Source organism: Labrys miyagiensis (genome assembly GCF_030160835.1).
GTDB classification, from domain to species: Bacteria; Pseudomonadota; Alphaproteobacteria; order Rhizobiales; family Labraceae; genus Labrys; species Labrys miyagiensis.
This window is the reverse complement of sequence record NZ_BSPC01000048.1, coordinates 170,556-221,845: the sequence shown is the minus strand read 5'-3', so window position 1 is coordinate 221,845 and position 51,290 is coordinate 170,556. Positions and strand designations below refer to the sequence as shown.

Below are 51,290 nucleotides of genomic sequence, written 5' to 3'. Positions count from 1 at the left end.
AGCGTTTCTGTCTGCGAACAAATAAAATCGCTCAAACTTCAGAATCGGGACACTAGAAGCCTAGGCGGCCTGGTCTGGAACCAACAACTGCGTGGCTTCTGGCACCGTCCGCCCCGGAGGCTGCCATCCTGAAACAGTGGGCTCTGGCCGCTCGATCCGCAGGAAAAGGCCGATCAGATAGCCGAACTCCAGCGCCGTCAGCACAGCAAAGAGTTCCAGCAACAGCCAGCCTAGGCCAAAGCCGGCGATGCCCATCGAAACCGTGCTGCCCAGCGCGACCCCGAAAACCAAAAAAACGAAAAGCAGTAACGGCGCCCACAGGCCGCAGAAGATCCCCAAGATCGCTGCCATGATGACTGGCCAGACGAAAATCATAACCCTCTCCAGTTATTCTTGCCCTCTTTACGCACTACTTTCCCCCGCCGAGGCAGCACCACGCGGGTGGCAGTCTCAACTGACGACAATTGCCTACGACAATTGCTCACAACAAGCTCACCGAGCGCGCGCGCCGCGGAAAACCAGACCTTCGATGAATGCATTTACGGCGGGGGCCAAGCGCCAAGAACACCGGCGTCGCTCCCCGCGCAACGCCGTGAGATCAACAAAACACCTGCGCTGATCGTGCGGCGGCGCTCGCTATATACTCTGTTGCGTTGATAGAACAGGGTTTAATTGAATCAACATGTTCGCGATGTGCTAAAACGCACATCGCGGTACATAAATACCCGTATATGAGGCGCGGTTCTGGCGCAACGCTGTCTGTGCAGACGAGCCGTTGACAAAAGATTATATCGTCGCGTCCGGTTTAGACACCCTGATATTAGAACATCGCAACACGCCTTTGGTATCAGATACGATACCCCCAGGCATGCCCCTTCCCTGCGACACTAGGCCAGAGGTGGTAGCGGATCTATGCGATTACGCACATTGCGAATGCACTCATGCACATGCGAGCGCTCTTCGCCATGCGGCCTCAGGAAACATGGTGCAGCCAGCGAATTCGGGAGTATGACTCGGCGGCTGGCACCCTGCTCGAGCACGTCTCTCATCGGGGACCGCCGGCGCAGTCCTTATCCTGAGTGCCGCCATGACAGCCGAAAAGGTCTCGTTGACCGGAGAGAAGCAGACCCTTCTCATCACGCTCTATGGCAAGGCCGAGGAAAGTCGCCTGCCCGACTCGGTCCTGCATGATCGCTTCGCGGCGGCTGCAGTCGATCGCATCGATCACGATTTCAGCCACATGAACGTCACCCGCGACATCATGATCGCGCTGGCTCTGCGCGCCCACATCCTGGACCGCTGGACCAAGGCGTTCCTCACCTTCCATCCCGGTTGCACCGTGCTGCATCTCGGTTGCGGGCTCGACAGCCGGGTCTTCCGTGTCGATCCACCGCCGGGTGTGCGCTGGTTCGATGTCGACTATCCCGAGGTGATCGAGCTACGACGGCGTCTCTATCCGATGCGTGAGGGCTATCAGCTGATCGGAACATCCCTGACCGAGTCCGGCTGGCTTCAGAGCATCCCGGCGAACCGCCCTGCCCTCATCCTGGCGGAAGGGGTGACGCCCTATCTGCCTGTTGATGCCACGCTGCCATTGCTCGACCAGCTCACGGCGCATTTCCCCGGCGGGGAGCTTGCTTTCGATGCCTATAGCCGGCTGGGCCTGCGGATCATCCGCAAACAGCCCTTCGTGCGGGCCAGCGGCGCCAAGGTGCATTGGAGCCTCGAGGACCCCCATACGATCGAACAGGCCATTCCGCGCCTCAAGCTGATGCAGGACCTGCACGCCTATGCGCCCGAAGGCTACGACCCCCGCCAGATCGCCCGGATGACGAAGGGCACTCGCGCCGCCATCTGGCTCTTCCAGGTCATCCCGGCGCTTGGCAAGGTCGGCCGGCTGCTGCGCTTCCGGTTCTGACAGCCGGGCTCGACAACAAAGCCCAAGAAGGCGGTGGAAGCACCGTCATTGCGAGCGGAGCAAGAAGCCAGGGGTGGTTGACCAGCGTGCGTTACCTTGAGCAAAGCGCGTTTAAGAGTAAACGCTGCTTTGCTCTCACTCTTCGTTTCGACGCGTCTTTGCGATTCCTGACGATTCCGTCAGATCGCAAAATGCTTTAGGATTTGCTTCGCTCGGCTCGCACCGGCCTCAGTCGGTCTGCTTCTGGAATTCGAAAATCTTGCGCAGGAAGCCGGGCGCGATGGCCGATAGCGGATTCACTGTCAGCACAGGGGCGCTGGCCTTGCCGGCGACCTTGAAGTTGATGGCGAACACGCCGCCATATTTGCCGCCCGCCAGGATCTCTCCGAGGATCGGGATCTTGCCGAAGATATTGTTGAGCGCATAGGCGGGCACGAAGGTGCCGATCAGGCCGACGCGATCGGCGCCGTAATCGATGTCGCCGGAAAGGCTGACGCCGACATCCGGCCCCCAGACCACGGAGTCCAGAATGCCGATCCGCGAGGCCGTGCGCGTGAAGGAGAGTTGCAGCCTGGTGAACTTGGCCGAATTGCTGTTCACGGCGAGATCCGCGGAGGCCTTGCCGGAGTTCCTCAAGGTCGTGCGGTATTGGCCCAGCGCCGGTTCGTTCTCGACGGCGAAGTCGCGCATGATGAGATTGCCGCGCATATTGTCGATCACTGGCGTCACCCGGGCCGAGAGGCTGCCACCCTTGAGATGGGTGTAATAGTCCAGAAAGCGCATGACGGCGCCTGCGTCGGTCGACTGCGCATCTATGACATTGGAGCCGTCACTGGCCGTATTGACGTCGGCGATGAGTTGCCCCCCGCTATCCGAGGTGCCCTTGAGATCGAGCTTGCGGATGGTGGTGCCCTTGCTTTCCAGCGCCAGGGAGAAATTGCTGAGCGTCTCGTCGTTGAAGCCGATGATCTTGTCGATCTTGATATCGGCGCTGAAGCCGGCATTGGCATTGTTGGCCTTGGCCCGCTTCTGCAACGAGGAGAGCAGCGGGCGGGCGTCGAGCTGATTGCCGCGGATATAGACCTTCCAGCCATTGGCCGCAGGTTCGAACGTGCCCTGGAAATCGTCGCCCGGCGACAGGCGGATGGTGTTCATCACCGCCTTGCGCAGCTTGTTGTCTGCAGTGAGCGCCACGCTGCCGCGCAGGGAGACCGACCCGTTGTCAACGACAATATCCTCCACCGTCCCGCCCCCGCCCTTGTCGGCGGGGTTCCAGGTGAAGCTGGCGCGCGCGGGCTTGCCGGCAGGCTTCTGCCAACCGGGCAGCAAGTCCTTGATGCGTGCAGCCGTGAGGTCGAGATCGATGTCGTAGTGCGGATCGCTGCCGTTGGCGGAGGGATGAATATCCGCCACGATGGGACCGCTCAGCGCATCGCCGAAATCCAGCCCCTTCTTCTTGCGAGTGGCATCGTCGAGCGTGACGTTGAGGGCCATCTGCGCCTCATGGTCAGCGGCCTTGCGCATATCGATCGTCGCTGGCAGGCCGCCAAAGACCGCCTTGCCCGTGAGCAGCACCAGACCCGGTTCGATCGACAGCTTCATGGTGCCATCCTCGAGCTTGCCGCCGGAGACATGGTCCATCGACATGTCCTCCACGCTGCCCGTGACCGAATAATGCACTTCATCGGGCCGAGGATGGTCCTCCAGCGGCATGTCGAGCTTCACGTCGAGGTCGGCGGTACCACCAACCCCGTTGGGATCGATCGCCAGGCCCTTGACCGTGTCAGACAAGGGCGGCTGCGTGAGGAGCTTGGCCACGGCGCGCGAGGGACCGTTCACCGAGAAGCTGACGATCTGGTCGGGCGGCTTGGGCGCGAAATCAGGGATCGTGTAGGACCCCTTCTCGATCAAGAGCTCATCGCCGTCGCCCGTGTCGACGCTGGCACTGTCAACGGCAACATTGAGGCGGCGGCCGCTGAAGGTGACCTTGGCTTCGACATCGCTGACGGGAGGAAGCGTATCGATAATTTGCACCGTGCCCTGGGAGATCGTGGCCTCGCCGTGCATCGCCTCGTCGGGCAAGGGCGGCGTCTTGCCATTGACGGCCACCAGGGCGTCGCGCGGAATGGTCAGCGTCAGGCTGGCACCGTCGAGCACGCCTCCCTTGATGTGGTCTTCCATCCAGGCCTTGGCCAAAGGCAAGGCGAAGACCGGCCAGACGCGTGTCATGGCCACCGCCGGCAGGGCCTTGGCATTCAGCTGCAGCCCGATGGCAGGTGTCTTGCCGCCGAAGACGACATTGCCGGTGAAATCCATGGCGATGGTCGGCCCCACCGCCCCACCCTTTTCGAGGCTGAGACGGTTGGTGGCGGGGTCGTAGTGCCCCTCGGCGCTGATAAGATCGACCTTGAGGGGCGGCTGCTCAGCGCGGCGTCCGGCAAGCAGGACATTGGGCGCGGCCAGGTTGTAGGTCCAGACCTGCGCGCCCTCGATGGATGGCGGAGCTATCGTGCCCTTGAAATCAATGACGCCCTCGCCGGCCTTGACGATGGCGCTGTCGAGCCGGACGAGGTGCGCCTGCTTGTCCCAGTGAAGGCTGATGCCGGCATTGTCGTAGACGAAGGGGTCGGCCTTCGGATCGAGCGTCCACACACCCCCTTTGCTGGTGACCTCGGCCTGCGCCATCTCCAGCGTGCCGTCCGCATCGATGCTCGCGCGAGCCAGAACGTCGAAGGAGGCGGTTATCTCCACTTCCTCCGCCCCCGGAGCGAAGGTTCTCACCAATTCCCTCAGGATGAGGTTGCTGGCCTTGACGTCGATGGTGCGAGGATCATCGCCGGTGCCCGCGATGGTGGCATTGACGGTGCCGCCGCCGGCAGCGAGTGCAACCGAAAGCCCGCCCGCCATCGCCGTGCGCCGGATGGTGAGATCGATGTTGCGGTGGGTGATGTCATGGCCGAGCGCCTGGTCGTGGATGGCGAGCGTCGCGTCCTTGAGCTCGACGGTATCCACCGAGCCGGCGGAGGCGATGACGGCATCGAGCGCATTGATCACGGCGACCGGCGAAAGCGCCTCGCCCATCGGCTGCTCGGCCGTCTGTACCCCCGGGCGCAGGGTGAACTTGCCGTCGCGGCTGATATAGGCTGTCGCTGCCGCCCCCTCCACCACGATCGAACGCGGCGCGACCGTGCCGGCCAGCAGCGAGGCCGTGTCGAGCCCAATCACGATGCGCGGCGCCGAGGCGACTTCGGCGGCGTTGTCGAGGATGGTCACGCCGCTGATGGTCGCCGTCATGCCGCTGTCGCGGCGCTCCAGCGCGACGTTGGCGATGTTGATGCGATAGCCCGGCGGCATCTTGGCGGCGATGGCATCGCGCACGGTCTGCGTGATGAAGGGCATCGACATCGGCTCGCTGGCAAGACGCCAGTAGAGCACGCCCGCCACGGCGCAGAGCACCAGCGCAAAGCCCAGCATCAGCGAGACGCATCGCCGCACCACGATCGAACCGAGGCTCCGCCTGGGCCGTCCGGAGCGCAGAAGCGAGCGTACGCGCTCTTCGCGGGCGGCGCTTTCCTGCGGCATTTCCATCGCGTGGGTCCGATCCGGCGCGGAACGATCCACGACCGCAGCTTCATCCACCGGCTTCTCAGCCTCCGGCGCCTGCTTCTGCAACGCGTTCTGGACGTTCCCTTGCCTCAACGATTCGCCAGCCTCTTTCGCCCGCCCTTTCGCGCCCGCAAGCGCGCGAAGAGCACCCACCATTCATCCCATCTGGCCCTAAAGAGAAATTGCAGCAAGATGAAGACGCAAACATTTGAAATGACGCAGCTTTCCTGAAGCCTCGCCAACCGCCGATACGCTGGACAGACCGCTGTCCCAGACCGTGAGCACACTAAAGCATGAACACAAGGGCACAAACGGTCTGGACCGTGCCTGTCATGACCCATACACGATTGTCCTCTCACCCGCCATTTTGTCGAAAGGAAGGCATATGCAACCGCTCCAGGCCGGACAGGCCGCCCCCGCCTTTTGCCTGCCGACGGCCGATGGAGGCACCGTCAGCCTTGCCGATTTCCACGGCCGCAAGCTCGTGATCTTCTTCTACCCGAAGGCGGATACGGAGGCCTGCACGCGCGAGGCCATCGACTTCTCCGGCTCCAAGGCGGCATTCGCCGCGGTCGGCGCCGAGCTCCTCGGTGTGTCGCACGATCCGATCCGGAAGCAGCAGAAATTCGTCTCCAAGCACGGCCTCAGCACCACCATCGCCTCCGACGAAACGCTCGGCATGCTGAACGCCTATGGCGTGTGGGGCGAGAAGAGCATGTATGGACGCACCTATCTCGGCATTGAACGCACGACGATGCTGATCGATACCAAAGGCGTCATCGCACAGGCCTGGTCGAAGGTGCGCGTCGCCAATCATGTCGCCGAGGTGCTGGAAGCGGCAAGAGCGCTGCCGGCCTGACAGATGAGACACCTATCGTCTCATTCCCAAGACGAATGGATCCATCAATTCTCGCGATGGCCGCACGCGGCACTGGCGCTCGCCGGCCCCTGCCCGTAGATTAGCCGCGCAACATCAAGAGCTTGACATGAACAGACCGCTCGGCCCGATCCGCAGGGCCTCTGCCTGCCCGCATGACTGCCCCTCGACCTGCGCGCTGGAAGTGGAGGTACTCGACCGCAACACGATCGGGCGTGTCTACGGCGCTGATGACAACAGCTACACCAAGGGCGTGATCTGCGCCAAGGTCGCGCGCTATGCCGAGCGCGTGCATCACAAGGACCGCCTGCTGCATCCTTTGATGCGCACCGGCCCCAAGGGTTCGGGCCAGTACAAGCGGATCGGCTGGGACGAGGCGCTGGACCGCACGGCTGAGGCCATGCTGGCGGCCGAGCGCGATTTCGGCGCCGAGAGCGTCTGGCCCTATTACTATGCCGGCACCATGGGCCTGGTGATGCGCGACAGCATCAACCGCCTGCGTAATGTGAAGCGCTATTCGGGCCAGTACTCCACCATCTGCACCTCGCTGTCCTGGGCAGGCTATCTCGCCGGGCATGGCCGCATGGCGGGCGCCGATCCGCGCGAAATGTCGCAGTCGGATTGCATCGTGCTGTGGGGCACCAATGCGGTGGTGACGCAGGTCAACGTCATGACCCACGCCGCCAGCGCCCGCAGGAAGCGCGGCACCAAGATCGTGGCGGTTGATGTCTACGACAACGCCACCATGCAACAGGCCGACGTCAAGATCATCCTCAAGCCCGGCACGGACGGCGCGCTCGCCTGCGCCCTCATGCATGTGCTCTTCCGCGACGGCCATGCGGACTGGCCTTATCTCGAGAAATTCGCCGATCATCCCCGCGAGTTCGAAGCCCATCTCGCCACGCGCACGCCCGAATGGGCCTCTGATATCACCGGCGTGCCGGTGGCCGAGATCGAGGCCTTCGCAAAGCTGCTGGGCGAGCGTCCCAAGACCTTCTTCCGCCTAGGCTACGGCTTTGCACGCTCACGCAACGGCTCTGCCTCGATGCATGCCGTAAGCGCCATTCCCGTGGTGATGGGTGCCTGGCAGCATGAAGGCGGCGGCGCGCTGCATTCCAATTCCGGCATGTTCGGCTGGCGCAAGAACCTGATCGAGGGCCTCGATGTACGCGATCCCAAGGTGCGCCAGCTCGACCAGTCGCGCATAGGCCCCATCCTCACTGGCGATGCGGAAGCTTTGTGGGACGGCCCGCCGGTGAAGATGCTGCTGATCCAGAACACCAATCCGCTCTCCGTCGCGCCGGACCAGACCCTGGTCAAACAAGGCTTTGCGCGCGAGGACCTCTTCACCGTGGTGCATGAGCAGGTGATGACGGACACGGCGAAAATGGCCGACATCATCCTGCCGGCGACCATGTTCGTCGAGCATGACGATGTCTACCAGGCCGGTGGCCAGCAGCACATCCTGCTGGGCCCGAAGCTGATCGAGCCGCCGGGCGAGTGCCGCAACAACCATGACGTGATCACCGCGCTCGCGACCCGCGTCGGCGCCGAGCATCCGGCCTTCGCCCTGGAGCCGCGCGAGTTGATCGACCGCACGCTGCAAGCCTCCGGGCACGGCACATTGGCCGAACTCGAGGAAAAGCGCTGGCTCGACGTGCAGCAGCCCTTCAAGAAAGCGCATTTCCTCGACGGTTTCGGCTGGCCGGACGGCAAGTTTCGCTTGAAGGCCAACTGGCCGAAAAACCCCTATTCTTCGCCCGCCAAATTCGGCCCGGTGCATGACATGCCGGAATTTCCCGACCATTGGACGTCGATCGAACTGGCGGATGAGACCTTCCCCTTCCGCCTGACCACCAGCCCGGCGCGCAACTTCCTCAATTCCAGCTTCACGGAAACACCGACCTCGCTGGCCAAGGAGGAGCGGCCGACGGTGTTGATCCATCCGGACGATGCGGCGGTACAAGGCATCGCGGAGGGCGATAAGGTCGAGATCTCCAGCCTGCGCGGTGCGGTGAAGCTGCATGCCAAAGTCTTCCCGGGCCTGCGCAAGGGCGTGCTGATCGCCGAATCGATTTGGCCCAACTCCGCCTACGAGGACGGCAAAGGCATCAACACGCTGACAGGCGCCGATGCCCCTGCGCCGGTCGGCGGCGGCGCCTTCCACGACAACAAGGTCGCCATCCGCAAACTTCAGGCGCTCGAAGCTTGGCCCCTACAGCGGTCGGAAACATGACCTACGAGGAATTCAACGCATTCTGTGGCACGCTTCAGGCCACCAGCCATGTCGTGCAATGGGGTGGTTCAGAGGTCTGGAAGGTCGGAGGCAAGGTCTTTGCCATTGGCGGTTGGCAGAGCGATGAGCCGAGCTTTAGCTTCAAGGTCAGCGACCTCTCCTACGAAGTACTCAAGGAACAGCCTGGATTGCGGCCTGCTCCTTATCTTGCGTCGCGTGGCCTGAAATGGATCCAGCACCATGCCAAACCGGGATTAAGCGATGGCGAATTGCGGGATTATCTGCGCCAGTCCCATCGCATCGTCTCGCACGGCCTTTCGAAGAAGAAGCGTGCGGAACTCGGTCTGCCTTTATAGGAACCAATCATGGATAGTCTCGCTGCCGAAGCCGTGATCGCCGGCCAGCTTGCCGCCTACAATGCCCGCGACATCGAAGCCTTCATGGCTTTCTGGCATGAAGGCGCCGAGATCTTCGAACATTCCTCGACCCTGCTGGCAGCGGGTGCCGCCGAAATTCGTGCCCGTCATCTCATCCGCTTCCAAGAACCCGACCTGCATGGAGAGCTGATCGCCCGAATGTCGGTGGGCAACCTCGTGGTCGATCGCGAAATCGTCACGCGCAATTTCCCCGACGGGCTTGGCACACTCGATGTGATCGCCATTTACCAGGTAGAAGGCGACAAGATCGCCCGGGCCTGGTTCAAGATGGGAATGCCGCGCCTTGGTTCCAGCTAAGACAGACCTGCCGATCCTGGCTTTCGCCACGGCGGCGAAATTTGAGGAATGGCTTGCCTTTCAGCCGGCGGAGAGCCTCGGGCTATGGCTGAAATTCGCCAAGAAAGGCTGCAAGGCGACGACTGTCTCCAAGCCTGATGCCATCGATATCGCCCTCTGCCATGGCTGGATCGACGGCCAGCTCGAAAGTTTCGACGAGGAGTATTTCCTCACTCGCTTCACGCCGCGCAAACCTGCAAGCATCTGGTCGGAAAACAATCGCAAGCGCGCCCTTGTTCTGGTCGAGGAAGGCCGCATGCGGCCGGCCGGGCTCGCGCAGATCGACAAGGCCAAGGCGGACGGGCGCTGGGAGAAGGCCTACGCGCCGCAGAGCAAGGCCGAGATCCCCGAGGACCTCGCGGCCGCTCTCGCCGATAATACCGACGCGGCCCGCTTCTTCGAAACCCTCAGCAGCGTTAATCGCTATGCGATCCTGCATCGCCTGCACAATGCCAAGAAACCGGAAACACGGGCGCGAAAGCTGGCGGAATTCATCGCCATGCTGGAGCGCAAGGAAACGATCCACCCACAAAAGAAGGGCTGACCATGGCCACCGATCGTAGCCACAAGGCAACGCTGAACAACCATCCGCTGCATCCCGAGACGCTGATGCTCGGCTACGGCTATGATCCCGCCCTCTCCGAAGGCTCGGTGAAGCCGCCGGTGTTCCTGACCTCGACCTTCGTGTTCCAGTCTGCCGAGGATGGCCGCGACTTCTTCGACTACACCTCCGGCCGCCGCACGCCGCCCGAGGGCAGCAGCACTGGCCTGGTCTATTCGCGCTTCAACCATCCCAACACCGAGATCGTCGAGGATCGCCTCGCGATTTTCGAACAGGGCGAGGCGGCGCTGCTGTTCTCCTCCGGCATGGCGGCGATCTCGATGGCCCTGCTGGCCTATGCCAGGCCCGGTGACGTAGTGCTGCACAGCCAGCCGCTCTACGGCGGCACGGAGACGCTGCTCGCCCGCACGCTGGCCGATTTCGGCATCGGCCATGAGGGTTTCGTCGACGGTCTCCATGCCAAGGAAATCGGCGAGGCTGCCGATCGCGCCGTGAACCGCGGCCGCGTGAGCGTCATCCTGATCGAGACGCCCTCCAACCCGGTCAACACGCTGGTGGACTTCGCGCTGATCAGCGCGGTGGCTGATCATATCGCCGAACGGCAGGGTGCGCGGCCGGTGATCATCTGCGACAACACGCTGCTTGGCCCGGCCTTCCAGCGCCCCCTCGCTCATGGCGTCGATATCGTCGTCTACTCCGCCACCAAATATATCGGCGGCCATAGCGACCTGATCGCCGGCGCGGCGATCGGCAGCAAGGCGATGCTGAAGCCGGTCCGGGCGCTGCGCAGCGCCATCGGCACGCAGCTTGATCCGCACACCTGCTGGATGCTGGGCCGCTCGCTCGAGACCCTGTCCCTGCGTATGCAGGCGGCGGCGCGCAACGCCGTCGAAGTGGCCGATTTCCTTTCCGCCCATCTGAAGGTCGAGGCCGTGCATGCGCTGCATCGTCTGCCCGAGGGCAGCCCTGCCCGCGCCGTGTTCGACCGGCAATGCACCGGCGCCGGCTCCACCTTCAGCCTCGAGATCAAGGGTGGCCAGGCCGAAGCCTTCCGCATGTTGAACGCCCTGCGTGTGTTCAAGCTCGCGGTGAGCCTGGGCGGCACGGAGTCGCTCGCGAGCCACCCTGCCTCCACCACCCATTCTGGCGTGCCGGCCGAATTACGCGCTCGGCTCGGCGTCAGCGATAGTACCATCCGCCTCAGCGTCGGCATCGAGAATGCAGAGGATCTGATCGTGGATTTGGGACAGGCGTTGGAGGCGGCGGGGGCTTAGTCGTTCAAGGCGGTCCACCTTCCCCGCAACCGCAGGGCTGTCCGGGAAGGGTGCGGTTAGCCTCCCCCACGAAGCTGGGGGTATCGCCCACACAATTGTGTGGGCTGGGCATTGCGAAGCAATGACGGGGGGGTGTGGGCGGAGTGAGGCTCAGGAAACTCAGTGCCCGTTGAGTGGCGCTTCCATTCCCTTATCCTGACCACACCCCCTCCGAGCCGGCTTCGCCGGCCCACCTCCCCCAGCTTCGTGGGGGAGGCTTTCCGCGCGCTGCATTTTCCGGACAGCCTTGCCGCAACGAAGGAAGGATTGTCCGCACATCACTCTCAAGAGTCCGCCCTACATCCCCGTCCAGATCTTCTTGTAGGCGTCGCGATAGCCATTGTCAGGATCGAAGACGTTCTTCGGGCCGCCGTCATAGGCGATGTTGTCGGGCGTCACCAGATGTACGCCGGGGACATAGCCTGACCATTTCTCGCCGGCAAAGGCGCGATTGAGCTCGTCGACCAACTGCCAGCCCTGCATGGACAGGGGTTCCGGCACTGTGGCGGCCTGATGGTCCTTGGCGCGGATGCGCTGATAGGCCGACTCGGAGCCGTCGCCGGCCGAGATGTTTTGCGGATCGCCGTCACCCGCAATACCCGCCGCTGCCAGGGAGGGCGGCATGAAGTCGTAATAGAGGTCGTTGATGGCGAGCGAATAGCCCCATTTTGCGCCGTTCTGCTGCAGGAGCGTGGTGGTCAGCTGCGGAATGCGGGTGGAGACGTCGGCGAGGGGCGTATCCTCGAAGGCCAGCACGGAGCAGCCGGCGCATTGCTTGATCACCGCCTCCATGGCGCGGCCCTTGGCGATGGCGATGGCATAGGTGCTATCAGCAAAGATCACCACGCCCGCCTTGCCGTCAGAATCGGCGATGGCCTTCATGGCCGCCACCTTGGCAACCTCCATCGAGTCCGTAGTGACATTGGCGAAGATCGGCACGCCGTCCAGCGGCCCCGGCTTCGGACCGGAATGCCAGCCCACCAGCTTGATACCCTGCTTGGCTGCATCCTCGATGCCCGCCTTCTGTTCCAGCGCATCGCTGCCGCCGATGATGATGGCGTCCGGCTTGAGCGCAATCGCCTGGCTCAGCGCCGTCGACTGGCCTGAAACGGTGCCCTGCCCGTCGATCTCGCGATAATCCCAGCCGATCACGCCGGCCGCTTCCTTCACGCCCTGCGCCACGCCGAGGATGCCGCCATTGCGCATGTCGCCGGCGACATAGACGATCGTCTTCTTGCCCACGGATTTCGGTCCCGTCGTCGGCCCGTCCCATTTGTCGACGCGCTGCGAGGCCTTGGCGACCACCGCCTTCGCCTCGTCGACGAAGGCGTCGGCGCGGGCTATCGTCGGCAGCGCGAGCAACGCCAGGACACTGGCGGCGGCCATCCAGCTATTTCGTCTCAACATGGGCTTTCCTCCGGGGGTTGTGACGGATCGCTCATGCGTCCGTCTTTTTGAGGGGCTTGATGGCGCTGCCACGGCGGCGTTGCGCATAGCCGGCGATGCCGATGGCGATCAGCAGGGTGACGCCGTTGAACATCGGCTCGACCCAGAAGGAGCCGCCGAACTGCTGGATGCCGGCAATGCCGATGGCGAGGATGGCGACACCCACCAGCGTGCCCCAGACATTGACGCGGCCGGGCTTGATGGTGGTGGAGCCGAGAAAAGCGCCGACAAGGGCCGGCAGCAGGTATTCAAGGCCGACGCTCGCCTGGCCAATACGCAGCTTGGAGGCGAGCAGCACACCCGCCACTGCCGTCAGCACGCCGGAAGCGACGAAGGCGCCGATGGTGTAGCGGCGCACCGGAATGCCGTTCAGCGCGGCGGCCTTCGGATTGGCGCCGATCGTATAGACGTAGCGGCCGATCGGCAGATGCTCGAGCACGAGCCAGAGGCAGAAGGCGAGGATGATCACATAGAAGCCGGTGATCGGCAGGCCGAACACCATGGTGCCGTTGAGGGCAAGAAAGCCTTGCGGCAGCTGCGCCACCACCTGCCGTCCGCCGGTGTGCCAGAGTGCGATGGCGTAGAGCACCGTACCGGTGCCGAGCGTGGCGATGAAGCTGTCGATACGCGCGACCTCGACCAGCATGCCGTTGATGAAGCCGACCAGGGCGCCCAGCACCAGCACGATCAGCACGGCCACCTCCCAGGGCACGCCGAGCATAGTCTGCAGGCTGATGGCGAGGATGTGCCAGATCACGATGGCGTAGCCCACGGTGAGGTCGATCTTCCCGGCGGCCATCGGGATCATCGCCGCCAGCGACAGGAGCGCGATGATCGCCTTGTCGGAGACGATCGAGCGCAGGTTCAGCATGGTCGGGAAGGTCTGCGGCAGCAGCAGCGAGAACAGGACGGCCAGGAAAAGCGCCAGGATGGGAAGGCCGTAGACCGGCAGCCGGCGCGCCAGCCTCTCACCGAAGCTCAACTGCTCAAGTTCCGCCTTGGTTGGTTCCAGAGCGTCGGACTTGATCGAGTTCATCGACATACGGCGCCCTCCATGAGCGGAATCTACGAGGCCATTACCGCTTCTGAAGCCGAGGCGGCCGTGATGACCGCCTCGGTTGTCAAGGCGTCACCCTGAAGTTCGGCGATGATCCGGCCGCGGTTGAACACCAGCGCCCGGTGGCAGATATGGGCGATCTCCTCGAAATCCGTGGAGACCGCGATGACCGCAAGGCCCTGTTCGAGGGCGCGGGCGATCAGGCGGTAGATCTCCGCCTTGGCGCCGACATCGACGCCGGCCGTCGGGTCCTCCGCCACCAGCAGCTTGCGTCCGGTGGCGAGCCAGCGGCCGACCACCACCTTCTGCTGGTTGCCGCCGGACAAGCCTTCGATGGGCAGATCGGGATCGTTGGGGCGCAGGCCAACGGAGGCGCCGAGTTCGACAGCGCTCCGTGCTTCCCTGCGTGGCGAAAGGAAGGAGAGAAGGCCGCGACCGCTGGCACGTGGATTGAGGAAGGCGTTCTCGCGCACGCTGAGGGCCGGTGCCAGCGATTCCTCCATCCGGTCACGCGCCATCAGCCCGATGCCCGATTGCAGCGCCGCCCGGGGCGAAGAAAGATCCGGCCGCTTACCATCCAGGGTGATCTCGCCCTCATGCGGCACAACGCCGAACAACGCCCGGCCGATCTCCTCCTGGCCTGCACCGCGCAGGCCGACGAGGCCCAGCAACTCGCCCTGGCGGACCTCGAAGCTGATCGGGCCGGCACCGGCGGTCGAGACCTCCTTCACCGCGACGCGCAGGGGGCCGGCCTGCGCCGAGGCCTTCTTGAAGAGGTCGAGATTGGAGCGTCCGACGATCAGGCCGACAAGTTCATCCGGATTGGTCTCGGCGATCGGGCGCTCGCCGACCTTCAGCCCGTCCCGCATCACCACTACCCGGTCGGCGATGCGGAAGATCTCGTCGAGCCGATGGGAGACGTAGATCATGCCGACGCCACGCGCCTTGAGATGTCGGATGGCGTCGAACAGACGCTCGACCTCATCCGCCGGAAGGCTGGCGGTCGGCTCGTCCAATACGAGGAAATCGCATTCCACCACCAGCGCCCGCGCGATGGCGACGAGCGATTTCTCGGTGCGGCTGAGATTGTGCACGCGCGTGGTGGGGGCGATATCACAGCCGACCAGCTTGAGCGCCTCGCGCGCCTGCTCCTCCGCCGCACGCCAGTCGATCAGGCCGAGCTTGCCGGACCAGGCCTTGCCGGCAAAGCCCTGCGGTAGGCTCATGTTCTCGGCCACCGTCATCCATTCCACCAGGCCGAGATCCTGGTGGACGAAGGCGACGCTCTGGCGCTCGGCCCTGGCATGGGCGCGGTGACGATAGGGTTCGCCATCGATGCTGACGCTGCCGCTGTCAGCCCGGACGATACCGCCGAGAATCTTGATCAGGGTGGATTTGCCAGCGCCATTTTCGCCCAGCAGAGCGACGATCTCGCCACTGGCGACATCGAAGCTCACCCCCTTGAGAGCACGCGTGCCGCCGAAGGATTTGGCCAAGTCTTCAAACCGGAGCAATCCGGCGTCAGCCATCCCGTTACCTCCCGATCAGGTGGGATTAATCGTTTTATGTTGAATCTTGACCTGAGAAGCTTTGTCCCCGATTACGCGCGGCGTTGTCAAGAAGACTTCACAATGGTCGGAGGAATTGTCGGCCCGAGCACGTCCCGGACAGTCTCTATGAAGGCGCGCAGCTTCGGAGCCCGTGCGGTGCGCTGGGGATAATAGAGGAACAGCCCGGGCTCCTCGATGGCGTTTTCCGGCAGCAGCCAATGGAGGCGCCCCTCCTCCAGTTCACGGCGCACCAGGGGCTCGAAGACATAAGCGATGCCCGTCCCTGCCAGAGCGAGTTCTTTCGCATAGGTGGGATCGGTGACCCGCACGCTGCCACCGACGCTGACGGCGACATCCTCCCCCGCCTCCTGCAATTCCCAGGCATAGAGGCCGCCCGAGGTCAGGAGACGGAAGCCGATGCAGTTATGAGCGGCGAGATCGCCAATCGTCAGCGGCACGCCACGCGCCTCGACATAGGAGGGCGCGGCCACCAGCACGGCCTTGAAGGGCGGCGTAAGGCGGAGCGCCACCATGTCCTGCGCGATCATGCCGCCGAGGCGCACGCCGGCATCAAAGCCGCCCGCCACAATATCGGTGAGGCTGTCGTCGCTGAAGATCTCCACCACCAGCCCAGGATGGCGGCGGGCGAGTTCCGTCAGCACAGGTGTGATGGCGATTTGCAGGGCGACGCGCGGCACGTTGAGGCGGAGCACGCCGGTGACGCGGCCCCTCGCCGCGCGCAGCCGTTCCACCGCTTCCCCGATCTCAGTGAAGGCCGGGCCGATATCGGCGATGAAGGCCCGGCCTGCCTCCGTAAGGGCAACGCTGCGCGTGGTGCGGGCGAAGAGCGGCGTGTCCAACCTGTCCTCGACGGCGCGCACGGCGTGGCTGACGGCCGATGGGCTCATGCCGAGATCGGCCGCCGCGGGCGCGAACCCGCCGCAGCGGGCGACGGCCAGGACCACCGGCAGATGGATGAGGAGATCGCGATCCATTCATGCACCAAATCGCATAACCAATACGAACTGAGCGATCTTATCATCTTATGCAGGCGGTGCGATCTTCCCGTCATGTCCTCATGACCAAAGACGGAGCACGATCATGTCGTCCACCACCTGGTTCATCACCGGCGCCTCCTCCGGGTTCGGCCTCAGCTTCGCCCGCTACGCCCTCTCCAAGGGCTACAATGTCGTGGCGACCGCGCGAGATCCGGCGAAGCTCGCCGCATTGCAGGCCGAGGTTCCGGCGCAGGTTCTCACCACCGCCCTCGACGTCAACGACAAGGCCAGCATCGCGGCGGCAGTCGAGGCCGCAAAGGCCCGCTTCGGGCGCATCGACGTGCTGATCAACAATGCCGGCTACGGCATTGTGGGCGCGGTCGAGGAGACGCCGGACACCGAGCTGCGCGCCCTAATGGAAACCAACTTCTTCGGCGCGGTGGCGGTGACGCAGGCTGTCCTGCCTCTGCTGCGACGGCAGGGGAGCGGCACCATCGTCAATATCTCCAGCCTCGGCGGCCAGCTCTCCTATGGTGGCTATGGCGCCTATTCCGCCAGCAAATTCGCCCTGGAAGGCCTGTCCGAGGCCCTGGCGCTGGAGCTGGCTCCCTTCGGCGTCAAGGTGATGATCGTCGAGCCCGGCGCCTTCCGCACCGGCTTCGCCGGCAATGCGCTGCGCCACATGCCAGTACTGCCGCCCTATGAGGAAGGCCTGAAACCGGTGCGGGACTTCACCACCGGCATGCACGAGACCCAGCCCGGCGATCCCTTGAAGGCCGCAGCGGCCATCGACATGGCCCTAAGGGCGGAGAAGACGCCGCTGCGCCTCCAGCTTGGCGAGGACTCGGTCACCGCCGTGCGCAGTCACGCGGAAGCCCTGCTGGCCGATCTCGCGGCCTGGGAAAAGGTGGGCCTGGACACGCGGATCGATGGGTGATCGTTCCTCGCAGCCAGATGTCGCCAGACTTATGGCCTCTGAGCCCCTGCCCCAGAGGTCTGGCCGTTCGCCGTCGGAGTCCGTTATCGTCACTACCCTCGGCAGGTAAGATCCACACGGCACAATTTACAAAAGCTCCAAGAAGGAGACACGCCGCTGTCATCTGGTTGTCTAAAACTCCGCCCGATTCGAAACGGGAGAGCCACCATGCGCATCTTTGACAAACCCCTGTCCCGCCGCCGGTTCCTGGCCAGCAGCGCCACCACCGGTCTTCTGGGCGCCGCCGGCAGCTTCGCCATGCCGGGCCTCTCCCGCGCCGCCGACCGCCCCGTGGTCACCGGCGGCCTGCAGTCGGGCGACGTCTATGCCGGCCGGGCGGTGTTCTGGTCGCGCACCGACCGTCCATCCAATGCCATCTTCGAATGGTCGACCACCGAGAGCTTCAAGACGGTGAACCGCCTGCCGGCCGTCGCCGCCACGCCGGAGACCGACTACACCGCCAAGATCCTCGCCGAGGGCCTGCCGCTCGACCAGGAGATCTTCTATCGCGTCCGCTTCCAGAATCTCGCAGACGTCAATGTCGAGAGCGAGCTCGTGGCCGGCCATCTGCGCTCGGCGCCCGCTGGCCTGCGCGACGTGTCCTTCGTCTGGTCGGGCGACACGGTCGGCCAGGGCTGGGGCATCAATCCCGATGCCGGCGGCATGAAGATCTATGCCTCCATCCTCAGGCATGATCCCGACTTCTTCATCCATTCGGGCGACAACATCTATGCAGACGGCCCGCTCAAGACCGAAGTGAAGCTGCCCGACGGCACGATGTGGAAGAATATCGTCACGCCCGAGAAGTCGAAGGTCGCCGAAACGCTCGACGAGTTCCGCGGCCAGTACAAGTACAATCTCATGGATGCGAACTTCCAGTCGCTCTACAGGCAGGTGCCTGTTTTCACCCAGTGGGACGATCATGAGGTCATGAACAACTGGTCGTCCTCCAAGGACCTGTCGCATGACGACCGTTACAAGGAGAAGTCGATCGAGCTGATCGCCTCCCGCGCCGCCCAGGCCTTCCACGAATATATGCCTGTTGCCACCACCATGGCCGAGCCGCGCCGCGTCTATCGCAAGATCGCCTATGGACCGCTGCTCGACGTCTTCATGCTCGACATGCGCACCTATCGCGGCCCGAACAGCGACAATCTGCAGACCACTGAAGGGGGCGAAGCTGCCTTCCTTGGCGCCGAGCAGCTCGCCTGGCTCAGGCGCGAGCTTGCCAACTCCCGGGCGACCTGGAAGGTGATCGCCGCCGACATGCCGCTCTCGCTGGTGGTGTGGAACGATGCCGACAAGAAGAAGGGCTTCGAAGCCGTCTCGAACAACAATGGCGGCAAGCCCCTCGGCCGCGAGCTGGAATTCGCCGACTTGTTGCGCTTCATCAAGGCGGCGGGCGTGAAGAACACGGTGTGGCTGACGGCTGACGTCCACTACACCGCCGCCCATTACTACAATCCCGACAAGGCGGCCTTCCAGGACTTCGATCCGTTCTGGGAATTCGTCTCCGGCCCGCTCAACGCCGGCACTTTCGGGCCTAACGACCTCGACATGACCTTCGGCCCCGAGCTGAAATATGTGAAGGCGCCGGACGCCGGCCAGGCCAACCTCTCCCCGGCCGCCGGCCTGCAGTTCTTCGGCCACGTCGCCATCGCCGCTGACACCCGCGTGATGACCGTCACCCTGCGCGACGTCGCCGACACGGCGCTGTGGTCCGTCGATCTCGAGCCGAAACTGGGCTGAGATTGCGGAACTTTTCCTCGCCCCAGGATGGGGCGGGGGTCATGCCATGTCAAAAGGCGCGACTATCCTTCCCCGACTGCGGCTGTGGGATTCACACATCTCGACTTAGCAAGAAGAGGTGCGACTATCCTTCCCCGACTACGGGGAAGGTGGCCGAACGCAGTGAGGTCGGAAGGGGTAGAGTGGCGCTTCCATCCCTGAATCGGCCATGTCGCGTCGCTCTCCCCCTTCCGTCACTGCTTCGCAGCGCCACCTTCCCCGCAGTCGGGGAAGGATGAACTGAGCCTTCGCTTGCCAAGATCGAGCCCGTCAGCCAGACCTTAACCTACTCCTCGCCCTTTCCCTTCTCAGGCAGGTCGAAGCTCTGGCCGTTCACTGTGATCTTTCTGGCGACGAGATCGAACGCGACATCCCAGGCGAGGTGTCCGTCCGGCGTGCCCCTGGCCAGTCCCTTGAGAAAAGCCAGGATGAGCGCATAACCGGCGACATCCTCGGACTTAAGCTGGCTGATGTCCGCCGAGATCGCGTCATAGCCCGATGCCGAGAAGCTGCCGGTGCCCTGCATGCGCAGATTGATCGGCGCCCGCGCCTTGCCGATCACGGCGTAGTCCGGCGCCGTCACACTGGCATCGGCGCTGAAAACTGCCTTGCCGTCGATGAGGAGGTCCACCAGGGCGCTCTGCAATCCGGCATCGGAGGAGCCGGGATTGTCGAGCATGGTGTTGGCGATGCGTTCGAGATCGACACCGGTGACATCGAACCTCAATCCCAGCCCCGAGGGCAGGATGCCGGCGGGCAGCGACTTCCTGTTGGGGGCGAGGGCAAAGCCCGCGAGCGTGACATCCAGACTGTAATGGCCGTCCTTGACCATGCCGGAGAGAGCATGCCTCTCGCCATAATGGTCGAGCAGGACGGTGACACCGGTCGATTCGACGCGCACGGCGTCGTAGGCGGCTTCAACCTGGAGCCCGTTCCACACCGGCAGGATCGCCTTGAACCTGTCTCGCAGCTCGCTATCGGCCGCTTGCGCCTTCGCGACCGTGTCGAGGCTGAGGGCAAAGCGATAGAAATCGAAAAGCCCGGCATAGTGCACGGCATCGAGGTGGATGCCGTAATGGATATGTCCGACGGTGAAGCGACTGAAGTCCTTCGGATCGGGCGTATCCTTGTTGGGGACCACGGTAACGAGATCGGGCACATCGAAGGCCATATCGATATCGGAGGCCCCGTTTGCGGCCGGCTTGCCGCTCATATGGAACGAGATCTTGCCCGTATCCACCGAAAACGGTTCGCTCTCAAGCTGTCCCTTGAGGGCAATCCTGTCGCAACCCGCGTCCAGCGAAGCGAAATAGCGGGCTCTCGCATCGAAAACGCCATGGGCCTGGCAATTCTGGAGAGACTGCATGGAGCCTCCTCCCGCGTCGGAACCGGTGAAAGGATCGCCTTCGGATTTGAAGGCATAGGTGCCGTCAGCCTCCGGAACGACATGGAAGGTCATCTGAAGATCCGGGGCCGGGGGGTCGGGCTGCTTTGCGGCGATCCGGTTGCGATGAATTACGAAATCATAGCCATCGCCACGCGGTGCGATGGTGAGAATGCCCTTCTCGAAGATCTCCTGGCCGAAATACTGCTCGATTGATGCCTGCAGCTCACGCGCCCCTTCGGCTGTTCCCTCCGTTGCGCTCGCGGCCGGCGGGGCGGTCCATGACAGCGCCAGACCGCCCAGCACCAGCCCTAGGGCACCCGAAACAGCAGGCAGGCGAAACCGGCCGGGATCTGACATGCATCCCATCGACAAGATCGTCCTTCCGCAATGTCAGTCACCGATCATCAACTGTCCGCCCCCTGGGCACGGGCAGTGGTCAGGCGCCCCTTACTGCGGCTCCGGCAGCGCAAAGCCTTGGTCGTTGACCCAGACCTTGTTGGTGACCATGTCGTAGGAGACGTTCCAGATCATCTGCCCGTCCGGGCCGGTCTTGGCCAGCCCCTTGATGAAGGCAAGACCCATCAGGCCGTTCTGCATATCGGGATCGCCTGACTTTTTCAGCGCATCAACGACGGCGTCGAACCCGGTCGCGGATACCGCGATATGGGCTTGAGGCTCCGGATTGATCGACGCCTGGCCCTGCCCCTTGACCTTGTAGGCCTGCGCCGTCGCATTGAGGGAGAGATCGTAGCGCGGCTGGCCGCTGAAGAAGCGTGTGAGCAACGCCACGCCCGCCATCTTGCTGACGGGCGGGTCCTGCGTCAGGTCAAGGCCGCGGATGAGCGCATCGGCCATGCCGTCGAGGCCGGAGAAGGAGAGCTTGGTGTCGTAGCCCGCCTGGGAGGGAACGAGCACGCGCGCCCAGTCCGGCACCACCGCAGGCGGGATTTCCAGGCCTGAGTAGCTGAGGGAATCGGCATAGCGGGCGTCCTTGACCACGCCGGTCAGGGCCTGCTTCTCCTCGAAATGGGCGATCCTGGCGCTGCCGGTGGGCAGCTCGACCACGCCATCGTCGAGGCTAGCGTCACTGGCGAGATCCTCCCACAGCGGCAGGGCAGCCCGCAGCTTCGTCTTCAGTTCATCCTGTGGAAGCTCGAAGCGGTTGCGCGCCGCATTGTCGCGCACGAAGGTGATGAGGTCCGCCGCCGCGATCGTGCGCACGCCGGTGGCAGCCATCGCCTGGTGCAGGGCGCCGATCCGGAAGGTGATGGGGAGCGGCTCGCCGGGCGATTTCTTGTCGAGGAACTTGCCGTTCATGATCGCCAGTTTCACATCGGAGGTGAGATCGACACCGCCGGTCGCGCCGGCCTTGGCGGTGCCCTGCGAGGTCAGCTCTCCGCTCGTGAGATCGAGATCCCCGTCCGGCGCCCGCACCTTAAGGGCGGCGCTGGCGCATTTCGACGACAGGGTCGGGAAGGCCATCAGCTTGGGATCGAAGACACCCTTGCTGACGCAGTCCGCGAATTTCAGATCGAACTTCTGGTTTTGATCGGAGCCGGCTTCTGTCCACGACAGGGCGATCGGGCCGGGATCGGTGTTGACGGCCCAGGTGCCGTCAGGCTTCGGCGTCAGATGCACGACATAGCGATCGAGGCGCGTGAGGCCCTCCGACTCGGGCATGTCGAGCTTGCTGCTGTCGAAGGAAATGGCAAGGTCGTAGCTCTCGCCATGCGGCGCGATGGCGAGAAAACCCTTGGCGAAAGGTTCGATGCCGACATAGGCCTGAAGGGCTTCGGTGAGCTTGCGGGCGCCGTCGGCCGTCGCCGGTGCGGCCGAGGCCGGTGCGGCACAGGCCAATCCCAACAGGGCACCGAGGCCAAGGGAGGCTGTGAAGGCGCTAACCGCCCTGCCCTTGCAAAAGTGATATCCGCTCAAGATCGGCATGCATTCCCCCCGAAAATTGGCTGCCAGCCTCTTTCATAAGATCAGGGGCGAACAGGCAGATGACGCACCCCTATGGATTCATGAGAAGATCACCCGAGGCGATCTCCACCCTCTCGCCGACGATCGGCGCCTCGCCGCGCGCTACGCGCGCCAGGGCAGCCGGGTACAGCTTATGCTCGGCGCGCAGCACGCGGGCGCCAAGTTCAGCGGCCGTATCGCCGGCAAGGACGGGTACCGCAGCCTGGGCGATGATCGGCCCCTCGTCCATGCCCGGCGTAACATAATGTACCGTGCAGCCATGCAGCCGGACGCCCGCTTCCAGCGCTCGCTCATGCGTGGCCAGACCCGGAAAGGCCGGCAGCAAGGCGGGATGGATGTTGATCATACGGCCGGCCCAGCTTTCGACAAAGGCCGCCGTCATCAGCCGCATGAAGCCGGCGAGCACGACGAGATCGACGACATGGGCCTCCAGCCGCGCCTCGAGCGCCGCCTCGAAATCCGAGCGGCTGGCGAAGGCCTTATGGTCGATCGCCTCAGCGACGAGGCCCGCTTCGCGCGCACGCGTGAGGCCGGGGGCGCCGGGACGGTTGGAAATGACCGCAACGATTTCAGCCGGATAGGACGGGTCCTTCGCAGCCTCGATCAAGGCGGCCATGTTGGAGCCGCGCCCGGAAATCAGGATGGCGACCCGCTTGCGGCCCTTCATAGTGCGAGCCTGCCCCTGTAGGTGACGCGCTCGGCACCCTCCTGGCGCACCACCGTGCCCAGCCGCATCGGCGGCAGGCCGGCTTCGGCGAGGGCTTTCTCGACCGCCTCGGCATCGTCAGCCGCCGTGACCACGATCATGCCGACACCGCAATTGAAGGTGCGCAGCATCTCGCGCTCCTCGACGCCCCCGGCCCGCGACAGCCAGCCGAACACCGGTGGCGGCGTGATGGCGGCAAGGTCGATCGAGGCGCCGATACCCTCGGGCAGCACGCGCGGGATATTGTCGGGGAAACCGCCCCCGGTGATGTGGGCGAGCGCCTTGATGGCGCTGCCAGTGGCCTTGAGGGCCTGCAGAAGCGGCTTCACATAGATGCGTGTCGGCGTCAGCAGCGCCTCGCCAAGCGTCTTGCTTGTCGCGAAGGGCGCCGGCGCGTCCCAGGCCAAGCCCGAGAGCGAGACGATCTTGCGCACCAGCGAATAGCCGTTGGAATGCACGCCCGAGGAAGCCAGGCCCAGGATCACATCGCCTTCGGAGACACTGCCGCGCGGCAGGATGGCATCGCGCTCGACGGCACCGACGGCAAAGCCCGCAAGGTCATAGTCGCCATCCGCATACATGCCGGGCATCTCGGCCGTTTCGCCGCCGATCAAGGCGCAGCCGGCGTCCTTGCAGCCTTCGGCGATGCCCTTGACGATGGCGACCCCCTGCCCCGGCGCGAGTTTGCCAGTGGCGAAATAGTCGAGGAAGAACAGGGGCTCGGCGCCCTGCACCACAAGATCGTTGACCGACATCGCCACAAGGTCGATGCCCACCGTGTCGTGGATGCCGGTCTCGATTGCCACCTTGAGCTTGGTGCCGACGCCGTCATTGGCCGCCACCAGCACGGGATCCTTGAAGCCGCAGGCCTTGAGGTCGAACAGGCCGCCGAAGCCGCCGATCTCGGCATCGGCGCCGACACGGCGGGTCGCGCGCACCAGCGGCTTGATGGCATCGACCATGGCATTGCCGGCATCGATATCGACGCCGGCATCGGCATAGGTCAGCGAATTCTTCTGTGTCTTGCTCATCGTCCGGCTTTGCCCTGCTTCCGCTCGGCAATCAAGCCCAGATAGTGCTGAACCACAGTTGCACCCGCAATCGAGGTGATATCGGCATGATCATAGGCCGGGGCCACCTCGACAAGATCGCAGCCGACGATGTCGAGGAAGCCGAGGCGGCGCAGGATCATCAGTGCCTGGCGCGAGGACGGCCCGCCCGAGACGGGCGTACCGGTGCCGGGCGCGTAGGCCGGGTCGAGGCAATCGATATCGAAGGTGATGTAGGTCTTGGCATCGCCCACGCGCTCGCGAACCTCATTCACGATCTGATCGACCGTCAGGGTCTCCAGGTCCTCGCCATAGAGGATCTTGATGCCGCAATCGTCGGGCGCATGGGTGCGGATGCCGATCTGGATGGAGCGCTCGGGCAGGATGATGCCGTCCTTCACGGCGCGGCCGACGAAGGAACCGTGATCGATGCGGCCCTCGTCGTCATACCAGGTGTCCTGATGGGCATCGAAATGCACCAGCGCCATCGGCCCGTGCCTGGCGGCATGGGCCTTGAGCAGTGGCCAGGTGACATAGTGATCGCCGCCGATCGAACACAGCATGGTGCCGGTATCGATGACATCGCGGGCCTGTGCCTCGATGCAGGCCGGGATCTCGCTGTGGCGGGCATAATCGAAGGAGCAGTCACCGTAGTCGACCACAGCGAGATGCTCGAACGGGTCGGCGTGGAAGGGATATTGCGGATCGCCATCGAAGATCGCCGAGGCGCGGCGCACGCCCTGTGGTCCGAAGCGGGCGCCCGGCCGGTTGGAAACGGCGGCATCGAAGGGGATGCCCCAGACCGCCACGTCGATGCCCGTCAGGTCTCGCTGGAAGCGCCGGCGCATGAAGGAGAGTACGCCGCCATAGGTCGGCTCGGTAGCGCCGCCCAACACCTCCTTGCGGAAGACGGCGTTGTCGGTCGGGCGGGGGCGCAGCGGATCGGCGGTAGGGCCAGCCATGATGAACTCCGGAGTTGATGCTCAGGATTTACGGCGAACGGGTGACAAAGGAAATACCGTCTCAGCCAGGCGCGATCCTGGCTACCGAGTCCCGTACGATCAGGCTGGCGGCGAGCTCGATGCGCCGGGGCTCGGAGAGATCGCCGGCCATACGGGCGCGTAAGCGCTCGACGGCCTGGGCAGCCAGCGCCTCCACCGGCTGGCGCATGGTGGTGAGAGCGGGCCGGAAGGCGCTCGCCCAGGGGAAATCGTCGATGGCGGCCACCGAGATGTCCTTCGGCACCGACAGGCCGGCATCGTGCAGGCGCCGCATCACGCCGACCAGCATCTGGTTGTTCGCGATGAAAAGGGCGGTGGCCCACTGCGGCTTTTCGATGAGCGCGGCGACCGCGTCATAGGCCCCCTCCTCATGGAAGTCGGCATGGACGATGCTATCAGGCCGGAGCGGCACGCCGCGCGCCTCCAGCGCAGCCAGGAAACCGCGCGTGCGCTCGATGCTCGAAAGCCCCTGCCGCGGGCCGGCGACGGCGGCGATATGCCGGTGTCCGAGATCGATGAGATGCGATGTCGCTTCGAAGGCGGCGGCGAAATTGTCGATCACCACAGAGTCGACGCTTGCCCCGGGCGGCGCGCTGTCGACGAGCACGATCGGGGTGCCGCGGCCGATGGCGAAGACCTCGCGGTAATCCTGGATGTCGCCGGCCGGGCAGAGCACGATGCCGTCGACGCGCTGCATGCGCATCAAGGAGAGCATCTCCCGCTCACGTACGACGTCGAAGCCGGTGTCGCACAGCAGCATCGAATAGCCGTCCTGGCGCGTCAGCTGTTCGACGCCATGGACGAGGTTGGTGAAGAAGGGATTGGTGACATCCGGGATCACCAGGCCGACGAGACGGGAAGAGCCGCTCTTCAGGCTGCGGGCGATGCCATGCGGAGAATAGCCGAGCCTATCGACCGCCTCGCGCACCCGCGCCTGCAGCGCCTCGCTGACGAAGGCGGCGCCGCTGAGCGTCGCGGAGACGGTGGCCGTGGAAACGCCGGCAAGGCGGGCGACATCGCGAAGGGTCGGCATGAAGGCTCGAGGTCCGGAGGGCCGTAGCCGGCTGGCACGTGCCACATCGCCTATTGGCGAAGGTGGAATCACCCGCACCGATAATGGCCGCTAAACGTAGGAGGCACAAATCGCACCCAGTGCGAGAGTGCTCTGAACACAGGCTGAGAAGAGCGCAAACTGATCGAGTCGTCATCCCGGGCGACCAAAGGGAGACCCGGGATCCAAGAACACGGTTTTCTCAGGATCATGTTCTTGGATTCCGGCTCTTCGCTTCGCTGCGGCCGGAATGACGCGCCCCGCCATTCTCAAGCTTGAGTTCGGAGCCCTCGGTATAGCCAACTCAGCGCCACCAATGCCCATCCGTGCCGGCTCCGGCCTTGCGGGCGGAGCGCTGGGCGGCGGCGTTTTCCGGCAGGGGCTCGATATCCATCAGGAAGCGATGGGCCGGGTTCATGCGCTCATAGAGATCCTGCGTGAGATATTCGCGCTGGAGTAGTTGCTGCGGCAGGTCGCGGCGGGTGTAGGTGAGGTGCAGCACGCGCCGGCGCTCGCCGCTGCGGTTCACCGTGCCGCCATGCCACATCGAGGAGTTGACGATGATTACCGAACCCTTCGGCGCGGTGACGTGCACCTCGCCCGGATAGGGTGCAGCGAGGTCCTTCGGCGTGCGCGCCTCCTCTTCCGGCGTCAGCGGCGCAGGCTCCCAATCACCCTGATTGACATGCGGTACGTTGATCGGATGCCATCTGTGCGAACCCGGCACGATGCGGGTCGGCCCGTTATCCGCCTTCATGTCGTCGAAGGTGACGATGGCGTTCAGCACCCACCAATCGTCCGGGAAGATCTTGGGCACGTCGACATGCAGATCCTGATGGCCCTTGCCGGCCAGGGGATCGCGCAGATTGGCGCCATGCAGCTTGAACTCGCCGAGCAGATAATGGGAGGCTGCCAGCAGCGGCTTGATCTCCAGGCAACGATCATAGACGGCCGTCTTGTTGAAGAGATTGGAGACGCGCGGCGCACCGGGCTCGACATGCACCTCATACCCGCCCCGCTCGCCCTCCTTGCGATGGAGAGCGTCGAACTCCTCCGCCATTTCCCGGCACTCTTCGGGCGAGAATACGTCCGTGACGACGAAATAGCCGTTGTCGTCGAGGGAGCGCCTCTGCTCCTCGCTGAATTCCGCTCCGGTGACGCCGAGCTCGCGCAAAGCCTGCTTGGTATACATCCTTTTCCTCCAATCTGCGGTGATTGAATCACTCTTGGAATTTTGCAGAAGCATGGATTAAACGTTTAGCTAAACGTTTAGTTTCAAGGATATTAGCCGCGCTTGCCCTTGTGCGCAAGAAGGGTGGAAGAACCACTTTCGCAGTAAAGGACGCGCCAAACTTGGAGTGTCGATCCCGCCACTTCGGCTGTGCCGAAGGGCTAGAGATCGACAATCTTGGGAACGCTGCGTCCATACATCAAGGTAAGAGGGCGATCGGTGATCGCCCCTCCGCGTTCGCTGCATCCCACCCGCAACGCCAGCACCCATCAGGGACGGATCTGCGTCCTCACAGCCGCAACCCTCTCCGCCAACCCTTCCCCGAAGCGGCCGGCGACGCAGCCGTCGTCGAACAGATCGGCATAGCGTTCGCCGGAATCGCAGATCAGCGAGACGATGGAGCCCGCTTTCCCTGCCTCGATCATGCGGCGGCGCAGGGCCAGCACGCCGATGAAGTTGGTGCCCGTGGAGGGGCCGACTCGCCGTCCCAGCAGCCGCGAGAGCACCCGCATGGCGGCGATGGAATCGAGATCCTCGACCGGTATCATCTCGTCGACCACGTCACGGATGAAGGAGGGCTCGACGCGCGGGCGTCCGATGCCCTCGATGCGACTGCCGACGGCCGCGACCAGGCTGCGGTCGCCGCTGGCGTGGTAAGGCGTGAACACAGAATTCTCGGGATCCGCCACGGCGATCTTCGTGGCATGGCGGCGATAGCGCACGAAGCGGCCGAAGGTTGCCGAGGTGCCACCCGTGCCGGCCCCGACCACGATCCAGGCCGGGGTCGGCTGCCGTTCGCGCGCCATCTGGTTGAAGACGGACTCGGCGATATTGTTGTTGCCGCGCCAGTCCGTCGCCCGCTCTGCGAAGGTGAACTGGTCCATGAAATGGCCGTTGGTCTCGCGGGCAAGCTGGCGCGAGGCCTCGTAGACCGCATCGGCACTGTCGACCAGATGCAGCTGGCCGCCATAGAACTCGATCTGCGCCCGTTTTTCCGCGGAGGTGGAGCGTGGCACCACGGCGATGAAGGGCAGGCCGAGCAGGCGGGCGAATTAGGCCTCGCTGATCGCGGTCGAGCCGGAAGAGGCCTCGATGATGGTGGTGTCCTCATGCACCCAGCCATTGCACAGGGCGTAGAGGAAGAGGGAACGCGCCAGGCGGTGTTTCAGGCTGCCGCTGGGATGGGTGGTCTCGTCCTTGAAGAAGAGGTCGATCTCCCCGCCGATCGGCAGGCTGACGAGATGGGTGTCGGCGGAACGGGCGAAATCCGCCTCGATCCTGGAAATGGCGCCATCGAGCCAAGTGCGGGGCACGCGGTTTCTCCTTCTCAAGGGTCCCGCGCCTATACGGGAAAGCAGCGCTCGCCGCCACCCGAAGCGGGAGAAAAGAGGAACATCCCGCTTTTCCGCACGTTTTATGGTGGGACTGGCTCATGAGAGGAGGTTTTCATGGCCCACAAGACAGTAACCTATGCTCTTGCGCTTGCCACGATGCTGGCGGTGCCCGCCATCGCGCAAGCACAGCAGGCGAACCAACCGCAGACGATGCAGCAACCGCAGGCGACAGCTGCCCCGGCGGCTGCGACCTTCATCACCAAGGCAGACCCCGGCCAGTATCGGGCGAGCGAGCTAGTCGGCGTCAAGATCTATAATCCGCAGGATGAGAATATCGGCAAGGTCAATGAGTTGCTCGTCGACAAGAAGGGCTCGATCATCGGTGTGGTCATCGGTGTCGGCGGCTTCCTGGGCATCGGACAGAAAAACGTCGCCCTGCCCTACACGGCCATATCCTGGGTAGACACGCCACCGCCGCAGCCGAATCCGGCAGCCGCACCACCGGCTGGACCGACTGGTGGCGCGGGACCGACTACCCCAATGCCCGCTCCTGCCGCCGCACTTCAGAACGAGGTGCAGGATTATCCTTATCGAGGCCTGCTGGCGATGACCAAGGAGCAACTCCAGTCCGCCCCCGACTTCAAGTTCGCCTCGGAGGCCGCAAGCCAATAACGACTGATCTATCCAGAACCGGCTGCGGCTTTTCTGAGTGATATAGCGCCGCACAGTACCATCGAGAGAGGCCGGGATCCCTGTGGATCCCGGCCTTTCGTTTCCTTGAATGTCGCAGTTCGGAAAGAGTGTTCACCGGCCTGCCGCTGTTCTCCTTCGGCCGATGATGAAGCGGCAGAAAACAGCAAAAAATGCCACCTACATCTCTTGGATGAAACGATTGAGGGCTGAAAACGTTCCCGGGCAGAAGGGCACCGGAGGCATGATTGAGCAGGCCGGATGCCATCAAGGCGCTTACTTTCGCAGCGCGGCCCCTATAGGAAGATAGGCGGCGTTCGCACTTCGCCATCCGCAACAGGCAGGAAGCCTCCTCATGCAGAACCTCACCCCCGAGGGCCGCCGTCTCATGGACGAGATCGCCAGCCGCCACGCCATCAGCACGGAGGCCGTGCTCGTGCTTCTCGACGCGCTCGTCAGGGGGAACGGCACCCAGGCCCAGTTCAATCACCCCGATCTCGGCGGCATGGGGCAATGGTCGCAGGGTGGCATGATCATGGTCGGCGACATGTTCAACCAGGGCCTGAAATACCGCGTCGATGCGCTGTGCAATGAACTCGCCGCTCTCGTGCAGGGCCAGCCCTCCTTGTGGGCTGGGCCAAAGAGCCATCAGTCCCAAGGCCAGGGCGAGGCCGGCGTCAGCCTGTTCGTCGAGGGGAGAGCGGCAAGCGGCCAGTGGTGGCCGGCGGACCTCGGCCATCCCTCATCCTCAGGCGCCCAGAATGACATGCGCTATGCCTTCTTCCCCGATCATCGTCGGCTCGCCATTCTCGAGGGCGGCCACATTAGGGTCTACGACACCGGCAACCACAACCTGTATGGCTTTTCCCAGCAGCAGAGTGGCGATCAATCGCTGTCGTTCACAAGCCAGTTCGGCCTGGTGAAGGTCGCCGGGCTGCCGCTGGTCGAGCCGGAAGGCCAGCAGGCCGATACGAACAAGGCCCCGGATCCTTCGGCCCCCGCCGCGGCTCCGTTCCGGGCAACCGCGCTCGCGCCAGCCGCCGCGGACGAACCGCCATCATCGGCCACGGTTTCGGCACGGGCAGCGCCCTCCAGCATGGACGATATCCTGAGGACGATCGAAGGCCTGGCCGCTCTGCGGGAGAAGGGCATCCTCACCAATGAGGAATTCGCTACGAAGAAGATGGAATTGCTCAGCCGCCTTTGAGAGGCCTAAGGCGTATTGCGATTTGACGAGAGCGGCAAGAATCGCAAAACGCTTTAGTCGTCCTCGTCTGCGAAATCCCCACCCAACCGGAGGCCGTCCAGCCAGGTCTCGCCGTCCCGCTTGATGACGCGGTGGGGTGGCACGCCGGACAGGGCCTCGATTGCATCCGCCAGCGCCTTTGAATGCGTCACCAGCCAGATCTGGGCTCGCTGCGACGCCCGCGCGATCATGCCGGCGAGAGGTGCGAGCAGGTCGGGATGCAGGCTCGCCTCGGGTTCGTTGAGAGCGATGAAGGGCGGCAGGCGGGCGGAGAGGAGCGCACCGGCCAGTGCCAGGTAGCGCAGGGTGCCGTCGGAAAGTTCGTTCGCCTCGTAGACGCGTTTGGGGTTGTCGGGAAAGACCATGCCGAAGGATGCCATGCGGTCCGGCATCGGCACCACCAGCCGGGCGCCGGGAAAGGCTTCGTCGATGCATTCCTGCAGCGCTGCGGCATCGGCGCGGATATGCACCAGCGTGGCGAAGACGGCGGCAAGGTCATGGCCATCGGAAGCCAGGGTCGGCGTGGTCACGGCATGGCAGGGCTGGCGCATCGGCGAGTCCCGGTCAGTGCGCAGGCCGTGATAGAAGCGCCATTCCAGAAGGGTGCGGCGCACCGCAGCGATATCGGCCAGGCGATCGGCATCATGGAGGATCGCCAGGGCGGTCTCGGAAGCGAGCAGCGGCACGCCGAACGAACGGCGCTTGCCATCCAGGCCGAGGATGGTCACCCCTGGCCCCTTGCGCTCCAGGACCGTCCGCTCGCGCCCGCGATGGCTGAATTTGAGGGTCTCCACCTTGACCTGCGGCTCACCGAGAAATCCGGTCCCGAGGATCGTCCCGCCCGCCTGCTGCACCAGCCCCGCCTCGATGCGATAGCGATAACGCATGCTCTCGTTGATCAGCCCGACATCGAGATGAATGCGCGCCGGCTCGTTCTTCGGGCGCATCCCGGCCCACAGCGCCGCCGCGAGGCCCCCTTCACGCGCCAGCTCGTGGGCGAAGGAGCCCTGCGCGGCGGCCTGGATCAATTGCAGACCGCGATAGAGATTTGTCTTGCCGGCGCCATTGGCGCCGACGAACACGGTGAGATCGCCGACCTCGAAATGGATGGAGCGCAGGGAGCGGTAGCCCTTGAACCAGATATCGCGGACGGAAAAGGACATGGGCGCCTATCGGTGTGGAAACAGCTTGGCGAGTAGCCAATCCTGCCACCAGGCAGGATGATTCTCGTCCGCTCATCTTCACATGATGGTCGCAGCCCTCCCGGCCTCGTGCAATCGTTCAGCCTCTCAGGGGTGAGATGCACTGCGGCTGCGACTTCCGATCCTTCTTCGCATCCCCGACGAGCCGGGCTCGGAAGGCTGCGACGAGGCTGCGAAGCCAGCCCTGCTCCTCGCTGCGGACGGCCTCGGCAGGAACTCCCTCCGGCAATTCGGGTTGTTCCCACTGACGGCATTGGACGTTCTTGAAAAAATAGCTGGCGGGAATCATGGCCGGCTCCCTGTGTTAAAGGTATTGAATCGATTCAAAGAAAGTTGCTAAATAAACCCAACATCTGTGTTGGGCACATTATCTGCCTTTGAATCGATTCAAATCTAGAACGTGAAATCGTCGCTGTCAAGAAAATTGAATCGATCCAAAGCCAGGTCTATCGTGCCCCTGCAAGCGGCGGAGAACGGAATTTGGAGAAGGTCGTTCGTCTCGTGGATATCGCCAAGGCGGCCGGGGTCTCGCAGGGCACCGCCTCGAATGTCTTCAACCGGCCCCATCTGGTGCGCGATGAGGTGCGCGAACGTGTGAGAGACGTGGCGCGCTCCCTCGGCTATCGCGGTCCCGATCCCAAAGGCAGGCTGCTGCGGGCCGGCAAGGTCAACGCCATCGGGCTGGTGACGGCCGAGCCCCTCTCCTACTTCTTCGAGGACCCCTATGCGCGCGCCATGATGGCGGCGATCTCGCAGGCTTGCGACGCCCATAGCGCCGGCATCGCCCTGGTCTCGGCCATGAACGAGCAGAGACTCGCCTGGAATGTGCAGAGCGCCCTGGTCGACGGTTTCATTCTCTTCTGCATCGACGAGGGCCCGCGGCTGGTCGAGCTCACGCGCGAGCGGCAGCTGCCTTTCGTGGCATTGCATCTCGGCACCAAGGACGAAACGATCTCGGCTATCGGCGTCGACAATTTCGCCGGCGCCCGCCTGGCCGCCCGGCACCTGGCTGGCCTCGGCCACCGCAAATTCGCCATCCTCGCCACGCCCCTCACGGACGAGCATTACGGCTTCGTGACCCTGGCGGACGTTCAGGCCGGCATCTACTCGACCTCGCGCGACCGCGTGGCCGGCTATTTCGACGTGCTCGCGGGTTTCGGCGTCGACACGGCCGGCATTCCTGTCCTGGAGACGCAGAGCGAGCATGAGGAGGCCCTCCGCGAGGGTCTCGGACAGATCTTCGCAGCCGCCGATCCGCCCACGGCGCTGCTCTGCATGTCCGACCGCATCGCCTTCGCCGCCATCACCTGGCTGGCCGAGCGCGGACTGTCGGTGCCCGGCGATGTCTCGGTCATCGGCTTCGACGGCGTCGCCGAAGGCGCTCAGTTCCGGCCGCCCCTGACCACCATCGCCCAGCCGATCCACGACATGGGCCAACTCGCCGTCGAGATGATCCTTGGAGACAGTGGCGACATCCAGCGCCGGGAGTTCGAGACGGAGCTGGTGGTGCGGGAGTCGACGGCAGCGGCGAAGAAGTGATGGTGAGCAGAAAGCGTGTTTAAGCGCAAACGCTGCTCTGCTCTAACTCTTTGTTTCGACGCGTCTTTGCGATTCTTGCCGTCAAATCGCAAAACGCTTTAGGCAATACCCTTCGCGACCGAGACACTCGAACCAAGACAACACCCCGCCTAGCGTCCTTCTTCCGTCGATGACACAGGCGTTGGATTACGTTGAACAGAAAGACAACAAATATTGATTTTCTTTCGTTCCCATGCTCTCATCTCTCCCGGAATGAAGCGTCAGCAGCCGGTGTATGATCAACCCGGCTCCGAACGCTTCCATCCACCCGATGCCTATCCAGGTGATAGGTGCGCGGCGGTCAGCTTCTCTCGAAGCCGGCCTCCAGGGTGACGAGCGGGACAGACGGGATCGGCACCCCATGGAAGTGCCACACGATCCCGGGACGGAGCGTGAAGGGCTTGAGCCCGGCAATGCCTTCGTCCCCACGTCCCGCCGATGCGGTGAAGACGGCCTATGCCACTGTCCGGCCAGGACTGCAGCGCTGAGCCCCTTCACCGAGCCGGCTGGGCTCAGGTTCGGATGGTCCGTGCCATCCGCTCCCGGCCCGCCTCCGCCTTCATAAGGCGGAAAAAACAGGTGGCCTTGCGCGCCTTGTCAGCGGGCCAGGCAACCGGAACGGGGCGATGGCGGCCTGCACCGACAGTGCGGCCTGCATCTTCCATGATCCTGCCTTCACGGCTGCTCGGCAGCCGCCATCGCCCGGTCTCCTCATCAACCCAGCCGGAAAGGGCGTGGGAACGAGAGCGTTTGCGCGTTGCGGGACGGATTAGAGCGTTTTACTTTCAGATCGAATCACCAAGAATCGCAAAATGCTTTTGATACCAGTAAGTTAATTTAAAAATCAGCTCCTGCCCGAACGCATTTTGCTCTAGGTGTGCATCCCAATAAAAAACCCCGCCGAAGCGGGGTTTTCCGAAATCGAAGTCCAGAAAGCTTAACGCTTCGAGAACTGGAAGGAGCGGCGGGCCTTGGCGCGGCCGTACTTCTTGCGCTCGACCACGCGGCTGTCGCGGGTGAGGAAGCCTTCCTTCTTCAGGGCCGGACGCAGTTCCGGCTCGAAATAGGTCAGGGCCTTGGAGACGCCGTGACGGACGGCGCCGGCCTGGCCGGACAGACCACCACCGGCGACGGTGATGTTGATGTCATACTGGCCGGCGCGGTTGGCGACCGTGAGCGGCTGCTGGATCAGCATGCGCAGCACGGGGCGGGCGAAGTACACGTCGAGCTCGCGGCCGTTGACGGTGACCTTGCCGGGGCCCGGCTTGATCCACACGCGGGCAATGGCGTTCTTGCGCTTGCCGGTGGCATAGGCGCGGCCATGGGCATCGAGCTTCTGGACATGCTTGGGGGCTTCGGCGGCAGCAGCCACTTCACCCAGCGACTGAAGCGAATTGAGGGTATCGGCCATCGGATCAGCCCTTCACATTCTTGGCGTTCATGGCGCCAACGTCGAGCGCCTCGGGCTGCTGAGCCTCGTGGGGATGCTCGGTGCCCTTGTAGACGCGCAGGTTGAGCATCTGCTTGCGGCCGAGGGGGCCACGCGGAACCATGCGTTCCACGGCCTTCTCAACGACGCGCTCGGGGAACTTGCCCTCCAGGATGAACTTGGCGGTGCGTTCCTTGATGCCACCCGGATGCCCGGTGTGGTGGTAGTAGACCTTCTGATTGCGCTTGCGGCCGGTGAAAACCACCTGCTCCGCATTGATGACAATCACGTTGTCGCCGCAGTCGAGATTGGGCGTGTAGGTCGGCTTGTGCTTGCCGCGCAGACGCATGGCGATCACCGAGGCAAGGCGGCCCACAACCAGGCCCTTGGCGTCGATGATGACCCACTTCTTCTCGATATCGGCGGTCTTGAGCGTATAGGTGGACATGGGTCTCGCCTGGGGTTGCGCTGTCGATCGACGGTTGAAAACGACAAGGCGGCCAGTAGTGGCTTGCATTGCAAGCCGGGTCCCGACAAAGGAACCCTTTGGCCGCCGAGTTGGGGAGCTTCTACACGAGCGCCAGAGGGGCGTCAATGCATGTTTTTCGCAATATGCCCTGATTTTCCCTTCCAAAACAAAGACTTATAATAAAGGTATTAAATTACCTCAGTTTTGGCCGTAATAGGTTATGATCTCGGCCAGGCTCGGGCGCGGCCGATCCGGCATGGCTTCCTTGGCCGTGCCGATATGGACGAAGCCTGCCAGCTTCTCATGCGAGGCGATGCCGAGGCGCAGCAGCACCCGCTCGTCATAAGCCATCCAGCCCGTCAGCCAGCTCGAGGAGAAGCCGAGCGCGTGCGCGGCGATGACCAGATTCTCGCAGACCGCGCCGGCGGAAAGCTCCTGCTCCCACAGCGGAATCTTCACATGGTTGGCCGCGGTGGAGACCACGCCGATCACCAGCGGCGCCATCGAAAAACGGTTCGATTCCTTCTTGCGGGCGACCTCGTCGGCGTCCGGGCAGGAGGCCAGGAAAGTGTCGAGGACGATCTGGCTGGCCTTGTCGCGCGCCGCGCCCTGGTAGATCACGAAGCGCCAGGGTGCGAGCTTGCCGTGATCCGGCACGCGGCTGGCGATGGTCAGCAGCGTCTCCAGCTGCTGGGCATTGGGACCGGGCTCCGTCAGGAAGGCGGGCGGCACCGAGCGGCGGGTCTTCAAGAGAGTAACGGCATCCATCGCGAAATTCCTATGCCCAGATCCCATGCCTGCATCAGGCGATGGGCGATCACATAAGGGGTCGCGCGGAGTTTGAACAGACCTGACGGGGATCCCATTCCCTGCCTCGGAGCGGGGTGCGACACTCGGCATCGCTGGTTCCTCCCCGGCATGGCCCCAAGCAGGCGAAGCACTGGTTTGCCAACGCAAGTCTGCATAGCCGATCGCAGCCTGCCCGAGCGGGCGCCGCAACGTGGCAAGCAGGAAGGCCAGCTGCGCGGCAGGAGCCCAGCGCCTGATCACTTAGAGCAAAGCGCGTTTAGGCGCAGACGCCGCTTTGCTCTGACTCTTTGTTTCGACGCGTCTTTGCGATTCTTGCCGATGCAGGCAAATCGCAAAACGCTTCGGCGCAGCGAGGACATCGAAAGCCGCTTTCCAGGCCTGCTGCCAGTCGTCTTGGCCGGTGCTCGCGCCGAACGGAGCCAGCGGGCCCAGGATGCGGCGCGAGAGCGCGCGGGCTGATTGCCTTGCCTGGTCAGTTCCCTGCCCTGGGCATATAGGCGCAGCATTCGACCTCGACCTCCGCCCCCAAGGCCAGGCCATTAGCCCCGAAGGCGGAGCGCGCGGGAAGGCGGTCGGACTTGAAATAGCGGACATAGACCTTGTTGAAATCCGCCCATTTGGCCATGTCGGCCAGCATGATCGTGCATTTGAAGACGTCGTCAAAGCCGAGTCCGTTCTCCCGCAGGACCTGGCCGATGTTCTCCATGGTCTGGCGTGCCTGCGCCTCCATGCCACCGCTGACGAGTTCAAGCGCGCCGGGCTTGTTTCCCAAAGCGCCCGACAGATAAAGGATATCGCCGACGCGAACCGCCTGGCTGAAAGGCAGCCCGGTGGCGCGAGCTTGCGGGGTATTGATGAATTCGATCATCGTCTTCTCCGGAACCAGGAGCCTTATCGGCCCATCTCGGGGCATGCCCTGAGGAACGAGAACACCATTGGTGGCAACCCATACGATCACGAACCGGCTCGCATGGGAACGAAGGTCGAGCAGGTCTTCTGAAGAAGGGGCTTGAAATTGCCGGTTTTCCGTGAATCGTGACGCCATGATTTTTGATCGCCCTTTCCGCGCCCTCGTTGCGAGTACCTGCTTCCTGGCGCTGTCGCTTCCAGCGCTCGCCCAGACCGAGACGCCGGCGCCGGCACAGAGCCCTTCTCCCGCACCCCCTTCTGTCGCGCCCAACACCGCACCGGCACAGATTGCCCCGGCCGTGGATCCGGCCACCTTGCGCAGCGTGACCCTCGCGGCGGCCTTCACCGACAAGGGCGGGCAGATCACCTCCGGCCTCAAATGGCGCGTCTTCCACATCGAGGCGGCAGGCGCGGATGCGGTGAAGGTGACCGAGTCCGATGATCCCACCCCGAAATTCATGCTGCCGCCGGGCCGTTACGTCGTGCATGCGGCCTATGGTCTCGCCGCCATCACCAAGGAGATCACGGTCGCCAAGCAGGCTCTCGAGGACACGCTGGTGATCAAGGCCGGCGGCCTGCAGGTCGAAGCCTCCGTACTCGACAAGCCGATACCGGCGGCGCAGCTCACCGCCCGCATCATGCTGATCCAGCCGACAGGCGAGCGCCGCCTCATCGCCGAGGGTGTCTCGGCTACCACTATCATCCGCCTGCCCGAGGGCCGGTATTATGTCGAATGCACCTATGGCGATTCCAACGCCGCCGTCTCTGCCGAGATCTCGATTACGGCTGGCAAGCTGACCGAAGCGACCTTCCACCAGATGGCGGCGAGCCTGACGCTGAAGCTGGTGAGCCAGCCGGGAGGCGAGGCCATCGCCAACACGGCCTGGTCCGTGCTGACGCCGGGCGGCGACGTCATCCGCGAATCCATCGGCGCCTTCCCCTCGCTGATCCTGGCCGAGGGCAACTACACCGTGGTGGCCCGGCATGAGGGCCGCGTCTATACGCGCGAATTCGATGTGAAGGCCGGCGAGGATGGTGATGTCGAGGTGGTGGCGCGCTGAAGTAAAAGGCGTGCAGGTCGTGAAGCGCGCCAGTTTGCCACCCTGCCGTGGCGTCGCGGATCGTGTAGAGTTCCCTCGCAAGAAAGGCAGGGAAACATGAGAACCCACGCCGTCAAACCCGAAGCTGAAATAAGAAGGCTGCTGCCCGGCGCGCAGTTTGCCGATGCCTTTCGTCTCGAAGTCGCCGATCCGTCGCTTGATGCCCGCCGCGCCGCCGAGCGCGTCATCGGCTGCTCCCCGCAATGGATCGACATGCTCCTGACGCTGCGCAATATGGTGGTCGCGCCGTTCGGCCTGCACACGCAGGGCCCGCCCGACCAGGCCAATCACGGCATGCTCGGCATCTTTCCAGTGATCAGCCAGACACCCGATCGTGTCGTCGCCGGCTTTGACGACAAGCATCTGGATTTTCGTATCGTTGTGGATGTCTCAACGCCTGCGGCGCGCCGGAACGTGACACTGAGTACGGTCGTGCTCACCCATAATCTGCTCGGCCGGGCCTATCTCGCAACGATCCTGCCCTTTCACAAGCTCATCGCCCAGACCATGCTGCGGCAATTGGCGAAGGCCTGAGGCCGAAGAGTTTCGAGTAATCAGCGGGAGCGTCTTGCTATTTGCCAAAATCGGCGGAAACCGTAAGACGCGTCGGCAATTAATGGCCGCTGTCATCCCCGGCCGTATCCTCACAAGCTTTGCTTGTGAGTGCGCTCTTGAGCGAAGCGAGAGAGGCCGCGCCGGGGATGACAGAGCACTAATTTGCCGACGTTTCCTGAGGGGGCGCCGAAACAAAATTCTACTCTGATAAGTTTTCGCTCAGGAGGCCAGCAGCACCGGCACGCCCTTGTGCTTGGCCTTCTCTTCAGGCTCGACATGGATGGTCACACGCGCGCCCTCGATCTCCTGGCGTAGCGCAGCCTCGATGCGGTCGCAAATGGCATGCGATTCAGTCACCGACATCGTGCCGTTCACCACGAGATGGAAGTCGATGAAGGTGACGCTGCCGACCTGGCGCGTGCGCACGTCATGGGCTTCCTGCGCGCCCTCGCTGTGGCTGGCGATGGTCTTGGCGATCCTGTCGAGCACGTCGGGTGGGGCCGAGGCGTCCATCAGGCTGGAAACGGATTCGCGGATCATCACCCAGCCCGACCAGAGGATGTTGAGCGCCACGATAGCGGCCAGGATCGGATCGAGCACCAGCCAGCCCGTCACCGCCACCAGGGCGACACCGACGAGGATGCCGCAGGACGTCCAGACATCGGTCATCACATGGTTGCCGTCGGCGATCAGCGCCGGGGAACGCCACTCCCGGCCACGCTTCAGCAGTTGCCAGGCCCAGACGCCATTGATCACGCTGGCAACGGCGTTCACGGCAAGGCCGAGCGCCGGCGTATCCAAGGGCTTGGGGGCGAGAATACCGGCATAGGCCTCCTTCAGGATCATCATGGCCGCAAAGACGATCAGCACGCCTTCGAGCACGGCGGAAAAATATTCGGCCTTGTGATGCCCGTAGGGATGGCCGCCATCGGCCGGCTTGGACGCCACCCGCAGCGCAATGAAGGCGGCGCCGGCGGCAACGACATTGATGATGCTTTCCAGCGCGTCCGAATATAGGGCGAGCGAACCCGTGACCCACCACGCCCCGAGCTTGAGCACGAGGACAATGAGGCCGATACCGGCACTGCCAAGGGCGGCTTTCTGGGCGCGATCCATGCTGCTTCCTGAGTAGGACGCGCGCATCCTCTCCCGACGCGCGCCTTAAGGCAGGTCCCTACTCCCGGGCCCTGCCCTAAGGCCAGAGCAAGTAATATAGCCCGGGCTATTCGGCATGCCGCGGGCAGCCGCATAAGGGCAAAGAGCGGGTCGCGGAAACCCATTCTTACGCACTCGGCAGGTTGCGTCAGCCCAAATCAAACCATTTTGCAAATTCCTGTTGCAAACTGCGGATTATCGCACCGTGCCCTGCGATCAGGTCTGGCTCCTCGTCCAACGCGTTCCGTCAATCTCGTCCTGCAAGATGTGCGGTAAGCCCAAGGGGTAGAGTTGAACCAAGGAAGGCCGAAGCCACCGCCATCATGGTCGGGCCGGGGGAGACCTGGGCAAGCACAAGCCCGATGAAGATCGGCGCGGCATCGATCACGATCAATTGCCGTTTCACTTTTCCTGCCTGAAGGCAGTAACGCTATTCTTGCGACATCTGCGCCGAATCAAGAACAGCAAGAATATTTCACAAATCATAGACGGAAAAACACAATGGCAGGGAACGCTGGAGCCAGCCCCGCTTCGACAAGCGGCGTGCCGCAGACGCGGGGTGGTCTTGGCCGCATCGTGCTGGCGAGCCTCATCGGCACGACCATCGAATTCTACGATTTCTATATTTACGGCACGGCGGCCGCGCTGGTGATCGGGAAGACCTTTTTCCCTGCCTCCGATCCGGGCGTACAGACGCTGAATGCCTTCCTGACCTTTGGCATTGCCTTCATCGCACGCCCGATCGGCTCGATCCTGTTCGGCCATTTCGGTGACCGCATCGGCCGCAAGTCCACCCTCGTCGCCTCCATGCTGGTGATGGGCCTGTCGACCACGCTGATCGGTGCCCTGCCGACCTATGAAGCGGCGGGGGTGCTGGCACCGATCCTGCTCTGCCTGCTGCGCTTCGGCCAGGGCATCGGCCTTGGCGGCGAATGGGGCGGCGCGGCGCTGCTCGCCACCGAGAATGCACCGAAGGGCAAGCGCTCCTGGTTCGGCATGTTCCCGCAGCTCGGGCCGCCGATCGGCTTCTTTCTCGCCAACGGCCTGTTCCTGCTCCTCTTGCTGTCCCTCAGCGAGGATGCTTTCAAGGCCTGGGGCTGGCGGATTCCCTTCCTGCTCAGCGCCGTGCTGGTGGCGATCGGGCTCTATCTGCGCATCTCGATCAGCGAAACGCCGGAATTCAAGGCCGCGATGGCCCGCAACGAGCGGGTCGAGGTGCCCTTACTCGAAGTGCTCCGCGAGCACTGGCTGCCATTGATCCAGGGCTCGTTCTCGATCGTGGTCTGCTATGCCCTATTCTACATCTCGACGGTGTTTGCATTGGGCTACGGTGTGGCGACGCTGCATATCCCCAGCACGGACTTCCTCGGCCTGCTTTGCATCGCCGTGGTGTTCATGGCGATCGCGACGCCAATCTCGGCCTTCCTGTCGGACAGGTTTGGTGCACGCCCGGTCCTGCTCGTCGCCAGCGCCCTGGCCGCCCTGTCGGGCTTCGCCCTGCCTGTCCTGCTTGGCAGCGGCAGCATTTTCGATACCCTGGTCTATCTCTCCGTCTCGCTGGGACTGATGGGCTTCACCTTCGCTCCGCTCGGCGCCCTCCTGCCGGCGCTGTTCCCCACCCGCGTGCGCTATACCGGGGCCTCGAGCGCCTATAATCTCGGCGGCATCCTCGGCGCCTCGCTCGCGCCCTATCTCGCCAAGCGCCTGCAGGATTTCGGCGGCCTTTCCTATGTCGGCTACTACATCACCGCAGCCGCCGTGCTGAGCTTCCTGGCGGTGCTGAGCATGCGCAGGACGGACGGGGTGTGAACCTAGCGGCGGGGCCTCGCCGAGAGTGGCGGTCATAGCTCCCGCCTAACCCTTCCCGGCCCGCCGCGCCGCGACCTTTGACAGGGCCGCGAGGTCGAGATGGCCCTCGCCATGGGCGACGCCGTCCAGGAGATTGTCCTTCAGCGTGCTCGCGAAAGGCATCGGCGCCCGGGCGAGTTCCGCCGCTTCAAGCGCGAGGCGGATGTCCTTCAGGGCGAGCGACAGCTTGAAGCCGGCCGGCTCGAAACGCTGTTGCACGATAGCCTCGCCATAGATCTTGTAGACCGGCGCAGCGAACGCAGTTGAGGTGGCCATCGCCAGGAAATCCGCCACGGCGACGCCGTGCCCGGCCACCATGGCGGAAGCCTCGGCCATGGTCTCGATGGCGCTGACGAGCATGAAGTTGGAGGCAAGCTTCACCGCATTGGCTCGCTCGGGCTCGGCTCCGAAACGCCAGGTCTTCTGGCCCATGACGTCGAAGACAGGCTGGACCCGATCGAGCAAGGCGTCCTCACCGGCCGCCAGGATGTTGAGCTGCCCGGCTTCGGCGACATTCACGCGCCCAAGCACCGGCGCGGCGATGTAGCCGACACCTTTCTCGGCATGCCGCCCGGCCATCTCCTGGGCGAACGCCACCGAAACCGTCGCCATGCAGACATGGACGGCGCCGGGCTTCAGGGCGGCCAGCGCTCCGCCCTCCTCCAGGATCGAGCGCGTCGAAGCATCGTCCGCCAGCATGGTGACGAAAATTCCGGCCTGCGCCGCCTCGGCCGGTGTCGCCGCTTCCTTCGCCCCGAGGGCGACGAGCCGCGCGACCGGCTCCTTCGACCGGTTCCAGGCCAGCACCTCATGCCCCGCCTTGACGAGGTTGGCCGCCATGGCAAAGCCCATATTTCCGAGGCCGGCAAATCCGATCTGCATCGCTGTTACTTCCTGTTGAATGACCGACTTGAAGTCAGTGCGTCTTCTCCAGCCGCGCCGGTCCGCCGTTGTCGCCCTTCACCACGCGATAGAAGCAGGAGTGCCTGCCGGTGTGGCAGCAGCCGCCGTCGCCGCCGACTTCGACGCGGATGACCAGGGCGTCCTGGTCGCAATCGGTGCGCATCTCCACCACGTGCTGGAGCTGGCCCGAGGTCTCGCCCTTGCGCCACAGGCTCTGGCGGGACCGCGACCAGTACCAGGCCTCACCGGTCTCCAGCGTCCGGGCGAGCGATTCCTCGTTCATATGCGCGACCATCAGCACCTCGCCCTTCTCGGCGCCGATGGCGACCACGGTGATCAGGCCATCGCGATCGAACTTCGGCGTGAAGAGAAGGCCTTCCTCCAGGGAGGCCTTGTCGCCGGGTGACGGGAAATGAGGCATGGGAGAACTCGCATAAATTCAAAAGGCGCGACGCGAAAGCCTCCCCCACGAAGCTGGGGGAGGCTTTGCGCTGCGCCTCGATCTTTATCTCAGAAGATATAATCCGTGTGGATGAACTTCGACTTGTGGCTGCGCGTGATCTCGTCGAGCAGCTTCTTGCTCGGCTCCGTCTGCTTGGCGGCAATCATCGAGCGGATCGAGAAGGAGCGCAGGGCATCGGTGACCGAGAGCGTGCCTTCCGCCGAATCCTTGCGGCCGGTGAAGGGGAAGACATCCGGACCGCGCTGGCACTGGCAGTTGATGTTCACGCGGCAGACCTGGTTGACCAGCGGGTCGACCAGGGTGGCGATATCATCGGCGCTGGAGGAGAAGATGCTGACCTGCTGGCCATGATCGGACGTGATGACGTAATCAAGCGCCGTCTCGATATCGTCGAAAGGCATCACCGGCACGATCGGCCCGAACTGCTCCTCGCGGTAGAGCTTCATGCCTTCCCTCACCGGATAGACCACCGCCGGCCGGAACAACGTGGCGTAGTCTTCACCGCCGCCGGCATTGACGACCCTGGCGCCCTTGGCCTTGGCGTCCTCGACGCATTCGATCATGTAGTCGGTCTTCGCCCTGTCCGGCAGCGGCGTGATGGCGACGCCCTTCTCCCAGGGCATGCCGATCTTGAGCTTGGCCAGTTCCTCGGAGAACCGTTCCAGAAAGCGGTCGACGATGGAGCTGTGCACGATTAGCATCTTCAACGCTGTGCAGCGCTGGCCGTTGAAGGAAAGCGCGCCGAGCAGGCATTCCTTCACCGCCAGTTCCAGATCCGCATCGGCAAGCACGATCGCCGCATTCTTGGCGTCGAGGCCGAGAATGGCGCGCAGTCGGTTGGTCTTGGGATGCATCTTCTTGAGATGGTCGGCGACCTTGCTGGAGCCGATCAACGTGAGCGCGTTGACGTGGCCGGATTCGAGCAGATGCGGCACCACCTCCGAGCCCTTGCCATAGACCATGTTGATCACGCCGGCCGGGAAGGCGCTGCGGAAGGCCTCCAGCAGCGGCTCAAACAGCAGCACGCCGAAGCGCGGCGGCTTGAACACCATGGTGTTGCCCATGATCAGCGCGGGGATCAGCGTGGCGAAGGTCTCGTTCAGCGGATAGTTGTAGGGGCCCATGCAGAGCACCACGCCAAGCGGCGTGCGACGGATCTGGCCGATGGTACCGTCGACGATCTGGAAGCGGGAATTGTCGTTGTCGAGCGTGCGCAGGGCCTCCATGGTGGCGCGCATATAGTCGACGGTGCGGTCGAACTCCTTCTCGGCATCGGGCAGGCTCTTGGCGATCTCCCACATGATCAGGCGCACGATCTCGCTGCGCTTGGCCACCATCTGCCGGGTGAAGTCCTGCATGCAGGCGATGCGGTCGGCCACCTTCATGGTGGGCCAGGCGCCGCGGCCGCTGTCATAGGCCTTGACGGCCGCGGCAAGCGCCGCATCGGCTTCCTCGACGCCGCCCCTGGGAATGCTGCCGAGTTCAAGCGCCTCCAGCGTGCCGTCATCGCGTCGTAACTGGATAGGCGAGATAACCTTCTGGCGTTCGCCCCTCCAGGGGAGGAGTTCGCCGTTCACCAGCACACTGTCCTGATGGATCTGCGCCCCAATACGATAATCGGCTGGAATGTCTTCCACGCGGGGAAAGAGTTCCTTGAGGGCTGATGATTGGGGCAAGGTCGTCTCTCCTTATGCTGTGGCGTATCCTCGCGCGGCAGCGCAACGCGATGCCGGCACTCTGCAGCACGGTTTGTAAAAGGAGTAAGACGCGCGGTGACGGTGTCAGCGCGCCTTGAAAGCCTGGCGAACCAGGGTGAGGAAGCGCAGCTGTTCCTGAGGATCTTCCTTGAAGATGCCGGTGAAGCCGGTCGTCACCGTGGAGAGGCCCTGCTTCTGGATGCCGCGCATCGCCATGCACATATGCTCGGCCTCCACCATCACGGCGAGGCCGCGGGGCTTGAGGTGCTCCTCGATCGCCTGGGTAACGCCGGCCGTGAGGTGCTCCTGCGTCTGCAGGCGCCGCGCATGGATGTCGACGACGCGGGCAAGCTTGGACAGGCCCACCACGCCGCCGCGGGGATAATAGGCGATATGGGCATGGCCGAGGATCGGCAGCACATGGTGCTCGCAATGGGAGAAGAACGGGATGTCGCGCACCAGCACCATGTCCTGATAGCCGCCGACTTCCTCGAAAATCGTGTCGAGTTCCTCGCCGACATCCTGGTGATATCCGGCGAACATCTCCTGCCACGCCTTGGCCACGCGGCGCGGCGTGTCGAGAAGACCCTCGCGGCCCGGGTCGTCGCCCGCCCACTGGATCAGGGTGCGCACGGCTGCCTCGGCCTCCTCGCGTGAGGGGCGGTGTACAGGCGTGCGACGATCGCCATCCCGTTCCGTCTGGGCCGCATGCTTGTCTACAAGCGCATCCATCAAACCACTCCAACCATCAGGCACCTGGCCCGGCGGTAAAAACCATCATTTCGTCCTGGGGGGATAACATCCCCTCCCCAACACGCGTTCCATGCTTATATAGTCGGGAGCAACGCGCCTACAACCAAGCGACCTGCCCATGCTCGATGACGTCTATAATAAACGTATTCTCGAATTAGCAGCGAATATTCCGCGTATCGGCCATTTGCCGCACGCAGACGCGGCGGCGACAGCCCATTCCAAGCTCTGCGGTTCCACCGTTTCAGTAGAACTTACGGTCGACGGCGACAAGGTTTCGGACTTTGCCCATATCGTGAAGGCTTGTGCTCTGGGCCAGGCCTCTTCCTCCGTCATGGCCCGCAACATCATCGGCGCCAGCAGCGCCGAATTGCGGGAAGTACGCGAGACGATGCGCCGCATGCTGAAGGAAAACGGCCCGCCCCCCGAGGGACGCTTCGCCGAAGCGGCCGTGCTGGAGCCGGTACGCGACTTCAAGGCCCGGCATGCCTCGACGCTGCTCACCTTCGACGCCGTGGTGTCGGCCCTCGACAGCATCGAGGCGAACAAATCCGGGAGCGCGGACATCCTGTCCGCCTCTTGAACCTCGACGTCAAGGGAATGGGCGCATAGCTCGACGGCTACGCCTCCTTGCCGCAGCCGGCGGATTAAAAGCGGACAAGATGTCCGCGCTCCCAGCGAAAAATTTCATTCGGGCCTTGAACTTGCCGGCATTTCGGGGAAATGAGCATCCTGGTTTTGTGAATGACGGGGGGGCGCCTATGTTGAAATTGATCCTGCGGCGCAACGCCAAATCCGGCCTGATCGGTGGCAAGAAGTTCGAGCTCACCTGCCGGGTCGAGAGCGACAAGGATCTCCACGCTTTGTTCAAGGGCTATCCGGACGAACTCGTGCTGGCCTACAAATCGATCTGGGCCGACCGTTCCGTTTCCCTCAAACGCAGCGAATTCCTGCGCGGCAGCAAGTTCTCCCTCGCCTCGCTCAACGAGATGATCGAGTTGGAGGAGAGGCTACAGATGGCCTTCGACCAGACCAAGCGCATGATCAACATCGTCGAGACCCTGGAGAGGGATATCGCACTGGAGGAGTGATTAGAGGAGCCGGGAGATTGTCAAGACTGGCCCTCGCCGCGGCGTCATTCCGGCTGTAGCGAAGCGTAAAGCCGGAATCCATGAGCACTGTGCTATGAAGACCGTGTTCATGGATTCCGGGTCTCCCTACGGTCGCCCGGAATGACGTTGCGCCCTGTCCGATCTCTCCTTGCCTGGCAACGTCGCGTGATCCCCATGACCCTGCCCCGCACCATCGCCCGCTACACGATCATCGCCTACAGGGTGACCCTTTCATCGCTGATCGGGCGTCAGTGTCGCTACTTCCCAAGCTGCTCGGAATATGCGGAGGAAGCGATCGAGAGGCATGGCGTATGGGCCGGCGGCTGGATGGGAGCCTTCCGCATCTGCCGCTGCCATCCCTGGGGCGGATCGGGTCTCGATCCCGTGCCGGAGCAATTGCCCGTCGAGGGAAGCTGGTATAGACCGTGGCGCTATGGCCGACGCCGGCCCTTCGTCTGCGACGAGGGCAACCCCGAAAACTGAAACGCAATTCGCTTACCTGCTTGGTTGGCAGGAGTGAGCCTGGAGACAGACTATGCCTGTTTTGACTTTTCCCGATGGCAATCAGCGTTCCTATGAGCCCGGCGTGACCGGCAAGGCCGTTGCCGAGGGCATCTCCAAATCCCTGGCCAAGAAGGCCATCGCCATGAAGGTCGATGGCGTGCTCAGCGATCTCGCGGACGAGATCGGCAAGGATGCACGCATCGAGATCGTCACCCGCGACAGCGCCGAAGCGCTGGAACTGATCCGCCACGACGCCGCCCATGTCATGGCCGAGGCGGTGCAGGCGCTCTGGCCGGGCACGCAGGTCACCATCGGCCCGGTGATCGAGAACGGCTTCTATTACGATTTCTTTCGCAACGAGCCCTTCACGCCGGAAGACTTTCCGAAGATCGAAGCGAAGATGCGCGAGATCATCAATCGAAACGCCCCCTTCACCAGGCAGATCTGGAGCCGCGACAAGGCCAGGCAGGTATTCCGCGACAAGGGCGAGGCCTTCAAGGTCGAGCTCGTCGATGCCATCCCCGAGGACCAGGACCTGAAGATCTATTATCAGGACAACTGGTTCGACCTCTGCCGCGGCCCGCATATGGTCTCCACCGGCCAGATCGGCAACGCCTTCCGGCTGATGAAGGTGGCCGGCGCATATTGGCGCGGCGATTCGAACAACCCGATGCTGACCCGCATCTACGCCACGGCCTGGCGCAGCCAGGAGGAGCTCGACCTCTATCTCAAGCAGATCGAGGAGGCGGAGAAGCGCGACCATCGCCGCCTCGGCCGCGAGATGGATCTCTTCCATTTCCAGGAAGAAGGCCCCGGCGTGGTGTTCTGGCACGGAAAAGGCTGGACGATCTTCCAGGAGCTGATCGCCTATATGCGCCGGCGCCTCAAGGCCGACTACAAGGAGGTCAACGCCCCACAGTTGCTCGACAAGCATCTGTGGGAGATATCCGGCCATTGGGGCTGGTATCGCGAAAACATGTTCATGGCGAAGTCCGCCGGTGAGGACACGGATGACGACCGCATCTTCGCCATCAAGCCGATGAACTGCCCGGGTCACCTGCAGATCTTCAAGCATGGCCTGAAATCCTATCGCGACCTGCCCATGCGCCTCGCCGAGTTCGGCGCCGTGCACCGCTACGAACCGTCGGGCGCGCTGCACGGGCTGATGCGTGTGCGCGGCTTCACGCAGGACGATGCCCATATCTTCTGCACCGACGAGCAGATGGCGGCCGAGTGCCTGAAGATCAACGATCTGATCCTGTCGACCTATGCCGATTTCGGCTTCGACGAGATCGTGGTCAAGCTCTCGACACGCCCGGAGAAGCGCGTCGGCTCGGACGATTTGTGGGACCGGGCCGAAGACGTCATGATGCAGGTGCTCAAACAGATCGAGGAACAATCGGGCGGGCGCATCAAGACCGGTATCAATCCCGGCGAAGGCGCCTTCTACGGCCCGAAATTCGAGTACACGCTGAAGGACGCCATCGGCCGCGACTGGCAGTGCGGCACCACGCAGGTCGACTTCAACCTGCCGGAACGCTTCGGCGCCTTCTATGTGGATTCGGACGGCGAGAAGAAGACGCCGGTGATGATCCATCGCGCCATCTGCGGCTCGATGGAGCGCTTCCTCGGCATCCTGATCGAGAACCATGCCGGGCACTTCCCGCTCTGGCTGGCGCCCGAACAGATCATGGTCTGCACCATCACCAGCGAAGCCGACGACTATGCGGAGGACGTGGTCGCCGCCCTCAGGAAGGCGGGGCTGCGGGCCGAGGCCGATCTGCGCAACGAGAAGATCAACTACAAGGTGCGCGAGCATTCGCTCACCAAGACGCCGGTGATCTTCGCCCTCGGCAAGCGAGAGGCGGCCGAACGCACCGTCTCGATCCGCCGCCTCGGTTCCCAGCAGCAGCAGTCGCTGTCACTGGACGAGGCGATCACGGTGCTGGTGGAGGAAGCCACGCCGCCGGACCTCAAGCGCTGATGCATGCGCCGGACTGCGGGCCTCCCGGCCGGCTCTTGGAAATGTGGCGCCTGAAGCACGGGGCGCAGTTGGTGTGCCGGTCTTCAGACCGGCATCTTGTCACCTAGGTTGAAGGCATGCCGGTCTGAAGACCGGCACACCAACTGCGCCCATTCCGGCCTACTAAACGTCTCTAAGAGCCGGCTGGAAGCCAGCGATCCCAGGAATCATTCCCCGTGAGCAAGCTCTTCTTCACCGCTGATACCCATTTCGGCCACGAATCCATCCTTCGCCTGTGTAAGCGTCCCTTCGACAGTCCGGAGGCGATGGACGAGATCCTGATCGCACGCTGGAACAGCAAGGTGGCGCCCAATGACCTGGTCTATCACCTCGGCGACATCAGCTTTCGTGCCGGCAAGCCGCCGCAGGACTATCTGGAGCGGCTACACGGCCAGATCCATCTGATCATCGGCAATCATGACAGCCGGGAGAAGCTGGAAGGCTCACCGCGCCTGCGTTCGATTTCCGATATCAAGGAGATCAGCTGGAAGGGCCAGCGCATCGTGCTCTGCCACTATCCGATGCGCGAATGGCCGGGTGCCTGGAGCGGAGCCTGGCATCTGTTCGGCCATGTCCATGGCAATCTGGACGACCAGCCGCTCGGCTACAGCCTGGATGTCGGCATCGACAGCCATGATTACGCACCGCTGGCGGTGGAGGAGATCGCCGCGATCATGGCGACGCGCGACAAGCATTTCGGCTCGTGAACTCGAAACGGGTCGTTTTGTCCCTGAATCGCGGTGTTCCCTTGCCGGTCTGAAGACCGGCACACCAACCTGCGCCTTCTCGGTGTGCCCGTCTTCAGACCGGCAAGGGAACACCGCCCTTAATGAGAATGCCTGTCTGGAAGCCGCTCCGACCCTTACGCCAGGTTCCTGACGGCAACGCCACCCAGCACCATGTCCATCACCTTATCGACATAGGCCAAGTCAGGCGGCGTGATGGTGGAGAGGAAGCGGAAGAGGATCGGCCCCAGCACCATGTCGACGATCAGGTCGGGATCGACATCGTCGCGGATCTGGCCCTTGTGGATGGCGGAGATCACGAAGGCTCGGGCGATATCCTGTCGGCGCTTCAGCACGATCTCGCTGAAGCGCTGGCGGAAGCCCCGCTCGAACTGCGCCTCGGCGAACAAAGCGCGATAGGCTCCCTCCATCACCGGATTGGGCAGATAGGCCGCGAGGCGGTGAAGATAGGCGCGGAAATTGACCAGGGGCTCGCCGCCCACCACCACAGGTGGCATGGCTTCGCTGTAGCGGGTCAGGAAGGCGTCGAGCAAGAGGTCCGCCTTGCTGTCATACCAGCGGTAGATGGTCTGCTTGCCCACACCCGCCGAGGCCGCAATGCGCTCGACCGAGATGTCGCGATAAGGCGTATGCTCAAGAAGATCTGCGGCAGCGTGCAAAATCGCCCTATGCGTCTCCATGCACCGCGGTCTTCCGACCGGACGCGCCGCCTGCTGAGCAATGGCCACGGACAACTCCTTATACGTTAAATATCAATTCTAGACGTAATGTCTCGTATATAAACGCATTCCCGTCTTTTGGCAATCAACTCCCCCTTGCAGGCGTCGTAACGGGCTACCACCTCCACTTCAGGCCGCGAGCCCGCCCCGCATGGCAGCCCGCTCGATTGGCCCGTGCGAAACGACGTGTCCACAGGAGCCTCGCCGTTCACGAAAATTTCAACCCGCACCGTATCGTTTCTCGTTGCAAAAGGAGACGCCGCGTCTTATAAATCATGCAACGGCGATGTGCTGAAGCTTTATGAGATCAGAATGTCGCAATGGGGGATTATGAGTAGATATCCTCCGCGTTCGGTAACGATTGTTAGCACCAAAGCGTAAATGACGGCGACCCACGCTGCCTAAACCTGAATATTATAGTTCGTAATGGAACGCCGCACCTTCCCAACGGGTGCGGCGTTTTTAGTTGGAACCGATAGTCTCGATATTCGCCAGACTTCGCCGGAATACTGCAATCGGGAGTTGTTACAGGACGACATG

Annotated in this window: 46 protein-coding genes and 1 pseudogene; 20 read left to right on the top strand and 27 right to left on the bottom strand. The window is 63.5% G+C overall.

The window, feature by feature from the left end; translation table 11 throughout:
• Window positions 1-60: 60 nt before the first annotated feature.
• A complete protein-coding gene (locus tag QQL24_RS22230) occupies window positions 61-375 on the bottom strand; it encodes a hypothetical protein (RefSeq protein ID WP_284314483.1) in 315 nt (104 codons plus the stop codon).
• Between the two features lie 712 nt (window positions 376-1,087).
• Here QQL24_RS22230 and QQL24_RS22225 point away from each other — a divergent pair.
• Window positions 1,088-1,918, top strand: coding sequence for a class I SAM-dependent methyltransferase (locus tag QQL24_RS22225; RefSeq protein ID WP_284314482.1), 831 nt, complete (start codon window positions 1,088-1,090; stop codon window positions 1,916-1,918).
• Between the two features lie 228 nt (window positions 1,919-2,146).
• On the opposite strand, the gene QQL24_RS22220 is transcribed toward QQL24_RS22225, so the two are convergent.
• On the bottom strand, window positions 2,147-5,617 hold the full coding sequence (locus QQL24_RS22220) for a YhdP family protein (RefSeq protein WP_284314481.1): 3,471 nt from the start codon (window positions 5,615-5,617) through the stop codon (window positions 2,147-2,149).
• Window positions 5,618-5,909: 292 nt separating this feature from the next.
• Between QQL24_RS22220 and QQL24_RS22215 the strand changes: the two genes are divergently transcribed.
• From QQL24_RS22215 to QQL24_RS22190, 6 genes are all read left to right on the top strand, one after another.
• A complete protein-coding gene (locus tag QQL24_RS22215; protein WP_284314480.1) occupies window positions 5,910-6,383 on the top strand; it encodes a peroxiredoxin in 474 nt (157 codons plus the stop codon).
• 127 nt (window positions 6,384-6,510) lie between these two features.
• Window positions 6,511-8,637 (top strand): molybdopterin-containing oxidoreductase family protein, encoded by a 2,127-nt coding sequence (locus QQL24_RS22210; protein WP_284314479.1) that lies wholly within the window; start codon window positions 6,511-6,513, stop codon window positions 8,635-8,637.
• Complete coding sequence (locus tag QQL24_RS22205; RefSeq protein ID WP_284314478.1) at window positions 8,634-8,993, top strand: MmcQ/YjbR family DNA-binding protein; 360 nt, start codon at window positions 8,634-8,636, stop codon at window positions 8,991-8,993. Before QQL24_RS22210 ends, QQL24_RS22205 begins: the two co-directional genes overlap by 4 nt.
• A gap of 9 nt (window positions 8,994-9,002) precedes the next feature.
• Window positions 9,003-9,371 carry a nuclear transport factor 2 family protein gene (locus QQL24_RS22200; RefSeq protein ID WP_284314477.1) on the top strand — a complete coding sequence of 123 codons (369 nt, stop codon included), beginning with the start codon at window positions 9,003-9,005 and terminating at the stop codon, window positions 9,369-9,371.
• Entirely contained in the window at window positions 9,358-9,954 is a 597-nt protein-coding gene (locus tag QQL24_RS22195; RefSeq protein ID WP_284314476.1) for a YdeI/OmpD-associated family protein, read from the top strand. Before QQL24_RS22200 ends, QQL24_RS22195 begins: the two co-directional genes overlap by 14 nt.
• Before the next feature lie 2 nt (window positions 9,955-9,956).
• Window positions 9,957-11,246: a cystathionine gamma-synthase family protein gene (locus tag QQL24_RS22190; RefSeq protein WP_284314475.1), complete on the top strand. Its 1,290-nt coding sequence runs from the start codon at window positions 9,957-9,959 to the stop codon at window positions 11,244-11,246.
• Window positions 11,247-11,582: 336 nt separating this feature from the next.
• Here the strand turns inward: QQL24_RS22190 and QQL24_RS22185 are convergent, their stop codons facing one another.
• The 4 genes from QQL24_RS22185 to QQL24_RS22170 form a co-directional block, all read right to left on the bottom strand.
• Window positions 11,583-12,692: an ABC transporter substrate-binding protein gene (locus QQL24_RS22185; protein ID WP_284314474.1), complete on the bottom strand. Its 1,110-nt coding sequence runs from the start codon at window positions 12,690-12,692 to the stop codon at window positions 11,583-11,585.
• A gap of 31 nt (window positions 12,693-12,723) precedes the next feature.
• Window positions 12,724-13,767 carry an ABC transporter permease gene (locus tag QQL24_RS22180; RefSeq protein WP_284314489.1) on the bottom strand — a complete coding sequence of 348 codons (1,044 nt, stop codon included), beginning with the start codon at window positions 13,765-13,767 and terminating at the stop codon, window positions 12,724-12,726.
• Window positions 13,768-13,796: 29 nt separating this feature from the next.
• Complete coding sequence (locus QQL24_RS22175; protein ID WP_284314473.1) at window positions 13,797-15,317, bottom strand: sugar ABC transporter ATP-binding protein; 1,521 nt, start codon at window positions 15,315-15,317, stop codon at window positions 13,797-13,799.
• A gap of 86 nt (window positions 15,318-15,403) precedes the next feature.
• Complete coding sequence (locus QQL24_RS22170; RefSeq protein WP_284314472.1) at window positions 15,404-16,333, bottom strand: LysR family transcriptional regulator; 930 nt, start codon at window positions 16,331-16,333, stop codon at window positions 15,404-15,406.
• A gap of 106 nt (window positions 16,334-16,439) precedes the next feature.
• On the opposite strand from QQL24_RS22170, the gene QQL24_RS22165 reads away from it, so the two are divergent.
• A complete protein-coding gene (locus tag QQL24_RS22165; RefSeq protein WP_284314471.1) occupies window positions 16,440-17,273 on the top strand; it encodes an oxidoreductase in 834 nt (277 codons plus the stop codon).
• Between the two features lie 207 nt (window positions 17,274-17,480).
• Window positions 17,481-19,061: an alkaline phosphatase D family protein gene (locus tag QQL24_RS22160; RefSeq protein ID WP_284314470.1), complete on the top strand. Its 1,581-nt coding sequence runs from the start codon at window positions 17,481-17,483 to the stop codon at window positions 19,059-19,061.
• A 325-nt stretch (window positions 19,062-19,386) separates the two neighbouring features.
• Here the strand turns inward: QQL24_RS22160 and QQL24_RS22155 are convergent, their stop codons facing one another.
• From QQL24_RS22155 to QQL24_RS22120, 8 genes and pseudogenes are all read right to left on the bottom strand, one after another.
• On the bottom strand, window positions 19,387-20,844 hold the full coding sequence (locus QQL24_RS22155; RefSeq protein ID WP_284314469.1) for a hypothetical protein: 1,458 nt from the start codon (window positions 20,842-20,844) through the stop codon (window positions 19,387-19,389).
• 90 nt (window positions 20,845-20,934) lie between these two features.
• Entirely contained in the window at window positions 20,935-22,431 is a 1,497-nt protein-coding gene (locus tag QQL24_RS22150) for a hypothetical protein (RefSeq protein ID WP_284314468.1), read from the bottom strand.
• Window positions 22,432-22,501: 70 nt separating this feature from the next.
• Window positions 22,502-23,137, bottom strand: coding sequence for a phosphoribosylglycinamide formyltransferase (gene purN, locus QQL24_RS22145; RefSeq protein WP_284314467.1), 636 nt, complete (start codon window positions 23,135-23,137; stop codon window positions 22,502-22,504).
• Window positions 23,134-24,207: a phosphoribosylformylglycinamidine cyclo-ligase gene (gene purM, locus QQL24_RS22140; RefSeq protein ID WP_284314466.1), complete on the bottom strand. Its 1,074-nt coding sequence runs from the start codon at window positions 24,205-24,207 to the stop codon at window positions 23,134-23,136. Before purM ends, purN begins: the two co-directional genes overlap by 4 nt.
• Window positions 24,204-25,187: an agmatinase gene (gene speB, locus QQL24_RS22135; RefSeq protein WP_284314465.1), complete on the bottom strand. Its 984-nt coding sequence runs from the start codon at window positions 25,185-25,187 to the stop codon at window positions 24,204-24,206. The genes purM and speB overlap by 4 nt, the downstream gene beginning before the upstream one ends.
• A 61-nt stretch (window positions 25,188-25,248) precedes the next feature.
• Window positions 25,249-26,259: a LacI family DNA-binding transcriptional regulator gene (locus QQL24_RS22130; protein ID WP_284314464.1), complete on the bottom strand. Its 1,011-nt coding sequence runs from the start codon at window positions 26,257-26,259 to the stop codon at window positions 25,249-25,251.
• A gap of 322 nt (window positions 26,260-26,581) precedes the next feature.
• The gene (locus tag QQL24_RS22125; protein ID WP_284314463.1) at window positions 26,582-27,469 is read right to left on the bottom strand and encodes a phytanoyl-CoA dioxygenase family protein; all 888 of its coding nucleotides are present in this window, start codon (window positions 27,467-27,469) and stop codon (window positions 26,582-26,584) included.
• A gap of 308 nt (window positions 27,470-27,777) precedes the next feature.
• Window positions 27,778-28,821: pseudogene (locus QQL24_RS22120) on the bottom strand (PLP-dependent cysteine synthase family protein).
• Between the two features lie 135 nt (window positions 28,822-28,956).
• Here QQL24_RS22120 and QQL24_RS22115 point away from each other — a divergent pair.
• Both QQL24_RS22115 and QQL24_RS22110 read left to right on the top strand, forming a co-directional pair.
• On the top strand, window positions 28,957-29,514 hold the full coding sequence (locus QQL24_RS22115) for a PRC-barrel domain-containing protein (RefSeq protein ID WP_284314462.1): 558 nt from the start codon (window positions 28,957-28,959) through the stop codon (window positions 29,512-29,514).
• A 373-nt stretch (window positions 29,515-29,887) separates the two neighbouring features.
• Window positions 29,888-30,739 (top strand): SHOCT domain-containing protein, encoded by an 852-nt coding sequence (locus QQL24_RS22110; RefSeq protein WP_284314461.1) that lies wholly within the window; start codon window positions 29,888-29,890, stop codon window positions 30,737-30,739.
• A 53-nt stretch (window positions 30,740-30,792) separates the two neighbouring features.
• Here QQL24_RS22110 and QQL24_RS22105 read toward each other — a convergent pair whose 3' ends face one another.
• Together QQL24_RS22105 and QQL24_RS22100 are read right to left on the bottom strand one after the other, a co-directional pair.
• Window positions 30,793-31,941 carry an AAA family ATPase gene (locus QQL24_RS22105; RefSeq protein WP_284314460.1) on the bottom strand — a complete coding sequence of 383 codons (1,149 nt, stop codon included), beginning with the start codon at window positions 31,939-31,941 and terminating at the stop codon, window positions 30,793-30,795.
• A 118-nt stretch (window positions 31,942-32,059) separates the two neighbouring features.
• Window positions 32,060-32,269, bottom strand: a complete 210-nt coding sequence (locus QQL24_RS22100; RefSeq protein WP_284314459.1) for a hypothetical protein — start codon at window positions 32,267-32,269, stop codon at window positions 32,060-32,062.
• Between the two features lie 191 nt (window positions 32,270-32,460).
• Here QQL24_RS22100 and QQL24_RS22095 point away from each other — a divergent pair, with 191 nt between their 5' ends.
• Window positions 32,461-33,519, top strand: coding sequence for a LacI family DNA-binding transcriptional regulator (locus QQL24_RS22095; protein ID WP_284314458.1), 1,059 nt, complete (start codon window positions 32,461-32,463; stop codon window positions 33,517-33,519).
• A 976-nt stretch (window positions 33,520-34,495) separates the two neighbouring features.
• Here the strand turns inward: QQL24_RS22095 and rpsI are convergent.
• From rpsI to QQL24_RS22075, 4 genes are all read right to left on the bottom strand, one after another.
• Entirely contained in the window at window positions 34,496-34,969 is a 474-nt protein-coding gene (rpsI, locus tag QQL24_RS22090) for a 30S ribosomal protein S9 (protein ID WP_284314457.1), read from the bottom strand.
• 4 nt (window positions 34,970-34,973) lie between these two features.
• Window positions 34,974-35,435, bottom strand: coding sequence for a 50S ribosomal protein L13 (gene rplM, locus QQL24_RS22085; protein WP_284314456.1), 462 nt, complete (start codon window positions 35,433-35,435; stop codon window positions 34,974-34,976).
• A gap of 219 nt (window positions 35,436-35,654) precedes the next feature.
• Window positions 35,655-36,224, bottom strand: a complete 570-nt coding sequence (locus QQL24_RS22080) for a nitroreductase family protein (RefSeq protein WP_284314455.1) — start codon at window positions 36,222-36,224, stop codon at window positions 35,655-35,657.
• 514 nt (window positions 36,225-36,738) lie between these two features.
• Window positions 36,739-37,134 carry a RidA family protein gene (locus tag QQL24_RS22075; RefSeq protein WP_284314454.1) on the bottom strand — a complete coding sequence of 132 codons (396 nt, stop codon included), beginning with the start codon at window positions 37,132-37,134 and terminating at the stop codon, window positions 36,739-36,741.
• Window positions 37,135-37,309: 175 nt separating this feature from the next.
• On the opposite strand from QQL24_RS22075, the gene QQL24_RS22070 reads away from it, so the two are divergent.
• Both QQL24_RS22070 and QQL24_RS22065 read left to right on the top strand, forming a co-directional pair.
• The gene (locus QQL24_RS22070) at window positions 37,310-38,236 is read left to right on the top strand and encodes a hypothetical protein (RefSeq protein ID WP_284314453.1); all 927 of its coding nucleotides are present in this window, start codon (window positions 37,310-37,312) and stop codon (window positions 38,234-38,236) included.
• Between the two features lie 96 nt (window positions 38,237-38,332).
• A complete protein-coding gene (locus QQL24_RS22065; protein ID WP_284314452.1) occupies window positions 38,333-38,809 on the top strand; it encodes a DUF2867 domain-containing protein in 477 nt (158 codons plus the stop codon).
• Window positions 38,810-39,049: 240 nt separating this feature from the next.
• On the opposite strand, the gene QQL24_RS22060 is transcribed toward QQL24_RS22065, so the two are convergent.
• A complete protein-coding gene (locus QQL24_RS22060; protein ID WP_284314451.1) occupies window positions 39,050-39,946 on the bottom strand; it encodes a cation diffusion facilitator family transporter in 897 nt (298 codons plus the stop codon).
• A 286-nt stretch (window positions 39,947-40,232) separates the two neighbouring features.
• Entirely contained in the window at window positions 40,233-40,391 is a 159-nt protein-coding gene (locus QQL24_RS22055) for a hypothetical protein (protein WP_284314450.1), read from the bottom strand.
• A gap of 95 nt (window positions 40,392-40,486) precedes the next feature.
• On the opposite strand from QQL24_RS22055, the gene QQL24_RS22050 reads away from it, so the two are divergent.
• Window positions 40,487-41,794 (top strand): MFS transporter, encoded by a 1,308-nt coding sequence (locus QQL24_RS22050; RefSeq protein WP_284314449.1) that lies wholly within the window; start codon window positions 40,487-40,489, stop codon window positions 41,792-41,794.
• A 45-nt stretch (window positions 41,795-41,839) separates the two neighbouring features.
• On the opposite strand, the gene QQL24_RS22045 is transcribed toward QQL24_RS22050, so the two are convergent.
• The 4 genes from QQL24_RS22045 to folE all read right to left on the bottom strand — a co-directional run bounded on the left by QQL24_RS22045 (window position 41,840) and on the right by folE (window position 45,628).
• A complete protein-coding gene (locus tag QQL24_RS22045) occupies window positions 41,840-42,715 on the bottom strand; it encodes an NAD(P)-dependent oxidoreductase (protein WP_488803365.1) in 876 nt (291 codons plus the stop codon).
• A gap of 34 nt (window positions 42,716-42,749) precedes the next feature.
• Window positions 42,750-43,157: a phosphoribosyl-AMP cyclohydrolase gene (hisI, locus tag QQL24_RS22040; RefSeq protein ID WP_284314448.1), complete on the bottom strand. Its 408-nt coding sequence runs from the start codon at window positions 43,155-43,157 to the stop codon at window positions 42,750-42,752.
• 89 nt (window positions 43,158-43,246) lie between these two features.
• On the bottom strand, window positions 43,247-44,875 hold the full coding sequence (locus tag QQL24_RS22035; protein ID WP_284314447.1) for an NADP-dependent glyceraldehyde-3-phosphate dehydrogenase: 1,629 nt from the start codon (window positions 44,873-44,875) through the stop codon (window positions 43,247-43,249).
• A 105-nt stretch (window positions 44,876-44,980) separates the two neighbouring features.
• Window positions 44,981-45,628 (bottom strand): GTP cyclohydrolase I FolE, encoded by a 648-nt coding sequence (folE, locus tag QQL24_RS22030; protein ID WP_284314446.1) that lies wholly within the window; start codon window positions 45,626-45,628, stop codon window positions 44,981-44,983.
• Between the two features lie 139 nt (window positions 45,629-45,767).
• Here folE and QQL24_RS22025 point away from each other — a divergent pair, with 139 nt between their 5' ends.
• From QQL24_RS22025 to QQL24_RS22005, 5 genes are all read left to right on the top strand, one after another.
• Window positions 45,768-46,229 carry an iron-sulfur cluster assembly scaffold protein gene (locus QQL24_RS22025; protein ID WP_284314445.1) on the top strand — a complete coding sequence of 154 codons (462 nt, stop codon included), beginning with the start codon at window positions 45,768-45,770 and terminating at the stop codon, window positions 46,227-46,229.
• 178 nt (window positions 46,230-46,407) lie between these two features.
• The gene (locus tag QQL24_RS22020; RefSeq protein WP_284314444.1) at window positions 46,408-46,737 is read left to right on the top strand and encodes a hypothetical protein; all 330 of its coding nucleotides are present in this window, start codon (window positions 46,408-46,410) and stop codon (window positions 46,735-46,737) included.
• Between the two features lie 195 nt (window positions 46,738-46,932).
• Entirely contained in the window at window positions 46,933-47,241 is a 309-nt protein-coding gene (gene yidD, locus QQL24_RS22015; RefSeq protein WP_284314443.1) for a membrane protein insertion efficiency factor YidD, read from the top strand.
• Between the two features lie 52 nt (window positions 47,242-47,293).
• Window positions 47,294-49,246: a threonine--tRNA ligase gene (thrS, locus tag QQL24_RS22010; RefSeq protein ID WP_284314442.1), complete on the top strand. Its 1,953-nt coding sequence runs from the start codon at window positions 47,294-47,296 to the stop codon at window positions 49,244-49,246.
• Window positions 49,247-49,461: 215 nt separating this feature from the next.
• On the top strand, window positions 49,462-49,992 hold the full coding sequence (locus tag QQL24_RS22005; RefSeq protein ID WP_284314441.1) for a metallophosphoesterase: 531 nt from the start codon (window positions 49,462-49,464) through the stop codon (window positions 49,990-49,992).
• 155 nt (window positions 49,993-50,147) lie between these two features.
• Here QQL24_RS22005 and QQL24_RS22000 read toward each other — a convergent pair whose 3' ends face one another.
• Window positions 50,148-50,711 (bottom strand): TetR/AcrR family transcriptional regulator, encoded by a 564-nt coding sequence (locus QQL24_RS22000; protein WP_284314440.1) that lies wholly within the window; start codon window positions 50,709-50,711, stop codon window positions 50,148-50,150.
• Window positions 50,712-51,290: the final 579 nt, after the last annotated feature.

Excerpts from the sequence above, each read along its gene's own strand:
- purM (WP_284314466.1), bottom strand. The coding sequence starts at position 24,207 with ATGAGCAAGACACAGAAGAATTCGCTGACCTATGCCGATGCCGGCGTC.
- QQL24_RS22110 (WP_284314461.1), top strand. The coding sequence starts at position 29,888 with ATGCAGAACCTCACCCCCGAGGGCCGCCGTCTCATGGACGAGATCGCC.
- rpsI (WP_284314457.1), bottom strand. The coding sequence starts at position 34,969 with ATGGCCGATACCCTCAATTCGCTTCAGTCGCTGGGTGAAGTGGCTGCT.
- QQL24_RS22130 (WP_284314464.1), bottom strand. The coding sequence starts at position 26,259 with ATGCCGACCCTTCGCGATGTCGCCCGCCTTGCCGGCGTTTCCACGGCC.
- yidD (WP_284314443.1), top strand. The coding sequence starts at position 46,933 with ATGACCCTGCCCCGCACCATCGCCCGCTACACGATCATCGCCTACAGG.
- QQL24_RS22020 (WP_284314444.1), top strand. The coding sequence starts at position 46,408 with ATGTTGAAATTGATCCTGCGGCGCAACGCCAAATCCGGCCTGATCGGT.
- QQL24_RS22150 (WP_284314468.1), bottom strand. The coding sequence starts at position 22,431 with ATGCCGATCTTGAGCGGATATCACTTTTGCAAGGGCAGGGCGGTTAGC.
- QQL24_RS22170 (WP_284314472.1), bottom strand. The coding sequence starts at position 16,333 with ATGGATCGCGATCTCCTCATCCATCTGCCGGTGGTCCTGGCCGTCGCC.
- QQL24_RS22105 (WP_284314460.1), bottom strand. The coding sequence starts at position 31,941 with ATGTCCTTTTCCGTCCGCGATATCTGGTTCAAGGGCTACCGCTCCCTG.
- speB (WP_284314465.1), bottom strand. The coding sequence starts at position 25,187 with ATGGCTGGCCCTACCGCCGATCCGCTGCGCCCCCGCCCGACCGACAAC.
- QQL24_RS22070 (WP_284314453.1), top strand. The coding sequence starts at position 37,310 with ATGATTTTTGATCGCCCTTTCCGCGCCCTCGTTGCGAGTACCTGCTTC.
- QQL24_RS22165 (WP_284314471.1), top strand. The coding sequence starts at position 16,440 with ATGTCGTCCACCACCTGGTTCATCACCGGCGCCTCCTCCGGGTTCGGC.
- QQL24_RS22210 (WP_284314479.1), top strand. The coding sequence starts at position 6,511 with ATGAACAGACCGCTCGGCCCGATCCGCAGGGCCTCTGCCTGCCCGCAT.
- rplM (WP_284314456.1), bottom strand. The coding sequence starts at position 35,435 with ATGTCCACCTATACGCTCAAGACCGCCGATATCGAGAAGAAGTGGGTC.
- QQL24_RS22045 (WP_488803365.1), bottom strand. The coding sequence starts at position 42,715 with ATGCAGATCGGATTTGCCGGCCTCGGAAATATGGGCTTTGCCATGGCG.
- QQL24_RS22125 (WP_284314463.1), bottom strand. The coding sequence starts at position 27,469 with ATGTATACCAAGCAGGCTTTGCGCGAGCTCGGCGTCACCGGAGCGGAA.
- thrS (WP_284314442.1), top strand. The coding sequence starts at position 47,294 with ATGCCTGTTTTGACTTTTCCCGATGGCAATCAGCGTTCCTATGAGCCC.
- QQL24_RS22205 (WP_284314478.1), top strand. The coding sequence starts at position 8,634 with ATGACCTACGAGGAATTCAACGCATTCTGTGGCACGCTTCAGGCCACC.
- QQL24_RS22100 (WP_284314459.1), bottom strand. The coding sequence starts at position 32,269 with ATGATTCCCGCCAGCTATTTTTTCAAGAACGTCCAATGCCGTCAGTGG.
- QQL24_RS22065 (WP_284314452.1), top strand. The coding sequence starts at position 38,333 with ATGAGAACCCACGCCGTCAAACCCGAAGCTGAAATAAGAAGGCTGCTG.
- QQL24_RS22200 (WP_284314477.1), top strand. The coding sequence starts at position 9,003 with ATGGATAGTCTCGCTGCCGAAGCCGTGATCGCCGGCCAGCTTGCCGCC.
- QQL24_RS22230 (WP_284314483.1), bottom strand. The coding sequence starts at position 375 with ATGATTTTCGTCTGGCCAGTCATCATGGCAGCGATCTTGGGGATCTTC.
- QQL24_RS22050 (WP_284314449.1), top strand. The coding sequence starts at position 40,487 with ATGGCAGGGAACGCTGGAGCCAGCCCCGCTTCGACAAGCGGCGTGCCG.
- QQL24_RS22115 (WP_284314462.1), top strand. The coding sequence starts at position 28,957 with ATGGCCCACAAGACAGTAACCTATGCTCTTGCGCTTGCCACGATGCTG.
- QQL24_RS22190 (WP_284314475.1), top strand. The coding sequence starts at position 9,957 with ATGGCCACCGATCGTAGCCACAAGGCAACGCTGAACAACCATCCGCTG.
- purN (WP_284314467.1), bottom strand. The coding sequence starts at position 23,137 with ATGAAGGGCCGCAAGCGGGTCGCCATCCTGATTTCCGGGCGCGGCTCC.
- QQL24_RS22000 (WP_284314440.1), bottom strand. The coding sequence starts at position 50,711 with ATGGAGACGCATAGGGCGATTTTGCACGCTGCCGCAGATCTTCTTGAG.
- QQL24_RS22185 (WP_284314474.1), bottom strand. The coding sequence starts at position 12,692 with ATGTTGAGACGAAATAGCTGGATGGCCGCCGCCAGTGTCCTGGCGTTG.
- QQL24_RS22160 (WP_284314470.1), top strand. The coding sequence starts at position 17,481 with ATGCGCATCTTTGACAAACCCCTGTCCCGCCGCCGGTTCCTGGCCAGC.
- folE (WP_284314446.1), bottom strand. The coding sequence starts at position 45,628 with ATGGATGCGCTTGTAGACAAGCATGCGGCCCAGACGGAACGGGATGGC.
- QQL24_RS22060 (WP_284314451.1), bottom strand. The coding sequence starts at position 39,946 with ATGGATCGCGCCCAGAAAGCCGCCCTTGGCAGTGCCGGTATCGGCCTC.
- QQL24_RS22215 (WP_284314480.1), top strand. The coding sequence starts at position 5,910 with ATGCAACCGCTCCAGGCCGGACAGGCCGCCCCCGCCTTTTGCCTGCCG.
- QQL24_RS22075 (WP_284314454.1), bottom strand. The coding sequence starts at position 37,134 with ATGATCGAATTCATCAATACCCCGCAAGCTCGCGCCACCGGGCTGCCT.
- hisI (WP_284314448.1), bottom strand. The coding sequence starts at position 43,157 with ATGCCTCATTTCCCGTCACCCGGCGACAAGGCCTCCCTGGAGGAAGGC.
- QQL24_RS22080 (WP_284314455.1), bottom strand. The coding sequence starts at position 36,224 with ATGGATGCCGTTACTCTCTTGAAGACCCGCCGCTCGGTGCCGCCCGCC.
- QQL24_RS22225 (WP_284314482.1), top strand. The coding sequence starts at position 1,088 with ATGACAGCCGAAAAGGTCTCGTTGACCGGAGAGAAGCAGACCCTTCTC.
- QQL24_RS22025 (WP_284314445.1), top strand. The coding sequence starts at position 45,768 with ATGCTCGATGACGTCTATAATAAACGTATTCTCGAATTAGCAGCGAAT.
- QQL24_RS22180 (WP_284314489.1), bottom strand. The coding sequence starts at position 13,767 with ATGAACTCGATCAAGTCCGACGCTCTGGAACCAACCAAGGCGGAACTT.
- QQL24_RS22175 (WP_284314473.1), bottom strand. The coding sequence starts at position 15,317 with ATGGCTGACGCCGGATTGCTCCGGTTTGAAGACTTGGCCAAATCCTTC.
- QQL24_RS22155 (WP_284314469.1), bottom strand. The coding sequence starts at position 20,844 with ATGTCAGATCCCGGCCGGTTTCGCCTGCCTGCTGTTTCGGGTGCCCTA.